Source organism: Luedemannella flava (genome assembly GCF_039528515.1).
Taxonomy (GTDB): domain Bacteria; phylum Actinomycetota; class Actinomycetes; order Mycobacteriales; family Micromonosporaceae; genus Luedemannella; species Luedemannella flava.
Genome location: NZ_BAAALT010000046.1, coordinates 1 through 52,859, shown reverse-complemented (window position 1 = coordinate 52,859; position 52,859 = coordinate 1). Strand labels below are relative to the sequence as shown.

The 52,859-nt window shown below is 71.8% G+C and carries 43 protein-coding genes, 1 tRNA gene and 1 riboswitch; of the genes, 17 read left to right on the top strand and 27 right to left on the bottom strand.

All coding sequences use genetic code 11. From position 1 onward, the window contains the following. The 3 genes from ABD211_RS09455 to hppD all read right to left on the bottom strand — a co-directional run. Positions 1–197: DUF2510 domain-containing protein (locus tag ABD211_RS09455; RefSeq protein WP_344128429.1), on the bottom strand; the 197-nt coding region annotated here is incomplete at its 3' end. A gap of 22 nt (positions 198–219) precedes the next feature. After that, complete coding sequence (locus ABD211_RS09450) at positions 220–810, bottom strand: RDD family protein (RefSeq protein ID WP_344128427.1); 591 nt, start codon at positions 808–810, stop codon at positions 220–222. Positions 811–867: 57 nt separating this feature from the next. Beyond that, positions 868–2,040 carry a 4-hydroxyphenylpyruvate dioxygenase gene (gene hppD / locus ABD211_RS09445; protein ID WP_344128425.1) on the bottom strand — a complete coding sequence of 391 codons (1,173 nt, stop codon included), beginning with the start codon at positions 2,038–2,040 and terminating at the stop codon, positions 868–870. Between the two features lie 188 nt (positions 2,041–2,228). Between hppD and ABD211_RS09440 the strand changes: the two genes are divergently transcribed. The 5 genes from ABD211_RS09440 (at position 2,229) to ABD211_RS09420 (ending at position 7,206) form a co-directional block, all read left to right on the top strand. After that, complete coding sequence (locus tag ABD211_RS09440) at positions 2,229–2,732, top strand: Dps family protein (RefSeq protein WP_344128423.1); 504 nt, start codon at positions 2,229–2,231, stop codon at positions 2,730–2,732. 7 nt (positions 2,733–2,739) lie between these two features. Beyond that, positions 2,740–3,216, top strand: a complete 477-nt coding sequence (locus ABD211_RS09435) for an Lrp/AsnC family transcriptional regulator (RefSeq protein ID WP_344128421.1) — start codon at positions 2,740–2,742, stop codon at positions 3,214–3,216. Between the two features lie 85 nt (positions 3,217–3,301). Next, complete coding sequence (locus ABD211_RS09430) at positions 3,302–4,744, top strand: hypothetical protein (protein ID WP_344128419.1); 1,443 nt, start codon at positions 3,302–3,304, stop codon at positions 4,742–4,744. A gap of 26 nt (positions 4,745–4,770) precedes the next feature. Next, positions 4,771–6,426, top strand: a complete 1,656-nt coding sequence (locus ABD211_RS09425) for a fumarate hydratase (RefSeq protein WP_344128417.1) — start codon at positions 4,771–4,773, stop codon at positions 6,424–6,426. Positions 6,427–6,525: 99 nt separating this feature from the next. Next, complete coding sequence (locus ABD211_RS09420; protein WP_344128415.1) at positions 6,526–7,206, top strand: DUF4184 family protein; 681 nt, start codon at positions 6,526–6,528, stop codon at positions 7,204–7,206. Here the strand turns inward: ABD211_RS09420 and ABD211_RS09415 are convergent. Continuing rightward, complete coding sequence (locus ABD211_RS09415) at positions 7,172–7,321, bottom strand: hypothetical protein (RefSeq protein WP_344128413.1); 150 nt, start codon at positions 7,319–7,321, stop codon at positions 7,172–7,174. The two genes, ABD211_RS09420 and ABD211_RS09415, sit on opposite strands and share 35 nt — an antisense overlap. A gap of 430 nt (positions 7,322–7,751) precedes the next feature. Between ABD211_RS09415 and ABD211_RS09410 the strand changes: the two genes are divergently transcribed. Next, positions 7,752–10,643, top strand: a complete 2,892-nt coding sequence (locus ABD211_RS09410; RefSeq protein WP_344128411.1) for a cellulose binding domain-containing protein — start codon at positions 7,752–7,754, stop codon at positions 10,641–10,643. Between the two features lie 223 nt (positions 10,644–10,866). On the opposite strand, the gene ABD211_RS09405 is transcribed toward ABD211_RS09410, so the two are convergent. Further along, a complete protein-coding gene (locus ABD211_RS09405) occupies positions 10,867–12,081 on the bottom strand; it encodes a Fic family protein (protein WP_344128409.1) in 1,215 nt (404 codons plus the stop codon). A 117-nt stretch (positions 12,082–12,198) separates the two neighbouring features. Between ABD211_RS09405 and ABD211_RS09400 the strand changes: the two genes are divergently transcribed. Beyond that, positions 12,199–13,581, top strand: coding sequence for a class II fumarate hydratase (locus ABD211_RS09400; protein ID WP_344128407.1), 1,383 nt, complete (start codon positions 12,199–12,201; stop codon positions 13,579–13,581). 69 nt (positions 13,582–13,650) lie between these two features. Then, positions 13,651–15,948 carry a hypothetical protein gene (locus ABD211_RS09395; RefSeq protein ID WP_344128405.1) on the top strand — a complete coding sequence of 766 codons (2,298 nt, stop codon included), beginning with the start codon at positions 13,651–13,653 and terminating at the stop codon, positions 15,946–15,948. On the opposite strand, the gene ABD211_RS09390 is transcribed toward ABD211_RS09395, so the two are convergent. The 5 genes from ABD211_RS09390 to paaN form a co-directional block, all read right to left on the bottom strand. Continuing rightward, the gene (locus ABD211_RS09390; protein WP_344128403.1) at positions 15,945–16,571 is read right to left on the bottom strand and encodes a class I SAM-dependent methyltransferase; all 627 of its coding nucleotides are present in this window, start codon (positions 16,569–16,571) and stop codon (positions 15,945–15,947) included. The genes ABD211_RS09395 and ABD211_RS09390 overlap by 4 nt on opposite strands. Before the next feature lie 104 nt (positions 16,572–16,675). Further along, the gene (groL, locus tag ABD211_RS09385; RefSeq protein ID WP_344128401.1) at positions 16,676–18,295 is read right to left on the bottom strand and encodes a chaperonin GroEL; all 1,620 of its coding nucleotides are present in this window, start codon (positions 18,293–18,295) and stop codon (positions 16,676–16,678) included. A gap of 413 nt (positions 18,296–18,708) precedes the next feature. Beyond that, positions 18,709–19,833, bottom strand: a complete 1,125-nt coding sequence (locus ABD211_RS09380) for a hypothetical protein (protein WP_344128399.1) — start codon at positions 19,831–19,833, stop codon at positions 18,709–18,711. Between the two features lie 256 nt (positions 19,834–20,089). Further along, positions 20,090–20,290 (bottom strand): cold-shock protein, encoded by a 201-nt coding sequence (locus tag ABD211_RS09375; RefSeq protein ID WP_344081076.1) that lies wholly within the window; start codon positions 20,288–20,290, stop codon positions 20,090–20,092. 183 nt (positions 20,291–20,473) lie between these two features. Further along, positions 20,474–22,168 (bottom strand): phenylacetic acid degradation protein PaaN, encoded by a 1,695-nt coding sequence (gene paaN / locus ABD211_RS09370; protein WP_344128397.1) that lies wholly within the window; start codon positions 22,166–22,168, stop codon positions 20,474–20,476. Positions 22,169–22,229: 61 nt separating this feature from the next. Between paaN and ABD211_RS09365 the strand changes: the two genes are divergently transcribed. Beyond that, positions 22,230–22,700, top strand: coding sequence for a hypothetical protein (locus ABD211_RS09365; protein ID WP_344128395.1), 471 nt, complete (start codon positions 22,230–22,232; stop codon positions 22,698–22,700). 360 nt (positions 22,701–23,060) lie between these two features. Here the strand turns inward: ABD211_RS09365 and thrC are convergent, their stop codons facing one another. Both thrC and ABD211_RS09355 read right to left on the bottom strand, forming a co-directional pair. Then, complete coding sequence (thrC, locus tag ABD211_RS09360) at positions 23,061–24,320, bottom strand: threonine synthase (protein ID WP_344128433.1); 1,260 nt, start codon at positions 24,318–24,320, stop codon at positions 23,061–23,063. Positions 24,321–24,330: 10 nt separating this feature from the next. Continuing rightward, positions 24,331–24,461: riboswitch (SAM riboswitch) on the bottom strand. A 62-nt stretch (positions 24,462–24,523) separates the two neighbouring features. Further along, positions 24,524–25,213 (bottom strand): hypothetical protein, encoded by a 690-nt coding sequence (locus ABD211_RS09355; protein WP_344128393.1) that lies wholly within the window; start codon positions 25,211–25,213, stop codon positions 24,524–24,526. A gap of 64 nt (positions 25,214–25,277) precedes the next feature. Here ABD211_RS09355 and ABD211_RS09350 point away from each other — a divergent pair, with 64 nt between their 5' ends. Beyond that, the gene (locus ABD211_RS09350) at positions 25,278–26,222 is read left to right on the top strand and encodes a glucosyl-3-phosphoglycerate synthase (protein WP_344128392.1); all 945 of its coding nucleotides are present in this window, start codon (positions 25,278–25,280) and stop codon (positions 26,220–26,222) included. Positions 26,223–26,560: 338 nt separating this feature from the next. On the opposite strand, the gene ABD211_RS09345 is transcribed toward ABD211_RS09350, so the two are convergent. The 5 genes from ABD211_RS09345 to ABD211_RS09325 all read right to left on the bottom strand — a co-directional run bounded on the left by ABD211_RS09345 (position 26,561) and on the right by ABD211_RS09325 (position 32,773). Then, positions 26,561–27,385 carry an ABC transporter permease gene (locus ABD211_RS09345; protein ID WP_344128391.1) on the bottom strand — a complete coding sequence of 275 codons (825 nt, stop codon included), beginning with the start codon at positions 27,383–27,385 and terminating at the stop codon, positions 26,561–26,563. Further along, positions 27,382–30,210, bottom strand: a complete 2,829-nt coding sequence (locus ABD211_RS09340; protein ID WP_344128389.1) for an alpha/beta fold hydrolase — start codon at positions 30,208–30,210, stop codon at positions 27,382–27,384. Before ABD211_RS09340 ends, ABD211_RS09345 begins: the two co-directional genes overlap by 4 nt. Before the next feature lie 70 nt (positions 30,211–30,280). Beyond that, complete coding sequence (locus ABD211_RS09335; protein WP_344128387.1) at positions 30,281–30,652, bottom strand: DUF3263 domain-containing protein; 372 nt, start codon at positions 30,650–30,652, stop codon at positions 30,281–30,283. Positions 30,653–30,668: 16 nt separating this feature from the next. Beyond that, positions 30,669–31,811: an N-acetylglucosamine-6-phosphate deacetylase gene (gene nagA / locus ABD211_RS09330; protein WP_344128385.1), complete on the bottom strand. Its 1,143-nt coding sequence runs from the start codon at positions 31,809–31,811 to the stop codon at positions 30,669–30,671. Beyond that, positions 31,808–32,773, bottom strand: a complete 966-nt coding sequence (locus ABD211_RS09325) for an ROK family protein (protein WP_344128383.1) — start codon at positions 32,771–32,773, stop codon at positions 31,808–31,810. The genes nagA and ABD211_RS09325 overlap by 4 nt, the downstream gene beginning before the upstream one ends. Before the next feature lie 116 nt (positions 32,774–32,889). On the opposite strand from ABD211_RS09325, the gene ABD211_RS09320 reads away from it, so the two are divergent. Next, entirely contained in the window at positions 32,890–33,678 is a 789-nt protein-coding gene (locus ABD211_RS09320; protein WP_344128381.1) for a DeoR/GlpR family DNA-binding transcription regulator, read from the top strand. On the opposite strand, the gene ABD211_RS09315 is transcribed toward ABD211_RS09320, so the two are convergent. The 4 genes from ABD211_RS09315 to ABD211_RS09300 all read right to left on the bottom strand — a co-directional run bounded on the left by ABD211_RS09315 (position 33,668) and on the right by ABD211_RS09300 (position 38,110). Then, on the bottom strand, positions 33,668–34,357 hold the full coding sequence (locus ABD211_RS09315) for a phosphatase PAP2 family protein (RefSeq protein ID WP_344128379.1): 690 nt from the start codon (positions 34,355–34,357) through the stop codon (positions 33,668–33,670). The two genes, ABD211_RS09320 and ABD211_RS09315, sit on opposite strands and share 11 nt — an antisense overlap. Beyond that, positions 34,354–36,213 carry an NAD-binding protein gene (locus ABD211_RS09310; protein WP_344128377.1) on the bottom strand — a complete coding sequence of 620 codons (1,860 nt, stop codon included), beginning with the start codon at positions 36,211–36,213 and terminating at the stop codon, positions 34,354–34,356. Before ABD211_RS09310 ends, ABD211_RS09315 begins: the two co-directional genes overlap by 4 nt. A gap of 522 nt (positions 36,214–36,735) precedes the next feature. After that, on the bottom strand, positions 36,736–37,836 hold the full coding sequence (locus ABD211_RS09305; RefSeq protein ID WP_344128375.1) for an ABC transporter ATP-binding protein: 1,101 nt from the start codon (positions 37,834–37,836) through the stop codon (positions 36,736–36,738). 202 nt (positions 37,837–38,038) lie between these two features. Then, positions 38,039–38,110, bottom strand: a tRNA-Thr gene (locus ABD211_RS09300). Positions 38,111–38,198: 88 nt separating this feature from the next. Here ABD211_RS09300 and ABD211_RS09295 point away from each other — a divergent pair. Further along, entirely contained in the window at positions 38,199–38,729 is a 531-nt protein-coding gene (locus tag ABD211_RS09295) for a hypothetical protein (RefSeq protein ID WP_344128373.1), read from the top strand. Further along, on the top strand, positions 38,726–40,279 hold the full coding sequence (locus tag ABD211_RS09290) for a hypothetical protein (RefSeq protein ID WP_344128371.1): 1,554 nt from the start codon (positions 38,726–38,728) through the stop codon (positions 40,277–40,279). The genes ABD211_RS09295 and ABD211_RS09290 overlap by 4 nt, the downstream gene beginning before the upstream one ends. 26 nt (positions 40,280–40,305) lie before the next feature. On the opposite strand, the gene rlmB is transcribed toward ABD211_RS09290, so the two are convergent. After that, entirely contained in the window at positions 40,306–41,415 is a 1,110-nt protein-coding gene (rlmB, locus tag ABD211_RS09285; protein ID WP_344128369.1) for a 23S rRNA (guanosine(2251)-2'-O)-methyltransferase RlmB, read from the bottom strand. Between the two features lie 2 nt (positions 41,416–41,417). Then, positions 41,418–42,830 (bottom strand): cysteine--tRNA ligase, encoded by a 1,413-nt coding sequence (gene cysS, locus ABD211_RS09280; RefSeq protein WP_344128367.1) that lies wholly within the window; start codon positions 42,828–42,830, stop codon positions 41,418–41,420. 39 nt (positions 42,831–42,869) lie between these two features. Here cysS and ABD211_RS09275 point away from each other — a divergent pair, with 39 nt between their 5' ends. Continuing rightward, a complete protein-coding gene (locus ABD211_RS09275) occupies positions 42,870–43,502 on the top strand; it encodes an IclR family transcriptional regulator (RefSeq protein ID WP_344128365.1) in 633 nt (210 codons plus the stop codon). 393 nt (positions 43,503–43,895) lie between these two features. On the opposite strand, the gene ABD211_RS09270 is transcribed toward ABD211_RS09275, so the two are convergent. Next, a complete protein-coding gene (locus ABD211_RS09270) occupies positions 43,896–46,388 on the bottom strand; it encodes a S8 family serine peptidase (RefSeq protein ID WP_344128363.1) in 2,493 nt (830 codons plus the stop codon). A gap of 83 nt (positions 46,389–46,471) precedes the next feature. Here ABD211_RS09270 and ABD211_RS09265 point away from each other — a divergent pair, with 83 nt between their 5' ends. Next, entirely contained in the window at positions 46,472–48,253 is a 1,782-nt protein-coding gene (locus ABD211_RS09265) for a glycerol-3-phosphate dehydrogenase/oxidase (protein WP_344128431.1), read from the top strand. Here the strand turns inward: ABD211_RS09265 and ABD211_RS09260 are convergent. After that, positions 48,250–48,879 (bottom strand): HD domain-containing protein, encoded by a 630-nt coding sequence (locus ABD211_RS09260; RefSeq protein WP_344128361.1) that lies wholly within the window; start codon positions 48,877–48,879, stop codon positions 48,250–48,252. The two genes, ABD211_RS09265 and ABD211_RS09260, sit on opposite strands and share 4 nt — an antisense overlap. Positions 48,880–48,940: 61 nt before the next feature. Between ABD211_RS09260 and ABD211_RS09255 the strand changes: the two genes are divergently transcribed. After that, positions 48,941–49,411, top strand: a complete 471-nt coding sequence (locus ABD211_RS09255) for a hypothetical protein (protein WP_344128359.1) — start codon at positions 48,941–48,943, stop codon at positions 49,409–49,411. Between the two features lie 41 nt (positions 49,412–49,452). Beyond that, positions 49,453–49,950, top strand: coding sequence for a hypothetical protein (locus ABD211_RS09250; protein WP_344128357.1), 498 nt, complete (start codon positions 49,453–49,455; stop codon positions 49,948–49,950). Here ABD211_RS09250 and ABD211_RS09245 read toward each other — a convergent pair. Together ABD211_RS09245 and ABD211_RS09240 are read right to left on the bottom strand one after the other, a co-directional pair. Beyond that, entirely contained in the window at positions 49,947–51,608 is a 1,662-nt protein-coding gene (locus tag ABD211_RS09245; RefSeq protein WP_344128355.1) for a DNA repair helicase XPB, read from the bottom strand. The genes ABD211_RS09250 and ABD211_RS09245 overlap by 4 nt on opposite strands. Before the next feature lie 52 nt (positions 51,609–51,660). Beyond that, positions 51,661–52,859: helicase-associated domain-containing protein (locus ABD211_RS09240; RefSeq protein WP_344128353.1), on the bottom strand; the 1,199-nt coding region annotated here is incomplete at its 5' end.

The following is a 52,859-nucleotide window of genomic DNA, read 5'->3' as shown; positions in this document are numbered from 1 at the left end:
GACATCGGCCGTGCCTCGGGGGCGGCGGGCGAGGTCGGCTCGGCTGGCGGCTGTGGCGGCGGCGCGGCGGGCGGCGGACCGGGCGGGGGTGTCGCGTCGGCGGGCAGCGGCTCACCCAGCCAGCCCTCGCCGTCCCAGTAGCGCTGGGTCGTAGGGTCGGCCGGGTCCTTGTACCACCCCGGCGAAACGTTGGTCACCCGGCAACCCTAACTATGGTCGTCATCCCGGCGGTAACTTCACCACCACCGTGCCCGCGAAGCGGTCATGCAGGCACTGCCGGAACGGTTTGTCCCACAGTTGCCACAGCCCGTCAAGCATGCCGTAGCCAGGGATGATCGCGGCGAGCGGCCCCGCCACGAAGCGGCGCTGGTACAGCCGGGGTGCCAGCTGTGCGGCCGGGTCGAGCGGGACGATCTTGATCTTCATGACCCGCTTGCCGACCGTCTGGCCTTTGCGGACCTGGTAGGTGACGAAGTAGCCGTACATCAACGCCAGCTGGAACAGGAGCAGCACGGCCTCGAGGCAGAGCATGCCGAGCAGGAACGTGCCCGCCTCCTCGGCGCTGCCCGTCGAGTCGAAGGTCGCCGCGACGAAGGCGACGAGGACGGGGATGAACACCGCCATGGAGATGGCGCCGAGGATCAGGCTGTCGATCAGATAGGCCACGAGGCGGTCGCCGAACTCCGCCAGGCGCATGCCGTTGGGTGCCACGGCGGGCGCCAGCGGGTGGCCCGGCGGATAGGCGCTGTACGGAACGGCGTAGCCGGCGCCGGGCGGGGGCGGCACCGGGCCGGGGGCGGGGGTGGTCACCCCGGCATGGTGCTACACCGCGTCGGCCGCGGACCACCCCCTGTGGATAACCTCTCGTCAGAGGTTGCCGCGCAGTTCCTGTTCCCGCTCGATCGCCTCGAAGAGGGCCTTGAAGTTGCCCTTGCCGAAGCCGAGCGAGCCGTGCCGTTCGATCAGCTCGAAGAAGAACGTCGGCCGGTCCTGCTGCGGCCGGGTGAAGATCTGCAGCAGGTACCCGTCCTCGTCGCGGTCGACCAGGATGTGCCGCGAGCGCAGCTCCTCGATGGGCACCCGGACGGTGCCGATGCGCGCCCGCAGCTCGGGGTCGTCGTAGTACGACGCGGGCGTGGCGAGGAAGGAGACGCCGGCGGCCCGCATGGCGTCGACCGTGGCGATGATGTCGTTCGTCGCGAGGGCGACGTGCTGCACCCCGGGCCCGCCGTAGAACTCCAGGAACTCGTCGATCTGCGACCGTTTCGGCCCGGTGGCCGGCTCGTTGAGCGGGAACTTCACCTTCCGCGTCCCGTTGGCCACCACCTTCGACATGAGCGCCGAGTACTCCGTGGCGATGTCGTCGCCGACGAACTCGGCCATGTTGGTGAAGCCCATGACGCGGCGGTAGAAGTCGACCCACTCGTCCATGTGGCCCAGCTCGACGTTGCCCACGACGTGGTCGACGGCCTGGAAGAAGCGCTTGGGCTGCAGCCCGGCCGCGATCGCGGGAGCGCGGTCGACGATCGGGCCCCGGGTCACGAAGCCGGGCAGGAACGGCCCCGCGTAACGCGACCGGTCGATCAGCGTGTGCCGGGTGTCGCCGTAGGTGGCGAGGGCGGCCATCCGTACCGTGCCGTGCTCGTCGGTCAGGTCGTGCGGCGCCTGCAGGCCGGTGGCGCCGGCGGCCAGCGCGTGCGCGTACGCCGCGTCGACGTCGGGCACGTCGAGCGCGATGTCGCTGACCCCGTCGCCGTGCCGTGCGTGCCGGCGGGCGGCCGCCGAGCCGACACGCACGGCGCCGGTGAGCACGAACCGCGCCCCACCGGCGGTGAGTACGTATTCGGTGGTCTCGGGGGAACCGGTCTCGGGGCCGCGGTAGGCCACGCAGGTCATCCCGAACGCGGTGCTGTAGTAGTGCGCGGCCTGGGCGGCGTTGCCCACCACGAAGCGCAGATGGTCGATGCCGGTGACCGGGAACGGGTCGCGCGGCCGGGCGTCGGAGGTGGGACCTGGGCGTACGTCCGTGACCTGGGTCATAGAGGGAGCATGCCCAGTCGGAGACGACCTGGACAACGGATCGCCTCCGGCCTGGTCATCCTGCACAGACTGAACATGGATAACGCCATACTGCTGGACAATATGTGCAGACCCGCGCGTTAACGTTTCCCACCCCGGCCGCAGGGGCACGCTGATCAGGAGGCACGCACCACGGCACAGGAGGAGCCATGGCAACCCGAAGGACCAGCAGCACGAACGAACTCACCGGTCTGGTCAACGTCGACGTGAACACGGTCGGCACGCTCCTGCAGGACACCCTGGTCGAGCTGACGGACCTGCACCTGCGCGGCAAGCAGGCGCACTGGAACCTCGCCGGCCCCACGTTCAAGCAGGTCCACGAGCAGCTCGACGAGGTCGTCGACGGCGTCCGCGCGGCGGCCGACGAGGTCGCGGAGCGCGCCGTGGCGATCGGGTACGCCGTGGACGGCCGCCCGTCGACCGTCGCCAAGAGCACGCCGCTGAGCGAGTTCCCGGCCGGCCAGATCACCGTGGCCGAGTGCGTCGAGCTGATGACCACGGCGCTGGAGGAGGCGTGCGGCCACATCCGGGAGCGGATCGGCAAGCTGGACGAGCCCGACCCGGTCAGCCAGGACACCCTCATCGGCGTCCTCGCCACCCTGGAAAAGTTTCACTGGATGTTCGCGGTGCAGCGGGTGGGCGCGGCGCGATGATGGCCGCGTGACGGTAGACGCATTGGATGCGCGGCTCATCGACCTGTTCGCCGAGGAGCCGCGCATCGGCGTGCTCGAGGCCTCCCGCCGGCTGCGCGTCGCGCGCGGCACCGTGCAGGCCCGCCTCGACAAGCTCGTCGAGCGCGGTGTCATCAAGGGCTTCGGGCCCGAGGTGGTGCCGGCCGCGATCGGGTTCGGCGTCACCGCCTTCGTCACCCTGGAGATCAGCCAGCGGTACGGGCACGACCCGGTCGCCGCGCACCTCGCCGCCGTGCCGGAGGTGCTGGAGGCGCACACCATCACGGGCACCGGCGACCTGCTCTGCCGCATCGTCGCCCGGTCCAACGCCGACCTGCAGCGCGTACTCGACGTGGTGGTGGGTCACGAGGGCATCCGCCGGGCCGCGACGATCATCGCGCTCGCCGAACAGATCCCGTACCGGACGCTGCCGCTGGTGCGCGCGGCCGCCGCCGAAAAGCCGTGATCTGCGCAAAGCGCACTAAATAGATCGACACGGGCAAATAACGCCCGACGCCACTACGGTGCGCCGGCCGGCTAGCGTGGGCCGCGTGGCGAGGGGGAGGGCGGCCCGCTTCGGCAGCAGGGTGTCCTTCGCCCTGGTGCTCATCCTCAGTGCCGTCATTGTCTTCGCGATCCGCCCCGACTGGAACCCCTTCCCCATGTGGTGGGCCAACTTCCAGACCGGGCTCAAGGAGAACCGGCCGATCGCCGACCCGCCGACCACCTGGATCCAGCGCACCGGCGACCCCGCCGACCTGGCCGGTGTCATCACCGACGGCGACCCGTACGCCCGGTCGGCGTTCGGCAGCGCCGTCATCGTCACCACCCGCGGCCACGTGGAGGCCCGGGGACTGGGCGACGGCCGGCAACTGTGGATCATCGAGTCGCCGTGGGCGCGGCCGGCCGGCGACGTCGTCGTGGTCGGGCGCCCCGACACCAACAAGGGCTTCCTCGTCTACGGGCCGTACTCGGCGACGCCGTTGTGGTCCGACGACGCGGCCACCGCCGTCTGGGCGTACTCGGACAAGATTATTGATCTGACCTGCAAGGACGACGTGCAGTGCGTGGTGCGCGGCCGCGACCACGACGGACGCCACCTCTGGTCCGTCACCGTGCCCGGCGGCAAGCCGCGCCCGACCGGGCCGAACCCGACCAGCGCGGGCCTGCGGCCGGTCTCCGACTGGTTCAACGACGCGCGCACCGGCGCGCCCGGCCCGGCCCCCGGCGTGCTCGGGGTGACCACCGGTGGGAAGACCCACCTCATCGACCTGGTCGGCGGCGTCAACCTGCGCGACGTGCCGCCCGCCGACAAGGACACCCGCATGGTCGTGGCCGCCTCCCGCGTCATCTACGCGCAGGCCGAGCCCGTCGACGACACGTGCCGCTACCGGGTGTGGGTCGTCGACGCGGACTCCGGCGCCGAGGTGTGGCGCGACGAGGGCCTCAACCTCAACACCGCCAACCGGCCCGGCTGCGAGCAGCGCCGCGACCCACAGGGCGGACACGTGCTGCTCAGTGGGACCGGTGGGGACAACCGGCCGGAGCTGAACACGCTGGCGTACGCCGCGAACCGCACCGTCTGGGTCGGCGCGCTGGGCCAGAAGGTGCTCGACACGGACGGCGACCTGGCCGTCGTGCTCAACACCGACCAGAACGCCGTCGACCTCGTCGACCTCGCGGCGGGCAACGAGGTCGTCGCCACGGTGAAGGTGCGCAACGCCCCCGACGTGGCGATCACGCCCAGCTTCGTGCTCCTGCACGACCACGAGCACGTCACCGTGCTCAGCCGGGCCGGCGGGGTGCTCCGCTCGCTCACCACCGAGGCGAAGATCATCGGGTACGGGTACACGGGTCTCGTCCTCGCGCAGGGCCGGGTGATCGGCTACGTGGACATCCCGGTGCCCGCCGACGACACGGTCGTCGAGCCCCCGGACGCGGGCCCGCCGGCGACCGTCGGCCAGCCCACATCCACCCCGGGCGGCGGCAAGTAGATCCGCCGGGTGGGTACGCTTCGGCCATGCCGGAATTCGACTTTTCGCCCCTGCTGCCGCTCGGCCCCGACACCACGGAGTACCGGCTGCTCACCACCGACGGCATCGACACGGTCGACGGCCCGGGCGGGCGGCGGTTCCTGACGGTCGAGCCCAGCGTGCTGCGCTCCCTGACGGCCGAGGCGATGCACGACATCGCGCACTACCTGCGCCCGGCGCACCTCACCCAGCTCCGGTCGATCATCGACGACCCGGCGGCCTCCCCGAACGACCGGTTCGTGGCCACCGACCTGCTGCGCAACGCCAACATCGCGGCCGGTGGCATCCTGCCGATGTGCCAGGACACCGGCACGGCGATCGTCATGGGCAAGCGGGGACGGCATGTCCTGACGGACGGTGCCGACGAGCGGGCGATCGCGTCAGGCGTCTTCGACGCGTACACCAAGCTGAACCTGCGCTATTCGCAGCTCGCGCCGTTGACCATGTGGGACGAGCGCAACACGGGCTCCAACCTTCCCGCGCAGATCGAGCTCTACGCCGAGGACCCTTCCGGGCATGCGGACGAGTACAAGTTCCTGTTCATGGCCAAGGGCGGCGGCTCGGCCAACAAGAGCTACCTGTACCAGGAGACCAAGGCGCTGCTGAACCCCACGCGGATGCTGCAGTTCCTGGAGGAGAAGCTGCGCCTCATCGGCACGTCGGCCTGCCCGCCGTACCACCTGGCGATCGTCATCGGCGGCACGTCGGCCGAGTTCGCCCTGAAGACCGCCAAGTACGCGTCCGCGAAGTACCTCGACGGGCTCCCGACGGAAGGCTCCATGTCGGCGCACGGCTTCCGGGACGTTGCGCTTGAGGCCGAGGTGCTGGAGCTGACCCGGCAGTTCGGGATCGGCGCGCAGTTCGGCGGGCGGTACTTCTGCCACGACGTGCGGGTCGTCCGGCTGCCCCGGCACGGGGCGTCCTGCCCCGTCGCGATCGCCGTCTCCTGCTCCGCCGACCGCCAGGCGCTCGCGAAGATCACCCCTTCCGGGGTCTTCCTGGAGCGGCTGGAGACCGAGCCGGCCCACTTCCTGCCCGAGGTCCGCGACGAGCAGCTCGCTACGGACGTGGTCCGGGTGGACCTGAACCGGCCCATGGCCGAGATCCGCGCCGAGCTGTCCCGCTACCCGGTGAAGACGCGCCTGTCGCTGTCCGGCCCGCTGGTCGTGGCCCGCGACATCGCCCACGCGAAGATCGCCGAACGGCTGGCGGCGGGCGACCCGATGCCGTCCTACCTGCGCGACCACCCCGTCTACTACGCCGGCCCCGCCAAGACGCCGGAGGGCTACGCGTCCGGCTCGTTCGGCCCGACGACGGCCGGCCGGATGGACTCCTACGTGGACAGCTTCCAGGCGGCCGGCGGCTCGCTCGTCATGCTGGCCAAGGGCAACCGCTCGGCGGCCGTCACGAAGGCCTGCCACTCGCACGGTGGCTTCTATCTGGGCTCGATCGGCGGTCCTGCCGCCCGCCTGGCGCAGGACTGCATCACCAGCGTCGAGGTGCTCGAGTACCCGGAGCTGGGCATGGAGGCCGTCTGGAAGATCGAGGTGAAGGACTTCCCGGCCTTCATCGTGGTCGACGACAAGGGCAACGACTTCTACGCCGAAACCACCAAACCCGTCGTCACGGTGGGCCGCCGCTGACGTTCCGCGCCGTCGCGTGGCGAATAAGGGTCGCTGTACGGTCCAAATTCGCCACAGCGTGCGCACACGTCCGCCACACATCGGGCTTAGCGTGGGCGGGTGCCTGCCACCTTTCCCTCGCATCCGGCTGTCGTGCTGCCCCTCAAGGTGTGGCGGCCGGGGTGGTTCGACGGGGTGGCACTCGTCCTTGGTGCCGCGGCGCCGGACATCGCCTACGCGTTCGACGGGTCCGGGCTGCCCGTGTGGCCGCTCTCGCACCAGGTGCACGGGCTGGTGCTGTGGTGCCTGCCGGTGGTGTTCGTCGGGTGCTGGCTGACCCGGTGGGCGGCGCCGCTTGTCGCGGCACATCTACCAGCATGGCTGCGTGACTATGGCGCGCTGGGCGTCGCGCGGCCGCGCTGGTGGGTCACCGCGTCGTCGGGTGTGCTGGCCGCTGCCAGCCACCTGGTCTGGGACGCGCTCGCGGACAAGACGTGGGTGGAACTGCCCTCGACGGTCATCGGCGGGCTCGTGACCATGGCGCTGCTCGTCCATGTCGGACGGAGCGGTCTGCTGCGCGAGTGGCACGGCCCGCCGCCGTCAACGGCACCGCGCCCCGCGCTGTTCTGGTCGGTGGCGGGGGCCACGGCCGCCGTCGGGGTGGCGGTGGCACCGGCGCTGCCGGGCGCATTCCTGCCACACACCACGGGGGTACGCCTGTTGTGCGCGTTGGCGCTCGGGCTGATCGCTGGTGCCGTCGCGGCCACTACGGTGTGTCCCACACCGTCCACTCGACGGTGATCGCGTACTCACGCACGGTGCGGACCTTGAGGAGGAAGACGGGCGAGTCCGCCGAGACGCGTACGCAGTACTGGCTGCCCACGTTGGGCCTGACCTTCTTGGCACCGTCAAGCATGACCAGTCTGTCGCACTCGGCGGCGGTCGGCTGCCCGCCTTTCCACGTCGCGATGAACGAACCGCGTGCGTAGAGCTCCGTGATCCCTGAGTGGATGTCGAGACCGGTCCCCGGGGCCGGCGGACCGCGTGCCGGTGAGTGCCGCTGATCTCCACTTCCATCCGTTGTCGAAACGATTCGACTACGTGCTGGGTGCATAACGGGACAACAGCGCAGGGCCTTCTTCGTCGGGGGGCCCAACTATTGACATCGGTCAGCGGGAGTGTGAATCTCGGCGCGGGGCCGGTACGGGAGCAAGGGCAGCTCCCCGACACAGCACGCTCAGTCATGCATGCGCGTGGCTCGATGACGCTCGTCCGGGTCCGTCCCCGCCATGCATGTGGTCACCCACCCGCGCCCGTCGAACGGCGGCGCTCCAAAAAGGACCGACATGCGAAGTAAAACAAAGCTGCGGCGAAATCTGGCGTTGGCGTCCGCGCTCGTCGCCGGTGCCGCCACCGTCGCGGTGGCGGTCACCTCCGCCGTCACCACGGCGTCGGCCGCCGCGTCCGACTCGTACTCCTGGAAGAACGTCCGGATCGACGGCGGTGGCTTCGTCCCGGGCATCATCTTCAACCAGACCGAGAAGAACCTCATCTACGCCCGCACCGACATCGGCGGCGCCTACCGCTGGGACGAGTCGGGCCAGGCCTGGATCCCGCTGCTCGACTGGGTCGGCTACGACAAGTGGGGCTACAACGGCGTCGTCAGCATCGCGACCGACCCCGTGCAGACCAGCAAGGTCTACGCCGCCGTCGGCATGTACACCAACAGCTGGGACCCCAACAACGGCGCGATCCTGCGCTCGTCGGACAAGGGCGCGACCTGGGCGGCCACCGCGCTGCCGTTCAAACTGGGCGGCAACATGCCCGGCCGCGGCATGGGCGAGCGCCTCGCGATCGACCCCAACAAGAACAGCATCCTCTACTTCGGCGCGCCCTCCGGCAACGGCCTGTGGCGCTCGACCGACTCGGGTGTCACGTGGGCCAAGGTGACCGCCTTCCCGAACGCGGGCAACTACATCGCCGTGCCCGGCGACTCCTACCAGGGCGACAACCAGGGCGTCGTGTGGGTCACCTTCGACCCGTCGACCGGCACCTCCGGCAACACCACGCAGACCATCTACGTCGGCGTCGCGGACAAGAACAACACCGTGTACCGCTCGACGGACGGCGGCACCACCTGGTCGGCCGTGGCCGGCACCCCGACGGGCTACATCGCCCACAAGGGCGTGCTCGACCACGTCAACCACCAGCTGTACATCGCCACGAGCGACACGGGCGGCCCGTACGACGGTGGCCACGGCCAGGTCTACAAGCTGAACACCGCCACGGGCGTCTGGACCGACATCAGCCCGGTGCCGGTCAGCAGCTCCGACCAGTACTTCGGATACAGCGGTCTCACCATCGACCGGCAGGCCCCGGGCACCATCATGGTCTCCTCGCAGATCTCCTGGTGGCCCGACATGATCACCTGGCGGTCGACCGACGGTGGCGCGACCTGGACGAAGATCTGGGACTGGACGTCGTACCCGAACCGCAGCTTCCGCTACACCATGGACATCTCGTCCGTGCCGTGGCTGAGCCTGGGCGCGAACCCGGCGCCGCCGGAGGTCACCCCGAAGCTGGGCTGGATGAACGAGTCGATGGAGATCGACCCGTTCAACTCCAACCGCATGATGTACGGCACCGGTGCCACGATCTACGGCACCACCAACCTGAAGAACTGGGACGCCGGCACGCAGATCACCATCAAGCCCATGGTCAAGGGCCTGGAGGAGACCGCGGTGCTCGACCTGATCAGCCCGCCCACCGGGACGGCCCCGCTGATCTCGGGTCTCGGCGACATCGGCGGCTTCCGGCACACGAACCTCGACGCCGTGCCCGCCATGATGTTCCAGCAGCCGTACTTCACGTCGACGACCAGCCTCGACTACGCCGAGCTGAACCCGTCGTACATGGTCCGGACGGGCAACTTCACCGACTCCGACCGGCCCAACGACAGCCACGTGGCGTTCTCCACCGACGGTGGGGCGAACTGGTTCCAGGGTCAGGAGCCCGGTGGCGTCAACAACGGTGGCACCGTCGCGGCGGCCGCCGACGGCAGCCGCTTCGTGTGGTCGCCGGGCGACGCCGGCCAGCAGGTCATCTACTCGGTCGGCTTCGGCCAGTCGTGGTCGGCGTCGAGCGGCGTGCCCGCCAACTCGGTCATCGAGTCGGACCGCGTGAACCCGCAGAAGTTCTACGCGTTCAACGCCGGCAAGTTCTACGTGTCCACGAACGGCGGCGCCGCGTTCACCCAGACGGCGGCCTCCGGCCTGCCGACCACGGGCAACGTGAAGTTCAAGGCGCTGCCCGGCGTCGAGGGTGACATCTGGCTGGCCGGCGGCGACGCGACCACCAGCACCAGCGGCGTGTGGCGCTCGACCGACTCCGGCGCGTCGTTCACGAAGGTGTCGGCCGCCACGGCCGGCGTCAACGTGGGCTTCGGCAAGGCGGCCCCGGGCTCGACGTACCCGGCCGTCTTCGCGTACGCCACGATCGACGGCGTGCAGGGCGTGTACCGCTCGGACAACGCGGGCCAGACCTGGGTCCGGATCAACGACAACGCCCACCAGTACGGCAACGCCGCTGAGGCGCTGACCGGTGACCCGCGCATCTACGGCCGGGTCTACCTGGGCACCAACGGTCGCGGCATCCTGTACGCCGACCGCCTCGGCGGCAGCAGCCAGCCGCCGATCTCGACGGGCGGCCCGACCACGCGCCCGCCGACGAGCAGCGTGCCCACGAGCAGTGTCCCGACGTCGCGTCCGCCGACGAGCAGTGTCCCGACGTCGCGTCCGCCGACAAGCAGCGTGCCTACGTCGCGTCCGCCGACGAGCAGTGTCCCTACGTCGCGTCCGCCGACGAGCAGTGTTCCGACGTCGCGTCCGCCGACGAGCAGTGTGCCGACCAGCGCCGTGCCCACGTCGGGCGGCACCGGTTCCTGTGTCGCGACCTACTCGGTGACCGGCCAGTGGCAGGGCGGCTTCCAGGGCAGCGTCACGGTGAAGAACAACCGCTCCACGGCCAGCACGGCGTGGACGGTGACCTGGACGTTCGCCAACGGACAGGTGATCACGCAGCTGTGGGGTGGCAAGCACACCCAGAGCGGCGCGAACGTGACCGTGACCAATGAGGCCTGGAACGGCTCGTTGGCCGCGGGCGCCAGCACCACGTTCGGCTTCCTCGCGAACTGGGGCACCACCAACGCCGCCCCGACGGCAACCTGCACCGTCAGTTAAACCCCGCACCGCCCCAGGTGGGCCCGGCGCCTAGTGTGCCGGGCCCACCGCCCGTTTCCGCGTCGTACTTCAGGGTGGTCCGTGTGCAGTTTCATTGCCATACAAAGTGCAACCAGGGCTAGAACGGTGTGATGGCGTCACAGACGGTGCGGTTCACGGTCTCGGACGAGGACCGGGCGCGGCTCGACCGGCTCGTCGAGCACTTCGGCGGCGACCGCTCGGCCTATCTCCGCGCCACGCTCACGGTGATGGAGTCGCTGCGCCGGCCGGCGCGGTCTGCGAAGGCGTCCAGCGCGGCCAGCACCTCGGTTGACTGCCACATCCGGTTGCGGTCATAGCCGGTGAACTCGGTGAGCACGCCAGCCACCACGAGCGGTGCGATGGCCCGATGCACGTTCTGCGGCGCGACGTCCAGCACGGTGGCCGCAGTGGCGGAGTTCAACACCGGGTGCCGGATGAGCGCGTCGGCCAGCCGCCACACCAGAGCGTCCCGTCTCGCGGTGACCTGTGTGTCCCACCGGGCACGGATCTCGCGTAGTTCGGCCACGAGTTCGCGACCGTTGGCGGTGGCGGCGAAGGACGCTTGCGCAAGCCGTTCGACAATGGCGGTTGGGTCCCCGTGACGGTAGCTGGTGAGGGCGTCGAAATAGCGGTTCGTCTCGCTGAGCAGGCCGGCTGAGACGGGCACCGTGACGTTGCGGGTAAGTCCGTGACCGCGCAGCATCGCGTGGATCAGGGCACGACCGGTGCGGCCGTTGCCGTCGGGAAACGGGTGGATGGTCTCGAACTGTGCGTGCGCAACCGCGACCTGGCTCATCAGGGGAAGGTCGGTACGTCGGCCAAAACGCACGAGGTCATCGATGAGTGCTGGGACGCGGGTGTGGTGTGGCGCTACGAAGGCCGCCTCATGTGGACCGAAGTCGCTCCCGCCGACCCAGACCTGTTCCTGGCGCCACCGACCGGCGATGGTCGGTTCGTGCCGGGCGACGAGCGCCGCGTGCATGGCGAGGATTGCTTCGTCGTCGAGGTTGTCCGCAAGTGCAAGCGCGGCCCGCATGGCATCGACATTGCCAACGATCTCGGTAGCGTTGCGCTTGTCTCTGCTGCCGAGCTCGGCCAGGGCGATCGCCTTCGCTCCGGAGGTGAGGTTTTCTATCCGGGACGAGGACGCTGACTCGGACCTGAGCAGGACTGACGCGAACGGCGCGACCTCGGTGCCGAGTTCAGCGTCGAACCGGGCGATCTCTGCGGATGCGTCCTCAGCGAGTGCGGTGATGTTGGCCGGCAGAGCAATCGTCCTGTCCGCGATGGTCGGCACGACCGCGGCACGGTAGGGGCCGGCGTGGCGCTGGCGCACGCGGGTAGAGACGAACTCGGGAGGGATCTTCGGCACCCACGGGTACTCCTCCCAGGACAGGCTTGGCCAGTCTGAGGACATGGGGTTATTCTAGTTTCAGAAACTCATTAAGTGATACTAAGCGCCGGTGTCAGTGGGCGATCGGCCCCGGACCCGCACCTTGACGTCGAATACGGTCCGGCGTGGCAGGATTCAGGCGTGGACGTACGCATCGAGCGGGACACGATGGGTGAGGTCCGGGTGCCGGCGGACGCGCTGTGGCGGGCGCAGACGCAGCGGGCGGTGGAGAACTTCCCGGTCTCCGGGCGCGGGCTGGAGCCCGCCCACATCCACGCCCTCGCGCTGATCAAGTCGGCGGCCGCCGCCGTCAACGTGGAGCTGGGCGTGCTCGACGCCGCAATCGGCGAGGCCATCGTCGAGGCAGCCGACGCGGTGGCGCGCGGGGAGCACGACGACCAGTTCCCCGTCGACACGTTCCAGACCGGCTCGGGCACCTCGTCGAACATGAACGCCAACGAGGTGATCGCCACCCTTGCGGAGCGGCTGGCAAATACGAAGATCCATCCCAACGACCACGTCAACGCCTCGCAGTCGTCCAACGACGTGTTCCCCTCCTCGATCCACCTGGCCGCCACGGACGCGGTGGGCAACGACCTCGCCCCGGCGCTCGCGCACCTCGCCGGCGTGCTGTCGATGCGGGCGGAGGAGTGGCGCGAGGTGGTCAAGGCCGGCCGCACGCACCTCATGGACGCCACGCCGGTCACCCTCGGTCAGGAGTTCTCCGGCTACGCCGCGCAGGTCTCCTACGGCGTCGAGCGGCTCTACGGCGTGCTGCCGCGCCTGGGCGAGCTGCCGCTGGGCGGCACGGCCGTCGGCACCGGCATCAACACGCCGCCCGGGTTCGCCGCGAAAGTGATCGACAAGCTGGCCGGCCGCACCGGGCTGCCGCTGTCCGAGGCGCGCAACCACTTCGAGGCGCAGGGCGCCCGCGACTCCCTCGTGGAGTGCAGCGGCCAGCTGCGTACCATCGCGGTGGGCCTTTACAAGATCGCTAATGACATCCGCTGGCTGGGGTCGGGGCCCCGCACCGGCCTGCGCGAGCTGAACCTGCCCGACCTGCAACCCGGGTCCAGCATCATGCCGGGCAAGGTGAACCCGGTGGTGTGCGAGTCGGTGCGGCAGGTGTGCGCGCAGGTCATCGGCAACGACGCGGCCGTCGCCTTCGCCGGCTCGCAGGGCGACTTCGAGCTCAACGTGATGCTTCCGGTGATGGCCCGCAACCTGCTCGAATCGGTGCGCCTGCTGGCGGCGGCCGCGCGCCTGCTCGCCGACCGCTGCGTCGCCGGCCTGCAACCCAACACCGAGATTCTCCGGGAGTACGCCGAGAGTTCGCCGTCGATCGTCACCCCGCTCAACCGGCGCCTCGGCTACGACGAGGCGGTCGCCATCGCCAAGCAGGCGCTCGCGGAGAACAAGACGATCCGCGCCGTCGTCCTGGAGCGCGGCCACGTGGACAGCGGACGGATCACCCTGGCACAGCTCGACGAGGCGCTCGACGTGCTGCGGATGACCCGGCCGTAGGGGACTTTTCGCCGTGCGGCCGCCGCCGGTTCATCGACCGGCCACATGGGACCACCATGGTCACGCCCCGTGACCCGTACTCCGCTCCGCTTCGTCCCGGCTCTCGTGGTCCTCGTCGCGCTCGTGGCCGCGCTGCTCCTCACCGGGACGTCGGGGTGGTCCATCGCGCGGTACGCCGCCGTCTGGGTGGTCGGCATCGCGCTGCCGGGGACGCTGCTCTTCCGGGCCCTGTGCGGCCCCCGGGGCAATCTGCCCGAGGATCTGGGGTACGGCGCGGCGACCGGCCTGCTGCTGCAGCTCGCGGCCTGGCTGGTCGCCGCGGCCACGGGCTGGCGGCCGGTGCTGTGGGTCGTGCCGGCACTGACCGTCGCGGCGTTCGCGGCGGTGCCGTCGCTGCGCCGGCACGTCCGGGTGCGGGGCCTGACGCCCGTGCCGACCGGCCCGGCGTGGGCCCTCGCCGGGGTGATGCTGGTGGCCCTCGGCTGGGCGTACGCCCAGTGGCGCAGCACCCCGCTGCCCGGCGGCCCTGGCCTGTACTACCAGGATCTCCTCTACCACCTGGGTCTCGTCCGGGAGCTGGCCCGCCCGCTGCCCTTCCAGGTGCCGCAGCACGCGGGCGACGCCCTGCACTACCACTACCTGTCCGACGCGCACATGGCCGCGTCCGGGACCGCGGCCGGCGTCCCGGCCGCCGACGTGCTGCTGCGCCTGTGGATCGGGCCGGTCCTGCTGGTGACCGTGCTCCTGTTCGCGGCGCTGGGCCGGCAGCTGACCCGCGGTTCGTGGTGGGCGGGGGCCGCGACCGCCGCCGCCGGCCTGGTCACCGCGGCGTTCGCGATCGGCGGCTCCGGGCTCCTCGCGGTCTCCCCGCTGACGTTCCTGAGCCCGTCGATGACGTACGTGCTGCCGCTGATGGCGGCGCTGGTCTCGCTCGTCGTCGGGCTGCTGCGCGGGGACGCCCGCCCGGCCGGCGCCTGGGTGCTCACGGCGGCGTTCGCGTTCGCGTGCACGGGGTCGAAGGCGTCGGCGCTGCCGACGGTGCTGGTCGGGGCGGTCTTCGGCGCCGTGGCGCTGGGGGTCGTGGGGCGGCGGATCCCGTGGCGGGGCGTGACGCTGGTCGTGCTGCTGGGCGTCGTCGTAGCCGTCGGGGCGTGGATCTTCACGGGCGGCGGGGCCGGCGCGCTGAGCCCCGAGGCGTTCAGCGTGGTGCGCTGGATGTCCGCCTACCGCGACACGGTGGGGCGGGGCGAGAACCGGGTGGTCGGCGGGCTGCTCCCACCGGGCCTGGCGGAGGCCGGCGTGACGGGGTGGCTGTTCGTCCTCGCGCTGTGCGGCTGGTGGCTGCTGGAGCAGGGCCTGCGGTTGTTCGGGGTGGTGTGGCTGCCCTTCGCGCGGAACTCACCCGTGCGGCGCGATCCCGGCGCGTGGGTGCTCTGGGGGGTGGCGCTCAGCGGTGCGGGGGCCGCCTGGATGCTGTGGAACCCGTCCGCGAGCCAGGGGTACTTCTGGATCGGCGCGCTTCCCTTCGGGGCGGCGCTGGGCGTGGCGCTGGTCGCGGATCACGTGGAGCGCGGCGCGGTCCGGGTGCCGGCGCGGTCCACCATCCGATGGATGGGCGCCGCGCTCGCGGTCGGCGGGGCGGTCACCGGGCTCATACGGTGGGGGTTCGACGGGCTGAACGGCGGCGGGGAGCATCCCTACCAGCGGTGGGCGCTGGTGCTCGGCCTGCCGTGGGCGGTGGTCCTGGCGCTGGCCGTGGTCGGGATGATCGTGTGGCGGCTCGGCTTCCGGTGGGCAGGGCGGGGGGCCGCGGTGGCGTTCGCCGTGGCGCTGGGAGCGGGCGTGGCATCGCTCGGGATCACCGTGCAGCCGCAGCTGACGCAGCCCACCCAGGCGAGCGTCATCCGGACGGGGAGGATCCCGGATAACTGGCTGACGGCCGCCGAGGTGCGCGCCGCCGCGTGGCTGGACGCGCACGCCGGCCGCGACGACGTCATCGCCACGAACGTGCACTGCCGACCGGTGCCGACCGTCGAGCACTGCGAGGCGTCGGGCTTCTGGGTGACCGGGCTGGGCGGCCGGCGCGCGGTCGTGGAGAGCTGGGCGTACACGACGCGGGCTGTGGCGGCCCACGGCGTCGACGGGTATCAGTACAGCCGCCAGCCCGCCCCGGACCCGGAACGGTACGCCCTCAACGAGCGGGTCTTCGCCACCGGCACGGCGACGGACGTCGCGGAGCTGCGACAGCGCTACGGCGTGCGGTGGCTGTTCGCCGACACGCGGGCCGCGCCGGTGTCGCCGGCTCTCGCGACGGTCGCGACCGTCCGCTACACCGACGACACCGTCACCATCTACGAACTGCCCTAGCTCTCGGCCGCGACCAGGGGCTTGCGCATGCGCATCAGCCACGTCGTGGTGGGGACGCGGGTGACGTCGTTGACGATCTCGCCCTCGATGTCGCCGAACGACTCCTTGGCCAGCGCGACGAAGCCCTCCGGCTGACGCACGTGCTCGCCCCGGTCGTTGGACGACATCCACTTGGCGATCGGGTTCTGGTTCGGCTCGAACGTCGGGTCGATCGAGCACACCTCGCCGGTCGGGGCGAGCACCCGGGCCGACAGGTCCAGCAGGTGCCGGCACTGGTCGTCGGTGAGGTGGTGCAGCAGGCCCATGAGGATGACCTTGTCGACCGGCGGCAGCTCGGGCAGGTGCTCCTCGGTGAAGATCTCGCACCGGAAGGAGCCGCGGTCGCCGAAGTTCTTCCGGGCGTGCTCGATGTAGCGCTCCGAGGTGTCGAAGCCGTAGTACTTCACGTTGGGCAGCCGGTCGAAGTAGTAGGCCGGGCCGCAGCCGACGTCGAGGATGACGTCGCCGTCCTGGAGGTTCAGCCGCTCAAGGGCGAGGTAGCGGACCCGGTGGGCACCCACGGCCTTCTGCAGGCCGACATACATGGGAACACTGCTGAGCAGGCTCTTCACGTGTGAAAGCACGGGGCACTCTAACACCTCTGAGCGACCGTCGATGTTTCGTCGAGATGCGAAAGGGCGGGCCGTATAACGGCCCGCCCTTTCTGAGGCGTTTTAGTGCGAAGGACCTAGAAGTCCATCTCGCCGCCGCCGGGGGCGGCCGGCGCGGCGGCCTTCTCCGGCTTGTCCGCCACCACGGCCTCCGTGGTGAGGAACAGGGCGGCGATCGACGCGGCGTTCTGCAGCGCCGAGCGGGTCACCTTGGCCGGGTCGATGATGCCGGCCTTGAGCAGGTCGACGTACTCACCCGAGGCGGCGTCGAGGCCGTGACCGGCCTCCAGGTTGCGCACCTTGTCGACGACGACGCCACCCTCGAGGCCGGCGTTGACGGCGATCTGACGCAGCGGGGCGTCGAGCGCGACCTTGACGATCTGCACACCGGTGGCCTCGTCGCCCACCAGGTCGATCTTGTCGAACGCGGTCTTGCCGGCCTGCACGAGCGCCACGCCACCGCCGGGGACGATGCCCTCCTCGACGGCCGCCTTCGCGTTGCGAACGGCGTCCTCGATGCGGTGCTTGCGCTCCTTGAGCTCGACCTCGGTGGCCGCGCCGACCTTGATGACCGCGACACCGCCGGCGAGCTTCGCCAGGCGCTCCTGCAGCTTCTCGCGGTCGTAGTCCGAGTCCGACTTCTCGATCTCGGCACGGATCTGGTTGACGCGACCCTGGATCTGGTCGGCGTCGCCGGCACCGTCGACGATCGTCGTCTCGTCCTTGGTGATGACCACCTTGCGGGCGCGGCCCAGCAGGTCGAGCCCGACGCCGTCGAGCTTGAGGCCGACCTCCTCGGACACGACCTGGCCACCGGTCAGGATCGCGATGTCCTGCAGCATGGCCTTGCGGCGGTCGCCGAAGCCGGGCGCCTTGACGGCGACCGACTTGAAGGTGCCGCGGATCTTGTTGACGACGAGGGTCGACAGGGCCTCGCCCTCGACGTCCTCGGCGATGATCAGCAGCGGCTTGCCCGACTGCATGACCTTCTCCAGGATCGGCAGCAGGTCCTTCACGGAGCCGACCTTGCTGTTGACGATGAGGATGTAGGGGTCCTCCAGGACCGCCTCCATGCGCTCGGCGTCGGTGACGAAGTAGGCCGAGATGTAGCCCTTGTCGAAGCGCATGCCCTCGGTGAGCTCGAGCTCGAGGCCGAAGGTGTTGCTCTCCTCGACGGTGATGACGCCTTCCTTGCCGACCTTGTCCATCGCCTCGGCGATGATCTCGCCGACGGTGGTGTCGCCGGCCGAGATGGAAGCCGTGGAGGCGATCTGCTCCTTGGTCTCGACATCCTTGGCGAGCTTGGCGAGCTCCTCCGCCACGGCGGCGACGGCGGCCTCGATGCCCCGCTTGAGGCCCATCGGGTTCGCACCGGCCGCGACGTTGCGCAGGCCCTCACGGACCAGCGCCTGGGCCAGGACGGTCGCCGTCGTCGTGCCGTCGCCGGCCACGTCGTCGGTCTTCTTGGCGACCTCCTTGACCAGCTCAGCGCCGATCTTCTCGTACGGGTCGTCGAGCTCGATCTCCTTGGCGATGCTCACACCATCGTTGGTGATGGTGGGGGCTCCCCACTTCTTCTCGAGCACGACGTTGCGGCCCTTCGGGCCGAGGGTCACCTTGACGGCGTCGGCGAGGATGTTCATGCCCCGCTCAAGACCGCGGCGGGCCTCCTCGTCGAACGCGATAATCTTGGCCATTCGGCGTTGTCCTCCTGGACAGTCTGTCGCGACGGCCGTAGCCGCCTGACCTTTACGCACCTTCGAAAGCGACCGGTTGTGCCGGTCACTTGCGTAGGTCGGGCCGGATAAGCCCGCGACGACCGGCTCCTCGCGCCAGCCCGACCGCCGTCCCCGGCGTCCGGTCTGGCCCTCGGCGCCCCACCGCCCCGACCAGAGACCCCTCGGCACGGGCCGTGGGGTCCTGGCACTCAGCCTAGGCGAGTGCCAATGACTTGTTTAGCACTCTGCCTACCCGAGTGCAAGCGGCCCGCCGGGAGCGTAGCCGTGATCACGGCTGCGCCGCGGCGTACCCATGAAGCGATTTTGGCGGTCATGGACAGGGCCATGACCGCCAAAATCGGATTATTCAATTGTTCTTTACCGGCGCGCGCTCAGGAGTTGAGCTCGTGCCCCAGGCTGGCCGTCGACGTGGGGGCCTGCCTGGCCCGCAGCTGGGCGTATGTCGGCAGGAGCGCGAGCAGCATGCCCGCGTAGCCCACCGCCCCGATCAGGGTGCCGATGCCGTCGATGATGCCCAGGGTGGCGTTGTACCCGAATCCGGGGTCGATCGAGCTGCCCACGGCGCCGGCCGCCGCGACCCCGATGATGCCGAAGATCAACGGAACGACGTACCCGAAGATCACGTACGGCACGAACGCGATCAGGATCTTGCCCAGGTTCGGGCCGAAGTCGGAGTGGGCCAGCTGGAACGACCCGCCGACCGGGTTCTCACCCCGCTGGAACACCCCGACGAAGCCGTACATGCTGAACGCGAACGCGGCGTACACGCCGGGCAGGACGCAGCAGGCCGTGCCGACGCCGACCGCGAGGCCGAACAGGATCGTCCAGGGGAACAGCCGCATGGCGCGCGACATGCCGTAGCGGAACGCGTCGCCGACGTTCGCGCTCTGCCCGGTGCCGGCCTCCTGGACGATGGCCCACGTGCCGGCCGCCCAGGCCGCCGACGCGATGAACGCCACGCCGACGTACAGCAGCAGCAGCACGAGGAAGCCGCCCAGCAGGCTGCCGACGGCGGTGGCCGTCGAGTCGAAGTCCAGCACCGAGAAGGTCCACGCGCCGATCGCGAACTGCTGGATGACGGCGACAACCGCCATCGGCACCGAGATGCCCAGCCCGGTGATGATGAGGGCGGACTTCCAGCTGCGCTTGGCGACCTCCTGCACCTTGGCGAACCAGGAGCTGAAGTCCGGGCCGCCGGGCACGAGCGGGTCGCCCGCGTTCTGGTATCCCGCCGGGACCGCGTACGACCCCGCGGGCGGGGTGGTGTAGCCGGACGGCGGGGCCGTGTAGCCGGGCGGAGGCGGCGGCGCCGCGTAGCCGGGCTGGGGTGGCGGCGGGGCCGCGTAGCCGGGGGGCTGCGGCGCGTACCCCGGGGGCGGCGCCGGATACCCGGGTTGGGGTGGCGGCGGGTACGAGCCCGGATCCGGGGCGGCCGGCGTGATGTTGGTAGGCGGCTCGTACGGGTCGTCGGCCTGCCCGGGGGGTGGGTACGTCATGGGGGTGTGTGCCTCCGTCGGGGTCGCCGGCGTCCCACGCCGCCGACAAGATTGTCAACGCCCGTGAGTGTGGCGGCCCATGGCAACACCGTGCAATGCCCGGCCCGAAAAGCGCACCGCGTCCCGGGCACCGCGACGGCCAGCGTCACGTGCGCGATGAACAGGACCGTCTGTCCGAATGGGACGCCCGGCAAAGACGAGGGGCACCGACGCTTGGGGTGAGCGCGGTGCCCCGATCGAGCATCACCGTTCGACGTCAGATGAGGCGAACCTTCTCTGCCTGCGGGCCCTTCTGCCCCTGGGCGATCTCGAACTCGACGCGCGCGCCGTCGTCCAGCGTCTTGTAGCCGTCCATCTCGATAGCGGTGAAGTGGACGAAAACGTCCTGCCCACCGTCAACCGCGATGAAGCCGTAGCCCTTCTCGCTGTTGAACCACTTGACGGTGCCCTGTGCCACGGTGCACTTCCTCACTTCAACGTACCCCGGCGAAGCGGTCGAATCGCCGGCGGTCGAAACCTCAGCGGGCCCTGAGGGGAACGCAAGGTGTCAACCGAACTCGCACGCTACACGAGCAGCGCGCGACGCGCAGCGCCGCAAACCGGACAGTACGCGTTGCCCGGTCTCAGTTTTATGACAGACCTAAGGCGTTGTGCTGTGGCTTCGTGATTGCACAATGCGGAAGCGGTTGGTAACAAAGGCTCCGTCGGTCAGGCTGGCATTGGCCGCGGGGTTGGCGCCCGTTGCGTGGAAGTCCGAGAATGCGGCCGACTGGTTGACGAAGACGCCGCCCGTGAGGTTGATGGACAGGTGCACTCCGACATCCAGCGCGGCACGCGTGACCTCGTCGATCACCTTGTTATCTGTGCTGTACACCAATGATGTCAACGCGCCCTTGGCACTAGTGATGTCGCGCAGAATGGCGATGCTCCGCGCGGTGTCGACCGTCGGCACAATGAACGCGATCGGTCCGAACCATTCCGCGCCATAGGCGGCTTCCGCGTCCGCGTCGAGCAATACCACCAATGGCGTACGCGCGACGGCGTCCGCGAAGTTCGGATGATGTAGTACGCGCGAGTCGAGCAGCACCGTGCCCAGTGACCGGGCACTGTTCACCCGTTCGAGGACGGCGTCGTTGACGATGGCGCCCGTCAACTCCACCGCCCGCGCGTCGTCGGCGGTCAATGCCGCCACTGCGTCGGCCACACCCCGGGACACCTCTTCGAACGTCTTGTGGCCCGCGTCCGTGGCAATGCCCCCGGCCGGGACGAGGATCGTCTGCGGCGTGGTGCACATCTGTCCGCTGTAGAGGGTCAGCGAGAACGCCAGGTTGCGGCACATCCCCGCGAAGTCGTCGGTCGAGTCGACCAGCACCGTGTTGACGCCGGCCTTCTCGGTGAACACGGTCGCCTGCCGGGCGTGGGCCTCCAGCCAGTCGCCGTACTCCGTCGAACCGGTGTAGTCGACGAGGCGTACCCGGGGGTCTGTGGCCAGGACCGACGCGAGGCCCTCGCCCCGGTCCTCGGCCGTCAGCGCGACCAGGTCGGGGCTGTGACCCGCCTCGGCGAGCACCTCCCGGGCCACGGCGACGGTGATCGCCAGCGGCAGCACGGCGCCCGGGTGCGGCTTGACGATCACCGGGTTGCCGGTGGCCAGCGACGCGAACAGACCGGGCCACGAGTTCCACGTCGGGAACGTGTTGCAGCCGACGACCAGCGCCACCCCGCGCGGCACCACCTGGAACGTCTTGGTCATCCGCAGCGGGTCGCCCTTGCCGGCGGGCTTTGTCCAGTGCGCGTTCCGCGGCACGTCGGTCATCGCTCTGTAGGCGGCCGCGATCGCCTCCAGCGCCCGGTCCAGGGCGTGCGCGCCGCCCGCCTGGAACGCCATGACGAAGGCCTGGCCGGTGGTGAACTGCACCGCGTACGCCAGCTCGAAGACCCGCTGGTGCAGCCGGTCGAGGATCTCCAGGCAGACGCCGACGCGCTCGTCGGGGCCCGCGTCCCGCCAGGCCGGCAGTGCGTCCAGGGCCGCCCGCAACAGGGCCTGCGGGTCGGCGTGCGGGTAGCGGATGTTCAGCTCGACGCCGTAGGGGCTGCGTTCGGGGGCGACCCGACCGTTCGTGCCCGGCTGGTCGAGCGGGAAGTCCGCGTCCAGGTGGGCCCGGAAGGCTTTGTCGCCGTCGGCGGCGGCCGTCTCGCCGTACACGCGGGGGCTGGGCGACTCGGGGAACGCCGACCAGTAGTCGCGGGTCGCGAGGGCGGTCAGGGCCCCGTCGAGCCGTTCGCGGTGGCGGGCGGTCAGGTCGTTGATGGCGGGCGCCGTTGCCTGCGTCATCCCCACATCATGCACCTCCGCGCGACTCGTGGCGTGCCGGCCACCGTGGCACCCTTGGCGCATGGCTCCCCGCCACGCGGCGCGCGCCGCCCTCACGTGGGTCAACGGGACGAGCCTGGTCGCGCTCGGCATCTGCCTCGTGGCGCGTGTCCGGCCGCGTCGGGGTCCGGACGGCGTGCTGATCGCCAGCGGGTACCGGCTGCCCGTCCCGGCGCAGTCGTGCTTCACGGTCGGTTCGGTCATCTTCACGCGGCGGCCGGAGGGATTTCTCGTCGACCCCGAACGACGGGACCTGCTGGCCCACGAGACGCGCCACGTCACGCAGTACGCGGTGCTCGGCCCGCTGTTCTTCCCCGCGTACTGGCTGTCGTGCGGCTGGTCCTGGTGGCGCACCGGCGAGTACGGCGCCCGCAACCCCTTCGAACGCCACGCCGGCCTGGCCTCGGGCGGCTACCGCGACCTCCCCACCCTCGGCCGCATCCACACCCTGACCACCCGCCTCCGCCGCCAGCCGCCGGCCCGCGCTCCATAGTGCGGAAGTCGACTGTTGCCCCCGGCATGGGGCGGGTGGGGGAGAACGGTGAAGGCCCCGATCAGGGATCGGGGCCTTCACCGGAAGTTGGTCGGGAGGATCGCACGCGCCGAGGCCTACGCACCGGAACTACACGCCGCCGGTCAGCTCCAAACCGGAGTGTCGGTTGCGCGGCGGTGAACCTCCCGCGGAAAGCATCCTGCGCTCATCCACCAGTACCGTCAAGGGTTTCCAGCGTGTTGCTTAACCGCTGCATTCCGATTTAGTTACCGAGAGTTACGGTCTGGCGGTTGTGTTTTGCATTTTGCAAGCACCCCGCGTGGACGTGAACACTACTCATCGTGTGCGGCGGCTAAAAAATCACCCGATCAGTTGAGCCTCGCGAGCCGCTTTGAGGGATGGCCGGATCTGGTACGTCGGCCCTACGCGTCCCTCGATCGCGTCCAGCGTCTTGAGACCCTCGCCCGTGTTGAAGACGACCGTCTCGAGAGTCGGGTCGAGCTTGCCGCTCTTGACCAGCTTGCCGAGCACCGCCGTGGTCACGCCGCCGGCCGTCTCGGCGAAGATGCCGGTCGTGCGGGCGAGCTGGCGGATGCCCTCCCGGATCTCGTCGTCGTCGACGTACTCCATCCAGCCGTTCGTGCGGCGGACCGACTCCAGTGCGTACAGGCCGGCGGCGGGGTCGCCGATGTTGAGCGACTTGGCGATGCCGGTCGGCTTCACCGGGATGATGTCCGTGGCGCCGTTGTGCAGGGCGACCGCGATCGGGTTGCAGCCGGAGGACTGGGCGCCGAACACGCGCCAGCCGCCCTCGGGCGCCGTGGCCAGGCCGATCTCGACCAGCTCGGCGAACGCCTTGTCGACCTTGGTCAGCAGCTCGCCCGACGCCATCGGGATCACGACCTGCGCCGGGATGCGCCAGCCGAGCTGCTCGGCCACCTCGTAACCGAGCGTCTTGGAGCCCTCCGCGTAGAACGGGCGGAGGTTCACGTTGACGAACGCGGTCTTCTCGAACTCGTCGGTCTCGGTGAGCTCGGAGCACAGCCGGTTCACGTCGTCGTACGAGCCCTCGATGGCGACCACGTCGCCGCCGTAGACAGCGGTGGTGAGCACCTTGCCCGACTCAAGGTCGGACGGGATGAAGACCATCGACGGGACGCCCGCGCGGGCCGCGTGCGCCGCCACGGAGTTGGCCAGGTTGCCGGTCGAGGCGCAGGCGAAGCGGGTGAAGCCGAAACCCTTGGCGGCTGTGAGGGCCACCGACACCACGCGGTCCTTGAAGGAGTGGCTCGGGTTGGCCGAGTCGTCCTTGACCCACACCGTGCCGGTCATGCCGAGCTCGTCGGCGAGCGCGTCCGCACGTACCAACGGGGTCAGACCCGGGTCGAGGGTGACGCGCGCCGCGGCCTCCTGGCCGACGGGCAGCAGCGGCGCGTAGCGCCACATGTTGTTCGGGCCGGCCTCGATGTCCGTGCGGGTGACCCTGCCCAGCGCGTCGTTGTCGTAGGCGACCTCGAGCGGGCCGAAGCACTCGTAGCAGGCGTGCTGGGGACGCAGCGGCGTCTCGGTGCCGCAGTTGCGACAGACCAGACAGCGGGCGGCTGAGGATGTGGTCACGATGAAGGTCTCCTTCTCATCTTTCCCACGCCTTGCGTCATCGTGGGCCGGATTTGGCACCTGCCCGGGCACGCTTCGTCGCGCGCTTCGCGGGTGGTTGCCGGGGCTTCATCGGGCCGTTCCCTCTGCCCCTCTGGATGAGTTATTCAGTTGTCCGCGCCTCGATGGACGCGCGTCACGCCGATTCTACGGGGTGCTGCCCGTATTTACGACGTGCCTTCCGTCGCCTTCGGCAGCGGCTTGAGCGGCCCGCCCGGGTCCCCGGTGGGGACGGGGTCGAGGCAGGAGCGCTGGGCGGTCGCGGTCAACCAGGGCATATCGCCCACGACGGGGACGTCCAGCTCCTCCTCGCGCGACTCGCCGTCCACCTGCACGGTCGCGAAGATCTGCTCGTCGGTGGGCTCCGCCGAGGCGATGACTGTGCCGCACGTCACCGTGAACCGGCCGACGATGATCGCGGCCTGCCCGGGCGTGAGCGTCAGCTCGCCACCCTTCGGGACGTCCCCGTTCAGCTCGAAGCCGGCGTTCCCGTCGCCGGCCGCGACGAGGCCCACCGAGAGGGACTTCACGCCGGGCGGGGCGACGATGCGGGCCCTGCCCACCGTGACGGGCTTGGTGGCCGTGTTCGTGATGGTGACGCCCACGGTGACCGTGTTGTCCTCGCCGATGTCCGACCGGAAGCCGCCGGGCGTGTCCAGCGCCTGGGGCGGCAGCGTGGCCAGGCCGCTCGGCCGGGTGAACCACCACACCGCGCCGCCGGCCAGCGCCAGCACGACGAGCACCACGAGGATCCGCAGCGTCCACGCCACGGGTCGCTTCTCCTCCATGCGTCGCTTCATGCGCTGCGCACGGCGCTTGCCGATGTTGAGGTTCTCTTCCGGTGCCCAGGCGTCCACGAGTTGGCACGCTAGACCCCGCGCCCTCCGTTGGCCAGTCCGCCCCACCGGATAGCGTGGGTGTGTGCACGAGGCCGCGGCGCTCTGGTTCCGTGCCAGGACGTCGTCGGCGGCGGACTGGCCGGTCGACCGGCTCGTCGCGGCGAAGGGCGACACCACCGTGAGCGTGGTCCTGCCGGCGCTGGACGAGGAGCCCACCGTGGGCGTGATCGTCGCCGGCGTCCGCGAGCTGGCCGAGGCCACCGGCCTCGTCGATGAGATCATCGTGATCGATTCCGGCTCCGCCGACCGTACCGCCGAGGTGGCCGCCGCGGCGGGCGCCACCGTCCACCACCGCGACGACGTCCTGCCCGAGTGCGGCTCGTTCGCGGGCAAGGGCGAGGTGCTGTGGAAGGCGCTCGCCGTCACGACCGGCGACATCCTCGTCTACGTCGACGCCGATCTCACCGACTTCGGGGCGCACTACGTCACAGGGCTGCTCGGGCCGCTGCTCACGGACCACACGGTGGGCATGGTGAAGGCGTTCTACGACCGGCCGCTGCTCGACGTGTCGGCCGCCGGGGGCGGCCGGGTCACCGAGCTGCTGGCGCGGCCGTTGCTCAACGCGTTCCTGCCGTCGCTGGCCGGCGTCGTCCAACCCCTTGCCGGGGAGTACGCGGCGCGGCGCACCCTGCTGGAACGACTCCCCTTCGCGGCCGGGTACGGCGTGGAGACGGGCCTGCTCATCGACGCGGTGGAGCGCTTCGGCCTGGACACGGTCGCCCAGGTCGACCTGGGTCAGCGCACCCACGGCCACCAGGACACGGCCGCCCTGGGCCGGATGGCGGCCACGATCCTCCACACGGTCGCCCGCCGCGTCGCCCCCGACCGGCGCCCATGGTCGACTCTGACGCAGTTCACCCGCGTGGCCGGCGAGGTCGTCCCAGTCTCGACCGACGTAGACCTTCCCGACCGCCCGCCGATGCTGACGATCCCCGCCTACGCCGCCACCCGCCCCACCCACGCCTGACCGACCCGATCTTGGGACGAAATGGCTGCCCTGGCGGCCGTTTCGTCCCAAGATCTACGCGCACGGCATGCGGGCGATCCGCATCAGGCCCGCTGGCGCCGGCACGCCGACGCCGGGGGCATCCGCGCAAGCCGCGCCCACGACTCGCCGCATGCGGCCGCCAGATGTGGATATGTGCGGTCGTGTGTATCCGCGATCCACCACATGTGCGCAGTTGGCGAGCGCGGCGTACACGCCGGGCAGGACGCAGCAGGCCGTGCCGACCCCGAGGTATGGACAGTTACGGGCGGCATCGGGGGTGGGAGTTATGCGCGTAAGTGGCCAAACGTTGGTCCGGGTCAGCTGGTGACGTCCTTGCGGGTGAAGCGGAAGAAGGCAACGGCGAACAGGGTCGTGGCCATCAGGAGGGACGTGATCGTGCCGCGGACCAGTTCGTCCGTCTGGACGGGGGTGCCCAGGAAGCCGAGCCAGGCGTTCGCGTAGTGGGTCGGGAGGAGGTTGCGCAGCGCGCCGAGGGCGGTGATCTGGTCGAGGATGCTGGAGAGGATCTGCAGGAGGACCGCACCGCCGACGGCGCCGAGCGGCGCGTCCGTCAACACGGACAGCAGGAACGCCAGGGACGCGACGATCAGCAGCATGATCGAGATGTAGCCGACGGCGCCGATCAGGCGCAGCAGGCCCGCGCCCGGGGACAGTTCGTCGGCGATCGTGGAGCGCAGCGGGTGCCAGCCGTAGCGCAACGTGCCGGCCGCCAGTGCCGTGCCGACGAGCAGCAGGATCGCGAGGCCCGAGTAGAGCAGCGCGACGATCAGCTTCACGCCGAGCAGGCGGCCGCGCGGCACCGGGATCGCCAGCAGGTAGCGCAGGCTGCCCCAGCTCGCCTCCGACGCCACCGTGTCGCCGTGGAACAGCGCCACGACCACCACCAGCAGGAACGACATCGAGACCAGCAGGACGAACAGGGAGAAGTTCAGCCCGCCGGACGTGGCGAGGCCGACCAGGCTGCCGAACGCGCCCGGCCCGTTGTCGTCGTCGCCGTCCCCGCCCAGTTCGAACGCGCCCAGGATGATCAGTGGCAGCGCGACCATGAAGCCGAGCGCGAACCTGGTCCGCGGCCGGCTCGCCTGGCGCCGCAGCTCGGTGCCGACGCTGAAGGTGTTCATCGCTCCCCACTCGCTCGGGTGTTGCCGCCAACCAGGCTCAGGAACGCGTCCTCCAGCCGCCGGCGCGGGACCACGCGGTCCACGCCGACGCCCGCGTCGACGAGCGCGCTCACCACGTCGGCGCGCGGCGTCCCGTCGAGGTCCACGACGAGGCCGGAGCGCCCGTCGCGGGTGACCGACCGGACCGCCTCGATGTCTGCCAGCACCCGCTCGGCCGTAGGCACGTCGGAGACGTCGAACTGGGCCACGGGGGAGTCGCCGACGATGTCGGCCACCTCGCCGCTCGCCACGATCTCGCCCTTGTGCATGACCACGACGTGGGTGCAGGTCTGCTCCACCTCGGCGAGCAGGTGCGACGAGACGAGCACGGCCCGGCCGTCGCGCGCGTAGTCGCGCAGCACCTTGCGCATCTCCGCGATCTGGGGCGGATCCAGCCCGTCCGTCGGCTCGTCGAGGACCAGCAGTTCGGGCAGACCCAGCATGGCCTGCGCGATGGCCAGCCGCTGCTTCATGCCATGGGAGTACGTCCGGACCTTGCGTTGGACGGCGTCGCCGAGGCCGGCGATCTCCAACGCCTCGTCGAGGTGCGCGTCGGCGTCGGGGCGGCCGGTGGAGCGCCAGTACAGGCGGAGGTTCTCGATGCCGGACAGGTGCGGCAGGAAGCCGGGGCCCTCGACGAGCGCGCCCAGGCGGCTCAGGACGGGGGCGCCCGGGGTGAGCTTGTGACCGAAGATCAGCACCTCGCCCTTCGTCGGGCGGGTCAGCCCCATGAGGACGCGCAGCGACGTGGTCTTGCCGGCGCCGTTCGGGCCGAGCAGGCCGACGACCTGGCTGCGTTCGACCGTGAAGTCCACCTGGGCGACGGCCACGAAGCCGTCGGCGTACTCCTTGCGCAGGCCGCGCACGACGAGCGGCGTCTGCTCGTACTCGGGGATGACTTTGATCTCGGCGGTGTGGCGCCGGCGGCGCGCGACGTAGAGCACCACCGCGAGCCCGACCGCGAGCGTCGCGACCAGGGCGACCAGGACCCAGCGCCACAGCGTCTCGGCGGTCGCGATGGGGGTGCCCGCGGCCAGCGGCAACGAGATCGTGGCGCGGTCGTCGGCGCCGACGCCGACGGTGTAGACGGTCGGGTCGTTGGGGGTGGCGAAGCCCTGGTCGGTCGTCGCGATCGTGATCATGAGGCGGTGGCCGGCCTCGAACCGGGCCGCGATCGCCGGCAGGGTCACGGTGACCGGCGTGGCCCTGGCGATGTCGGTCGGCAGGCCGGTGAGCCGGACGGGCGCGACGAGGCCGAACGGCAGGCTGGCGCCCGACGACGGGTCGACGTCGTACAGCTTGACGAACAGCACCGCCGTGCCCGTCGGGGAGGCCGCGCGGACCGTGACCGTGGGCGTGCCGAGCACGTCGAGCGTGCTGGTCAGCGGGGGCGAGAGGAAGTCGGCGTGCTGGCCGGGGACCTCCAGGGAGACGCCGCTGATCAGGCTGGACAGGCTGCTCGCGCCGGGGATCGTGGACATCGCCGCGGGCGTGCCGCCGGGCGGGTTGAAGATCTGCCGCGGGAGGCCCGCCACGTCGACGGTCGTGCTGCCGGTGCCGGCCAGGCCCGGGTACTGCTCCAGGGAGAACGCCGACGTCGTGGGCCGGCGGTTGGAACTGCTGGTGTTGAAGCCCGTGATGCGGGAGTAGGTGAACTGCGAGGCCGGCACGTCGCCCTTGCCGCGCAGGTGGTGGTCGAGCCACGTGACGGTCAGGTAGCGGCCCCGGTCGGAGTCGGCCTGCGGGCCGGCGCCGCCGTCGTGGCCGCCGGTGAACCAGTCGACGTGCACGGGCGTGCCGTTCGCGGCGATCCCGCGCGCGTTGGCGTCCGCCTCGGTCAGCGGGAACAGCGAGTCCGCCTGGCCCTGGATGAGCATCGTCGGTGCCTTGATCTTGTCGAGGATCGAGGCGGGGCTCGACCGGCGCAGCAGCGCCAGGTCGGCGTCGGTGGCCGTGCCGGTGGCGGCGATGCGCAGGTACGTGTCGCAGACGTCGCGGGCGAAGTTGCCGCAGTCGGGGCTGGCGCCGAGGCTGCCCTCGCGCGGCGGGTCCTCGTCGTCGCCGCTGATGCCCGCCAGGGCGCCGGCCAGGCCGCCTCCGCCGGAACCACGTCCCGAGCTGTTGCCGCTGGAGAAGAAGACGCCCGCCCACTGCTTCTTGAACACGCCGGCGCTCTGCGGCTTGCCGGTGGCCTCCGGGAGGAACGCCTTCGACAGGTCGTTCCAGGTGATCATCGGGACGATCGCGTCGACGCGCGGGTCGTGGCCGGCGAGCAGCAGGGCGAGCGCCCCGCCGTACGACCCGCCGACGACGCCGACCCTGGGGTCGCCGCCGGGGTCCTTGGCGACCTCGGGCCGGGCGGCCAGCCAGTCGATCAGCGACCTCGCGTCGCGGACCTCGTAGTCCGGGCTGTTCAGGTGGATCTGGCCGGTGCTGCCCGGGAAGCCCTCGGCCGTCCAGGTCAGCACGGCGTACCCGGCGTTCGCCAGGTCCTCGGCCTCCGTGGCGACGCTGCGCTTCGTGCCGCCGAACCCGTGCGCGAGCAGCACCGCCGGCACCGGGTGCGCGGCGTCGGCGTCGTCGGGCACGTAGAACGTGGTGTCCAGGGTGACCTTCTCGGCCCCGGCGGGCCCGGTCATCACGTCGAGCCGCGCGGCGTGCGCCGTGTAGTTCTTCGGCGCCGGCCAGGCCGCCCAGGTGATCAACCCGCCGAGGCCCGCGAGCAGCGCTAGGCCGGCGATGACCCGCCGGCGGGTGAATTTGACCGAGGGCAGCCCGACACGCATGGGCACCACGCTACGACGTCGTCGGTCAGGGTCGCCTCGGTGGTTTCCCCCGATCAGGATTTTGTGACCTTCAGCGGGTGTTGCGGGACCGCTGTCGGGTGGCGCGGAGCCGGCGCAGGCGTTTGACCAGGGTCGGGTCGTGGCTGAGGGCGGCCGGGTTGTCGAGCAGCGCGTTGAGCGACTGGTAGTAGCGCGTCGGCGAGATGCCGAACAGATCCCGGATGGCCTGCTCCTTGGCGCCCGCGTGGCGCCACCACTGTCGCTCGAAGGTGAGGATCTCGCGTTGCTGATCGGTCAGGGCCGGCGGCGCGGCGGGGTCGGCCTCAGCGGGGGCGGACTCCATATCGGTCGGCCAGTCGAGCTCGTCTGCGTCGGTGCGTTGGATTCCGACCCGGGGAAGGTGATCGATGTCCAGACCGGTGTGTGCGTCTGCGGCATCCATAAGGGAAGAGGCTAGTTCACACCCCCGACAGAACGGGAGCCCCTGCGCGAAGTACGCCCGTGACCTGCAGTTCCTCGTCCATCAACACGAGGTCCGCGCGGCGGCCGGGGGCGATGAGGCCGATGTCGTCGGTCAGCCCGAGCACCCCGGCCGGCGTCGTGGCCGCCATGACGGCCGCGTCGACGATCGACACTCCACTGTGCACCGTGTGCCGGAATGCGGCGTCCATGGTCAGGGTGCTGCCGGCGATGGCGTCATTGGTCGCGAGCCGCGCGACGCCGCCCGCCACGCGAACGGAGAGTCCGCCCAGCTCATACGCGCCGTCGGGCATGCCCGCCGCGGCCATCGCGTCCGTGATCAGAGCGACCCGGGCGGCGCCGGCCATCTGGGCCGCGAAGCCCAGCATCCCGTCGTGCAGGTGGATCCCGTCCGGGACCTGCTCGCACACGACCCCGGCGGCGCGCAGCAGCGCCACGATCGGCCCCGGCTCCCGGTGGTGGATCGGGCGCATGCCGTTGCAGACGTGCGTGCCCACGCTGGCGCCCGCGCCGACGGCGGCGAGCGTCTGCTCATAGGTGGCGTCCGTGTGGCCGACGGCGGCGACCACGCCCCGCTCGACCAGCAGCCGGATCGCGTCGAGGGCGCGCGGAAGCTCCGGGGCGATCGTGACCATGCGGACGCCGCCCAGGTCGAGCAGCGCCGACAGCTCGTCCAGGTCGGGATCGCGCAGGTGGGCGGGGTTCTGCGCGCCGCACCGGGCGGCCGACAGGTACGGCCCCTCGTAGTGGATGCCGGCCAGCGCGCCCGACGCGATCAGCGGGGCGAACGCGACCGTCGCGTCGCGCAGCACGTGCGTCGGCGCCGTGACCAGGCTGGCCAGCATGGTCGTCGTGCCGTGCGCCAGGTGGAACGCGATGGCCCGCGCCGCCTCGTCCGGGTCGCCGGTGGTGAAGCTGGCCCCGCCGCCGCCGTGCACGTGGATGTCGACGAACCCGGGCAGCACCCAGGCCGCCGAGATGTCGGCGCCCGGGGCGCCCGGTTCGGGCAGCCGGCCCGACGGATCGTTCTCCACGACCTCCACGATGCGGCCGTCGGCGATCTCGACCGTGCCGTCGCTGACGATGCCGGTCGGGGTCACGACGCTGCCGCGTACCTTCATGGCTGCGCTCCGTCCGTGGTGATCAGATCGAGGGCGAGCAGCGCCGCGCCGAGGCACCCGGCCTCGTCGCCGAGCCCCGCCCGGGTGAGCGTGGGCAGCTCGTGGAAGGTGCGGCGCTCCTGCAGCGCGATGCGCAGCGGGTCGAGCAGGGCGTCGCCGGCCTCGGCCAGCCCGCCACCCAGCACGATCACCTCCGGATCGTAGAGCGCGATGCCGGTGAGCAGGCCGTCGGCGAGCACGTCGACGGCGGTGTGCCACACCTGGCGGGCCAGCGGCTCGCCGGCCGCCACCCGGGCCGCCACGTCGGCGGCGCTGACGTCCGCGTGCCCGTTGGCGCTCACGGCCGCCTCCCGGTAGGCGCGGGCGACGCTGGCCGCCGAGGCGTACGCCTCGACGCAGCCGCGCGCGCCGCAGCCGCAGGGCAGCGCGTCCGGGCCGCTGCGGACCCGGATGTGGCCGATCTCGCCGGCCGCCCCGTGCGCGCCCGGGTCGATGTGCCCGTTGAGGGCGAAGCCGCTGGCGATGCCGGTGCCGATCGCGACGAACAGCATCCGCCGGGTGCCGAGGCCGGCACCGAGGCGCGCCTCGGCCAGCGCCCCGGCCCGCACGTCGTGCCCCAGCGCGGCCGGCAGGCCCAGCCGCCGCGACACGAGATCTCTCAGGGGTACGTTGCGGAAGCCCAGGTTCGCCGACCACCGGGCGATCCCGGCCGCCTCGTCGACGGTGGCCGGCACGACCACGCCGGCCGCGACCGGTCGCCGGCCGTCGGCGTTCGCCGCGTCGGCCAGCTCGGCGGCCGCGTCGAGGATGGTCTCGACCACGGCGTCGGGCCCGCGCTCGCGGCCCGTCGCGAAGCGGCGGGTCAGCACCACCCGGCCGGCCATGTCCACGAGCGCGCACTTGATCCCGGTGCCGCCGACGTCCACGGCGACGGCCACATCTTTGCTGGTTGTCTGGGTCATCGGGGGCACCTGATCCGGCTGTCAAGGGGGGCGGACACGGAGGGTTTTCGCGCAAAAGCTTGATCGAAGCAAGCCCTACCGCGCATTATTGTGCATTCGGCGACGAGGAGGTCAGTGTGGACCGGTACGCGCGGTGGAACGCGCTGCTCGAACTGCTCACCGAGACCGGAAGAATCACGGTCGAGGACGCGGCCGAGCGCCTCGACGTCTCCCAAGCGACCATCCGCCGCGACTTCGATCAGCTCGCCCAGCAGCAGATGATCACCCGGACCCGGGGCGGCGCCGTCGTGAACGGGGTCTCCTACGACCTGCCGCTGCGCTACAAGTCCGCCAAGCACGTGCCCGAGAAGCAGCGCATCGGCGCGGCCGCCGCGGCGCTCGTGCAGCCGGCGCAGGTCGTCGGCCTCACCGGCGGCACCACGACCACCGAGGTGGCCCGGGCGCTGGCCAGCCGGGGCGACCTCGCGACCGCCGGCCCGGACGGCGCCCAGCTCACCGTCGTGACGAACGCGCTCAACATCGCCAACGAGCTGCTCGTCCGGTCCCGCATGAAGATCGTCGTGACGGGCGGGGTGGTCCGCCCCCAGTCGTACGAGCTGGTCGGGCCGCTGGCCACCGGCATCCTGCGCGAGCTGACCCTCGACGTCGCGTTCCTGGGCGTCGACGCGGTCGACCCGGCCCTGGGCGCCGCCTCGCACCACGAGGGCGAGGCCGCCATGAACAGCCTGCTCGCCTCGCGGGCCCGCCGCGTCGTGGTGATCGCCGACGCGTCCAAGCTGGGCCAGCACGCCTTCGCCCGGGTCTGCCCGATCGAGCGGGTGGAGAGCCTGGTCACCGACACGGACGCCACGGACGAGCAGGTGCGCGGGTTCGAGGCGGCGGGCGTCCATGTGATCAGGGTCTGACGTCCGACCCGACAAGCTCAGGTCGCGCCGGCTCGGTCAGCCCCGGCCACGACACCCGCATCAGCACGCGGTCGATCAGCACGCCGAGGAACAGGCCGGCGACCATGTCGGTCAGCCAGTGCCAGCCGAGGTAGGTGGCCGTGAAGCCCACGATGATCGGCGGGGCGATGCGCAGGGCGCGGTGCCAGGCCGGGCGGGCCGCGAACCAGCCGGCCAGGAGCAGGGCGATCACGCCGTACCAGACGATGGTGTTGACCGCGTGCCCCGAGGGGTAGGACAGGCCGAACCCCGGCTGGCTGAACAGCCGCACCTCGACGTCGTCAGGCAGCACCGAGTGCGGCGCGGCCCGGTGGAAGTACTGCTTGAGCGGCATGATCACGAATCCGATGGCGAGGAACGCGGCCACCACGGGCGCGACCGGCCACAGCGTGCGCCGCCGCCGGGCCACGGTCAGCGCGATGATCAGCGTGATCACGGCCAGCGGGCCACCGTTGCCGAGCCGGTTGACCCACTGCAGCACGGTGTCGAACACCGCCGGGCGGTGCGCGTCCGCGAAGTCCCGCACCCAAAGATCAAGATTGAGTACGGCCGGGAGCGCCAGTAGCGCGGTCGTCGCCGCGAAGCCGGCGACCATGAGGACGTCGACCCACCAGCCGGCCGCCCGTCCCCGTGTCGTCACGCCAACACGCTACCCGGCGTCTGGCCACCGGCGCTGTCGTCGCCGCCACTCATCGGCGGCGACGCGTCCGTGAGGATGTTGCCCAGGCCCGCCCGGGTCGTGATCACCAGCAGCCGGTCGCCGGGGTCCAGGCGATGGTGGTCCGGCGGCGTCCAGACCGTCTCCGGCGCCCCGATCGTCGCGCCGCCCGGGGTGAGCGCGAGGACGCGTACCTCCTGGTGTTGTTTGACCTGGCCCACGGCCTGGCCGGCCAGGCGGGCCTGCGCCGCCACGGGCACCTCGGCGACGAGCAGCACCCGCCGCTCCACCGGGATCGTCCCGACCACCTCGCGCTCCAGCAGCGCGGCCGCGAAGGCGGGCGCCGCCACGTAGGAGACGCTGCGGGACACGATGCTGCCGTACGCGTTCTGCACCAGCTCCGCGAAGTCGCCGTCGAACAGGCGCAGGACGGTGCGGATGCCGGGGTTGGCGCGGCGGGCGTGCAGGGCCGCCTCCAGGTTGATGACGTCGTCCGTGGACAGCGCCACGACCGCCCGGGCCGCGCCGAGGTTCGCCTGGCGCAGCGTCGACTCGCGGCTCGCGTCCCCGATGATCAACGGGATGTTCAGTTCCTGGGCGATCGCCACGCCGCGCGCGTCCTCGTGCTTGTCGATCGCGACGACCTGCAGGCCGAGGTCGTGCAGCTGCTGGATGACCCGGGTGCCCACGTTGCCGAGGCCGATCACCACCACGTGGCGGGAGTAGCTCAGCGTGGCCAGCGCGTCCCACGGGGTCGTCACGACCGTCTCCACGACGGCGGCGGTGACGGTCGGGATCAGCGCCACCCCGGCGACCACGACGACGAGCTGGGCGATCTGCAGGTACAGCGGCTGGTTGAAGTCCGGGTCGTTACCGCCGCCCAGCGCCATCAGGATCGTCGTGTCGACGACCCGCCACAGGCTCAGGTCGTCCTTGAGCGCGTGCAGGGCGCTGCCCACGAGCAGCAGCCCCAGCAGGACCAGGGAGAGCCGCCACAGCCGCCGGGCGGCCAGCACCTTGAGCATCGCGACGGCGGACAGCGGGCTGCGCACGATGCGGCCGGCGCGGCGGCGCCACCGGCGCTGCATCATCGGGTCGGCCGCCCCGGCCGGGGTCGCCGCCGTGGCCAGGACGATGTTCGCCTTCGCGTCGTCGTCGGGCAGCAGGACCGGCTCGTCCCCGCCGGTGGTCGCCAGGCCGCAGACGACCTGGCCCGGCTGCACGTCGGATCTGCGGGCCACGAACAGCGTGCGGCCCGGCAGCCGGATGTGGGTGGGCGTGACCTCGCCCAGGGTGGCCGCCACGAACGCGGGCGCCGCGATCGCCGCGTCGGACAGCACCATGCAGTCGCTGAACATGGCCCGTACGCCGCGGCCGAGGTGCATGTTGAACATGCGGATGACGAGGCGGACGCGCGGGTTCAGGTCCTGCGCCAGCAGCGCCGCGTGGATGTTGCCGACGTCGTCCTGATACATGATCGCGAGCGCGTCGGCGGTGGTCACGCCGGCCGCCGTGAGGGTCGCCGCGTCGACGGCGTCCGCCTCGATCACCTCGATGCCCTCGATGGCGGAGATGCGGGGGCCGTGGTTGCGGTGCCGGTCTTTGATGATCGCGGTGACCCGCACGGGATATCTCTTGACCAGCTCGTCGATCAGCCGGTGGGCGAGGGGATCGTCGCCGCAGACGATGACGTGGCGGCTGGTCGCGTCCGCCAGCTGCTCCTCCTCGGCCCGGCGCAGCACCCGCCACTGCTGCGACCAGCTCCGTCCCCGCTTGCGGATGGCACTCAGAAAAGCCGGATCCTCGTCGGGGTCGCGCTGCGGGGGTTCGCCTGCCACGCGGCGATCCTAGTAACTCCGCGCCTCCCCGGGCAGTGCTCCACGTTGGCGGGCGTCCCGCCCTGCGAGGTGTGACGGGATCTTGCTGGGCCGCGGGCCGCGAGATGGCCACGGGCTGCCAGATGTGCACAGGTGGCGGGGGCGGGATGCGGCGGTGTCGCCAGATGTGCACACGTGGCGAGGTGGTTGCGGGGGTGGACCGCCAGATGTGCACAGGTGGCGGGGCGTGGGCCGTTGGAAGCCGCCACATGTGAGCTTCTGGCGACCTGGCCGCATCCCGCCCTCACCAGGTGCTCACTTTTGGTGGGTCGGACGGGTCGTGCTCCCGCCAAGTGCGCACTTTTGGCGGGTCTGGGGCGTCGTGCTCCCGCCAAGAGCGCACTTTTGGCGGGCTCCGCCGCCGTGCGGCTCGCCGGATGGGCACTTGTGGCGCGGGGTGGACCGGTGCCTGTCGGGGCGGAAATGCGTTCGGGCGGCTCCCCGCGAGGGGGAGCCGCCCGAACGGCGGGTTAGCGCGGTGCGTCAGGCGAGGCGGGCGCCGGTCACCGCGTGGAACGCGTGGTGCGAACCGGGACGCGGGCGGACGAACACGGTCTCGCCGATGCGCGGCGGGGTGTAGCGGCCGTCGGTGCGGACCACGAAGGTCTCGTTGCCGCCGTTGATCGCCGCGTGGCCGTGCACGTAAGCGTCGGAGCCCAGCTCCTCGACCAGCTCGACGACGATCGGCATGCCGCCGTCGGTCGGGGCGACCACCTCGGTGTGCTCGGGGCGGAAGCCGACCGTGATGCGGTTGCCGCCACCGTCGGCGCGGGCCCACGCGACCTGCTCACGGGTGAGCGGGAGCAGCAGGCCACCGAGGTCGGCGCCCTGGTCGGTCAGCGGGACGGTGCGGATGTTCATGGCCGGGGAGCCGATGAAGCCGGCGACGAACGCGTTGATCGGGCGCTCGTAGAGCTCGCGGGGGGAGTCGACCTGCTGCAGCTCACCGTCGAGGAGCACCGCCACGCGGTCGCCCATCGTCATGGCCTCGACCTGGTCGTGGGTGACGTAGACGGTGGTGGTGCCGAGGCGCTGCTGGAGGGCGGCGATCTGCGCACGGGTCTGGACGCGGAGCTTGGCGTCGAGGTTCGACAGCGGCTCGTCCATGAGGAAGACCTGGGGCTCACGCACGATGGCGCGGCCCATGGCGACGCGCTGACGCTGACCACCGGAGAGGGCCTTCGGCTTGCGGTCGAGGAGCTTCTCGTCCATGTCGAGCAGGCGGGCGGCCTCGCGGACGCGGCGCTCGATCTCGGCCTTGGGGGTCTTGCGGAGCTTGAGGGCGAACGCCATGTTCTCGCGCACGGTCATGTGCGGGTACAGCGCGTAGTTCTGGAAGACCATCGCGATGTCGCGCGACTTCGGCGGAACGTTGGTGACGTCCGTCTGGTCGATGTAGATCGCGCCCTGGTCGATCTCCTCGAGACCGGCGAGCATGCGCAGGCTCGTGGACTTGCCGCAGCCGGACGGGCCGACCAGGACGAGGAACTCGCCGTCCGCGATCTGCAGATCGAGCTGGTTGACGGCGGGGCGGGTGGTGCCCGGGTAGATCCGGGACGCCTTCGCGTAGGTAACGGAGGCCATGAGGGGATGCTTTCCTTTCACCGGCAGGAACGTGCCGGACGATCCGAGTGAAGGCGCCGTTACGTAACGGCAATTTGCACTGGATGCCACCGTAGACGGCGCCGGCGTTATTGCCAACCCCCGAGCTGGCGGCCCCTGTTCCCTGTGTGAGGGACATGACCTCGGCGGCCAGTGATGCCTCGATAGACAATAGTCGATAGAGAGCCGGTGGTCAGGTTCGAACTGACGACCTACCGCTTACAAGGCGGTTGCGCTACCACTGCGCCACACCGGCGGATCCCGTTGAGCGTACGTGAGGCGTGCCCGCCAACGCCAAAGGGCCGGCGGGCGAGTGGGACGGGGCCGATAGGCTCGACCCGACCATGCAGAGGGAGGGGCCGGCCGTGGCCGACGACAAGGACGCTGACCTGCGCGTACCGGCGGATGTGCCGGGTGCGCTGATGCTGGGGGCGGCAGTGGCCATCATCACACGCCCCCTGTTCTGGATCATGAGTCAGGGAACCCTGGGCTCGATCCTCGGCGGCTTCGACGTCCTGCTCGTCCGCTCGGGGGTGTCGGTCGCGACGCTCGTGGTCATCGAGGGCGGCCTGCTGATCGCGAGCGTGATCACCGCGTTCCTGGCCGCGTTCGCCATCCGGACCGGCGACCCGCGCACCGTGCGCGTCGTCGGGCGCCTCGGCCTGCTCTACCTGGCCGGGACGGCCCTGTACATCGTCTCCGTGCTGGTGTGGGAGGTCCTGTTCATCATCGACAGCGGCCTGTCGGCCGGCCCGCTGCTCTTCCTGATCCTTCCGCTCGGCATCAGCGCGTGGCTGGTGGTGCTGGCGCTGCGGGTGATCCGCTCCTGCCGGGCGACGCTGACTCCCCCCGACCCCGACGGAGCCGATGCGTGACCTCCCCTCAGGAGCCGACGAACCCCACAGGCCCCACCCAGCCCGGCGACCCGGTCGGCGTCACCGACGACTCGCCCTGGCAGGCGGCCCCCGCCGACCCGTGGGCGCACGAGGCGCCCATCGAGCCGTGGGCCGGGCCGGGCCTCGCCCCGACCACGGGCGGGATCGACACCGTCGACGAAGCGCACCCCGCCGTGGCCTCCGCGCCCCTGCCCGGCCAGCGGCCCAACCGCCGACGCCTGCTCGTCATCGGCGCCGCCGCGGTGGCGCTCGTCCTGGTCGCCGCGGCCGCGACGGCGGTCGTGTGGTGGCGCTCCCGCGACGGCGCCGTGACCTTCCACCAGCTCAGCAACCCCAAATCCGTGGGTACGGACGAGGAGAACCCGTCGTTCTACTACGCCCGCACGGCCGTCACCGACAAGCGCGGCTACCTCGCCTGGATCAGCGGCGACAACGTCAGGATCCTCGGCGCCGAGCTGGCCACCGAGGCGCCTGTCAAGCCGGTCACGGTCGGCCCCGGCGACGAGATCAGGTCGCTCGTGCCGGTCGACGACGCGCTGGTGCTCGTGCTCAGCACCTACAGCCCGTCGTCGCGCGCCATCTACGTGATCGACGCCGCCACGCTGAAGACCCGCTGGCACCGCACGCTGGGCGCCGACGAGTGGGTCGAGACCTTCCCGTCGTACGTACTCCTGATTGATCCTGACGCGGACCGCGTGCGCAAGGTCGACGTCAAGGGCGACGGCTCCGCCGACGGGTGGAACCAGCAGTTCGCGGGCGCGTCGTTCCGGGTGGCGTACCCGACCGGGGACCTGTCCGCGCCGGCGTGGGTCAACGGGTGGCCGCTGGCCGCGACCGCCGACCGGTCGCTGCTGATCAGCAAGGACAGCGTCGTCGACGTGTACGACCCGGCCACCGGCGAGAAGAGGAACAGCATCAACGGCGTCCCGTCGTCGAGCAACTCGGCGCTGGTAGTCGACAACGTCTACTACGCGGTCCGCAGCGACCTGGACGGGTATCAGGTCCAGGCGTTCGACCTCACCGGCAAGAAGCAGCCGACGACCATCTACACCGCCGAGCCGAAGGTGTACCTCAACGATCTGTACGCGTGCGGTGGCGGCGTCTGCGTCACGCAGACCACGCTCGGCGGCACCGGTACGAAGGTCATCGCGCTGCCCACCGGGGACGGCACCAAGCCCCGGTGGACGCTGGACGTCTCCGATGTGGACGGCATCACGCCCATCGGCGAGGACACGATGATCGTCGACACCACCAAGGCGCACACGTGGATCGTCGGCAAGGACGGCACCGTCCGGTACGACCGCGAGGCCCGGCTCGGCACCCGGGTGACCGGCGGCAGCGTGCTGCTGTGGAGTGGGCTGGGCACGAGCGCGGAGAGCGTGGGCCTGGAGGGCTACACGGTCGCCGACGCGAGCGCCCAGCCGCTGGGCACGGCCGACGACATCCTGGCCGCCAGGTGCACCTGGAGCACCACGGTCCTGCTCTGCCCGGCCGGCGGCAACCTCGCCTGGTGGACCTTCGCCGACTAGGTCCTGCCCGCGGCAACCCGGGGTTGTCAGCCCTTGCGGCGGCGGGTGACCTCGGCGAGCGTGACAGCGGCCGCCACGCTCGCGTTGAGCGACTCCACGTCCGACGCCATGGGGATGGACACCGTCAGGTCGCACGTCTCGCCGACGAGGCGGGACAGGCCGCGGCCCTCGGAGCCGACCACGACGACGAGCGGTCCGACGGCCGCCTCCAGGTCGTAGAGCGACATCTCGCCGTCCGCGTCCAGGCCGACGACCGTGAAGCCCTCGTTCTGGCAGGCCTTGAGCGCCCGCGTCAGGTTCACCACCTGACTGACCGGGATCCGGGCGGCCGCGCCGGCCGAGGTGCGCCACGCGCTCGCCGTGATGCTGGCGGCGCGGCGCTCCGGCAGGAACACCCCGTGCGCGCCGAACGCCGCCGCCGAGCGGAGCACGGCGCCGAGGTTGCGCGGGTCGGTGACGCCGTCGAGCGCGACGAGCAGCGGGGCGGTGCTCTCCAGGGCGGCGCTGATCAGGTCCTCGAACGGCTCGTACGCGAACGGCGGCACCTGCAGGCCGAGGCCCTGGTGCAGCACGCCGCCGGTCATCCGGTCGAGCTCGGCGCGGCTGATCTCGAGGATCGGCATGCCCCGGTCGCCCGCGGTGCGGACGGCCTCGGCGACGCGCTCGTCGACGTCGATGCCCTGCGCGCAGTAGAGAGCGGTGCCGGGGACGTGGGCGCGCAGCGCCTCGACCACCGGGTTGCGGCCGACGAGCAGCTCGGGGGCGTCCTTCGGCGGGGTGGACCGGCGGCCGGGGGCCACCTTGGGCCCGCTGCGGACGGTGGGCCGGAAGTTGCCCTTGCGCCCGCCCGCGCCGGTGCCCGCCTTGGCCCAGTTGCTGGTGGCCTTCGTGCCCGGCTGGCCGATCTTGGGAGCGCGCCCCTCGGCCGCCGCGGCGCGGCGCTCCTTGTCCTGCTTGCGGGCGGTCTTGGCGGGCAGCGGCTCGTCGCCCGAGTAGCCCTTGTGCCAGGGGCGCTCGTCGGCGGGCAGGGTGCGCCCGCGCCCGGCCAGACTCTGGCGGTTCTTGCCGCCCGAGCCCTTCGCCGCGCCCTTCACCGATGTCGTACGCCGGCCCCGGCGGATCGAGTTGCCGGCCATGATCAGTGCTCCCCTTCGATGGTCCAGCGCGGGCCGTGGACGGTGTCCTCCACGACGACGCCGGCGTTCTTGAGCTGGTCGCGGACCGCGTCGGCGGCCGCCCAGTCCTTGCGGGCCCGGGCCGCCGCGCGCTGCTCCAGCGCGAGTGCCACGAGCGAGTCCACGACGGGGCGCAGCTGGCTGCCCGTCGAGGTGGCCCACTGCGCGTCCAGCGGGTCCAGCCCGAGAACGCCGAGCATAGCCCGTACCCGGGAGAGGACAGCGGCCACGACGGCGCCGTCACCGGCGGTCAGAGCCTCATTTCCGGCGCGGACGGTGTCGTGGATCACGGCCATGGCCTGCGAGGTGTTGAGGTCGTCGTCCATCGCGGCGACGAACTCGGTCGGCAGTTCGCCCGGCTGGCCGGCGCCGACGACCTCGCTGGCGCGCTGGACGAAGCCCTCCAGGCGTTGGTACGCCGAGGCGGCCTCGCGCAGCGCCGCGTCCGAGTAGTCGATCACCGTGCGGTAGTGCGCGACCGTGTAGTAGTAGCGCAGCTCCACGGCCCGCACCCCGGCCGCCTCAAGGGCCGGCAGGTCGATGACGTTGCCGAGCGACTTGCTCATCTTGGACGAGCCCAGGTTGAGCAGGCCGTGGTGCACCCAGAAGCGGGCGAACGGCAGCCCGGCCGCGCGGGACTGGGCGATCTCGTTCTCGTGGTGGGGGAAGACCAGGTCCAGCCCGCCGCCGTGAATGTCGAACTCGTCCCCCAGGTAGCGCCAGCACATGGCGGAGCACTCGATGTGCCAGCCGGGCCGGCCGGGACCCCACGGCGACGGCCAGACGGACGCCGCTGGCTCGCCGGGCTTGGCGCCCTTCCACAGGGCGAAGTCGCGCGGGTCGCGCTTGGCGCGCGCCGGGGCGTCCGGCGACTCCAGCATGGCGTCCGGCTTCTGGTTGGACAGGGCGCCGTAGTCGGCGTACGAGCGCACGTCGAAGTAGACGTCGCCGCAGCCGTCGGTCGCCGGGTAGGCGTGTCCGTCCTCGATGAGCTTCGCGATCAGCTGGTGCATCTCGGGCACGTGGCCGGTCGCGCGCGGCTCGTAGGTCGCGTCGAGCACGCCCAGGCGCGCGTAGTGGTCGGCGAGGATGCGCTCGTTGGCGTACGCCAGCGACCAGAACGGGACGCCGGCCTCGGCCGACTTCTCCAGCACCTTGTCGTCCACGTCGGTGATGTTGCGGATGAACGTCACCCGCAGGCCTGAGTGCTCCAGCCAGCGGCGCAGCACGTCGTAGTTGACGGCCGAGCGAAGATGGCCGATGTGCGGCGGGGCCTGGACGGTGAGCCCACACAGGTAGACGCCCACCTCGCCAGGGATCCGCGGGACAAAGTCCCGCACCGAGCGGGTCGCGGTGTCATAAAGGCGGAGGCTCACGGTACGAGGGTAGCGAATCCGGCCGTAGGCTCACTCACCGTGGCGAGCGAGACCGCACAGACGCTGGACCGTGGCCTGCGGTTGCTGCAACTAGTGGCCGCCGCTCCCAACGGCCTGACCGTCACGGAGGCCGCGGCGGCCCTCGGCGTGGGCCGGGCCGTGGTCTACCGCCTCGCCGGCACGCTGGCCGCGCACGGCCTGCTGCGCCGCGACACCTCCGCCCGCCTGCGCCTCGGCGCCGGCGTCCTGCAGCTGGCCCGCCGGGCGCAGCCGCTGCTCGCCGAGGCGGCCACCCCGCCGCTGCGCCGGCTGGCGGAGGCGACCGGCGCCACCGCGCACCTCACGGTCGCCGACGGCGCCGAGGCGGTCGCCACCCTGGTCGTCGAGCCGACCTGGACCGCCTTCCACGTGGCCTACCGGCCGGGTTCGCGACATCCGCTGGACCGCGGCGCCGCGGGGCGCGCCATCCTGCTCGGTCGCACAGGCATCTTCGAGTACGTCGTGAGTGCGGGCGAACTGCAACGCGGCGCGCACGGCATGGCGGCCCCGGTCCTGGGCGTCGAGGGCCTGGAGGCCAGCGTCGGCGTCGTCGCCTTGACGGCGTTCGACGAGCTGACCACGGCCCCGGCCGTCCTGGACGCGGCCGCGGCCGTCGCAACCGCCCTCACCTGACGTGCCCGTTTCCTGACCGGCTCACCGCCAGGACGATGTTTCGTTCCAAGATCGTCACAGGTGGTCGCCGAGGCTGTTGCAGCCTGCCAAATGTGCGCATTTGGCGAGGGAGAAGCGCAGCGAAGCCGCCAAGAGTGAGCTTTTGGTGAGGTCGCGGGGTGCCCGGCTCGCCAAGAGTGAGCTTTTGGTGAGGTCGCGAGGTCCCTGGCCCGCCAGAAGTGAGCTTTTGGCGAGGGCAAGGCGCAGCTGACCCACCAGGAGTGCACATTTTGCGGGCGTTTAGCGATGGAGACAGCGCTAAGTCCGCAAATCCGGTTATCGGGTGGATCGAGACCGCTCACCAGAGTTGTCGCGCGGACGGCCCAGCCGGCGGCCGCCCGCCACGATCCGGGCTCAGCCCAGCGCCTGGGCCGCCTTGACGGCGGCGTACGCGTCGACGATCCCGGACCCGAACAGGTAGACGTCCGCGCCGCAGTTGTCGGACCGGCCGCCGACCTTCGTCGGCCCTTCGGCCCGCGTGGCCGTACCGCGAAGGATCTTTGTGGTGGTGTCGATGTCGCCGACCAGCTTCGGCTGCGCGGACCACATGAGCGCCACGACGCCGGCGACGTGCGGGGTCGCCATGGACGTGCCGTTCGCCAGCTCCCAGGTGTCGCCCGGGTAGGCGGAGAGCACGTCCACGCCGGGGGCGAGCACGTCGGGTTTGGGCAGGTCGGCGGGGGTAGGGCCGAGGCTGGAGAAGCCCGCGAGGCTGCGCCGCCCGTCGACCGCGCCGACCGTGAGCACGTCGGCGTAGATCGCGGGCGGATCCTTGATCGACCCGCAGCCGGCGGCCCCGTTGTTGCCGGCCGCCGAGACGAAGAAGACGCCCGCCGCCCGGAACGCCGCCGTGGCCGGGGCCAGCACCTTCGCGTCGCAGCCCTCGACCCACGGGCAGCCCCACGAGTTGGTGAGGACCTGCGGCGCGCGCTCGGGCCGCCCGTCGCGCCACGCGTCGCCGCCGGCCGGGAACGGCGCCAGCATGAACTGCAGGCAGTTCAGGTACTCGGCGGGGCTGCCCAGGTTGCGGTCCAGGTTGACGCAGCCCATCCAGGTCGCGCCGGGGGCGACGCCGATGTTGTCGCGGCCCACGGCCGTGCCGGTCGTGTGGGTGCCGTGCCCGTTGTTGTCGGTCGGCGTCGTGGTGTGGTTCCACGGGTCGTACCACGAGTCGTCGCCGCCCCGGAACCCCGCCGCCAGCGCCGGGTGCGCGCCGTCCACCCCGGAGTCGGAGTTGCCGACGGTGATGCCCGCGCCGGTGATGCCGAGCTCCTGCCAGACCTTGTCGGCGCCGATCATCCGGATGTTCCACGGCGGGGTGGCGCCGGGCGCGGCCGCCGAGCCGCGCGCCGCCGGCGCGGCCGCGGGGAGCGGCCGCAGGTCCTGCTCCAGCAGCACCCGGTCGACGTCGTCGCGGCCGGCCCGCCACTCGCGCACGAGCGGCCCGCCCGCCACCGAGATCGCGTTGACCAGGTAGTACGGCGTGTAGTCGAGGTGCCAGGAGTCCAGCTTGCGGCGCAGCGGCGCCTGGGTGCGCTCGGCCGTCGCGACGAGCCGCCGGTAGGTGGAGTCGAGGCGCGCGGCGCGGTCGGCGACCTGCGCGATCCCGGTCAGGTCCGCCTGCTCCTTGAGGATCACGAACAGCCGCTCGCCGTGCAGCCCGGGCTGCCCGACCGCGTAGGCGCCCGCCGCGACGACCGCCACGACGCCCGCGGTGATCGCGGCCGTCGGGCGCCGCCAGGCCCGCCCCGGCACGAACATGAGCGAGTACGCCGTGCCGACGGCCGCCGCCACGACGACGCCGGCCAGGGCGGCGAGGCCGGCCCAGAACAGGACGTCGCGCATGCCGAGCAGGAGCGAGGCCTCCTCGGGGTCGACGAAGGCGAGCGGCCCGAACGCGGCCACGCCGATGAGCCAGCCGGTGCCGCCCGCGCTCAGGGCCGGCCAGGCGCGCACCACGAGGGCGGCGGCGGCGAACCCGAGCGGCGGCAGGATCAGCATCAGGCCGAGCTGGATGCCGCTGGCGCCGATGCCGCTCGCGTACGGCACGAGGGCCACGCCCGCGACCAGGCCGCCGAGCCCCAGCGCCATCGCCCGGCCGGCCGCGAACGCGCCGAAGAACCGCTGGTCGAGCACGCCGGTGGCGAGCCAGCCGACCGCGCCGGCCGCGGCGGCGGCGAGCAGGGTCTCGGTCAGGCCGCCCAGCGCGCCGAGAACGAGCCACGGCAGCAGGACGATCACGCCGGCGAGCGCCCCGGCCAGCCGGCTCGGCCCGACCGCGACCGGGGGTGCTTCCTCCAGGGAAGCAGAGCGCTCTGCTTCCGCGGGGGAAGCGTCCGCGGACGTGCCGACCGCCTCGGCGGGGCCCTCGCGGCGGGCGCGCAGCCAGGCGCGCAGCCAGCGTAGGCCGCGCTGGAACAGGGCGAGGCCGGCCGCCACGATGGCGAGCGTCAGCAGGTACCGCTCGTTGTTGAGCGTCGGCACGGAGCGGGCCCAGGTGAGGACGCCACCGAGGACGGCCGCCAGCGTCCAGGCGCGGGTCGCGACGGGCAGCGCCGCGGCGTCGGGCGCGAACCGCCGGGCGAGCATGCCGATGAACGCGCTCGGCAACGCCACGAGCACGATGACCGCGAACCCGACGACCGGGAACGCCCCGCCCGGCAGCGGCTGGTTGTACCCGATGATGAGCTGCTGCTCGATGAACCACATCACGACCTGCAGGCCGACGACGGATCCGACGACCCAGGCGCCCAGCAGCACGGTCAGGACGATGAAGACGACGTTTTCCCACGCGATGCCGGCCTTCTCGATCGGCTCGGCGGGCTCGGGAGATCCGTGCTGCTGCATACCGGCACGGTACGTCCTGCGGACGAACCACGGGCCGTCGGGCGCGGTTCTGCCGTTAGGGTGGACTCGTGCGTGATCCGTCGGTGTCGCGGTTCACCGCGGCGCGCCTGTCTCCCGGCCGCCGCGAGTCCGATCTGGCCCGGCTGCGGAGCGAGCGCTTCGACGTGCTCGTCATCGGCGGCGGCGTGGTGGGCGTGGGGGCGGCGCTGGACGCCGCGTCCCGGGGCCTGTCCGTGGCCCTGGTGGAGGCCGCCGACCTGGCCGCGGGTACGTCGTCGCGGTCGAGCAAGCTGGTCCACGGCGGCCTGCGCTACCTGGAGCAGCTGGAGTTCGGGCTGGTCCACGAGGCGCTGCGCGAGCGCGGCCTGCTTACCACGCGGCTCGCCCCCCACCTTGTGCGCCCCATGCCGATCCTGGTGCCGCTGCCGGCCGACAAGCTGCACGGCGCCGCTCTGCGCGCCTACTACGGCGCGGGTGTGGCGCTCTACGACGTCTTCGCGGGCGTGAGCCGGGCGGCCGGGCGGGGCATGCCGTTGCACCGGCACCTGAGCGCCGCCGAGGTCCGACGGATCTTCCCGTCGCTGCGCGAGGACGCGGTGGGCGGCGCGATCCGCTACTACGACGCCCAGGTCGACGACGCCCGTCTGGTCACCACGCTGGCCCGGACGGCGGCGAGCCTCGGCGCGGCGGTCGTCACCAGCGCCCAGGTGGTGCGCCTGCTCCGCGACGCCCGCGAGGTGACCGGCGTGCGGGTGCGCGACCGGGAGTCCGATGTGGAGTTCGATGTCGCGGCCCGGACGGTGATCGCGGCGACGGGCGTGTGGAGCGACGACCTGACCGGGATGCTGGCCGGCCCGGGCGGGCCGCCGGTGCGGGCCGGGCTGCGGGTGCGCGCCTCGAAGGGGGTGCACCTGGTGGTGCCCCGCTCGGCGATCACCGGCGAGTCCGGGCTCATCCTGCGTACCCCCACGTCGGTGTTGTTCGTGCTGCCGTGGGGTGGCCATTGGATCATCGGGACGACCGACACCGACTGGGCGTTGGACCGCGCCCATCCGGCCGCGAACGAGCGCGACATCGTCTACCTGTTGGACCAGGTCAACGCCGTGCTGGACCGGCCGCTGACGCCCGCCGACATCGAGGGCGTGTACGCGGGGCTGCGCCCGCTGCTGGCCGCCGAGGCGCGGCCCGGCCGGCGTCCGCACAGCCGCGACGAGTCGTCGTCGGTGCTGTCGCGCGAGCACGCGGTGGTCGAGCCGATGCTGGGCCTGATGCTGGTGGCCGGCGGCAAACTCACCACGTACCGGGTGATGGCCGCCGACGTGGTCGACCGCGCGGCGCGGCGGCTGGGCAACCGGGTGCCGCCGTCGCGCACCGAGCGGCTCCCGCTGGTCGGCGCCGACGGGTACCACCGCCTGTGGACCAACCGGGCCGACGTCGCGCGCCGGCACAACGTGTCGGCCGGCGTGCTGGAGCACCTGCTGGAGCGCTACGGCTCGGCCGCGCTGGAGGTGCTGGCGCTCGTCGACGAGCGCCCCGACCTGGGCCGCCCGCTGGCCGGCGCCCCGGAGTACCTGGCCGCCGAGATCGCGTACGCCGCCCGCGCGGAGGCGGCCCTGCACGTCGAGGACGCGCTGACCCGGCGCACCCGCGTTTCCGTGGAGACGACCCACCGCGGCGCCGACTCCGCGCTCGACGTGGCCGCGATCCTCGGCGACGAGCTCGGCTGGTCCGCCGGGCGCCGCACCGCCGAGGTCGACAACTACCTCGCCCGGGTCGCCGCCGAGCGCGAGTCGCAGCGCATGCTCGACGACCTCACCGCCGACGCCGCCCGCCTCGGCGCCCCGGACGTGCGCGCCAAGATCTAAAGACCGGCCAGCTCGGCCTCGAGGTTGCGGCGGGCCGCCGGCTCGGCCCACGCGGCCAGCGCGGGCGTGTGGAAGAGCCGCGGCAGCCCGAGCAGTCGCCGCAGGACCGCGGCGCGGCCTGCGCGGAACGCGTCCTCCGGAACATGGGAGTACTCCCGACGAACGGCGGTCGCGTACGCCGCGTAGTCGGCGGGGTCGCTGGCGAGGATCGCCAGGTCGGCGTCGACGAGCAGGGCCCCGTTGCGGTCGCCGGGGGCCACGTCGTGGCCGACGGTCAGCTCGACGAGCCGGACGACCTCGGCCACCAGGGGCGCGGGCGCGCCGAGCCCGGTCAGCTCGGCGCGGGCGAGCGCGGCGCTGGCCGCCTCGTTGTCGCCGGCGCGCGGGTCGTAGACGGCGTCGTGGTACCAGGCGGCGAGCCGTACCGCGTCCGGGTCGCTGGCCGCGTCGGCGTACTCGTCGATAACGGTGAGGACGGCGGCCAGGTGCGCCGTGTCGTGGTAGTGCCGCTGCTCCTCGCCCCACCGGGTCAGCAGGGTCGCTCCGACGTCGGTTGCGGTCGCGCCGGGCGCGACCCGGTCGATCAGCCGCTGCCAGTCGCCCGTCAGGTCGTCGTCCGTGGACACGCCCCCGAGTCTGCCGCACGCCACCGGCGCCCGGCCGGATGAATGTCCGATAATAAGTGTTATGTCAGTAATTCGAATGTGTGTCACGGCGGCGGTCGTCGTGGGTGGGCTGGCGTCCGGGCCGGCCACCGCGCAGGCGGGGCTGGGAAAGGCCACGAGCGGGCCGGTCACGGCGGTGGCCGAGCCGACGTGGGCGCGGCTACGGACGCCCGTGGTGTTGGTGCGCAGCGGCGGGTTCGCGGGTGCCTACGACCGGATCGTGATCTCGCGGTCGGGGGCGTGGACGCATCGGGACCTGCGCAGCGGGCTGACCCGCACCGGCCAGCTCGACCGGTGGGACATCCTGCGCCTCGGCCGGCTCCTCGACCGGGCGCGGGGCACGCGACCGGACCCGCCGCGGCCCGCGTGCGCCGACGGGTTCCGGTTCTCGCTGGTCGGCGGCGGCGTACGGGTCAGCTACGAGGAGTGCGGCCAGGACACCGGGCCGGTCGGTGAGGCCGTGCACTTCATCCTGCGGGCCGTCGCCCGCTGACCCGAGATGCCGCGGTGGCGGCGGTGGGCGACGATAGCGGGATGTTGCGTAAGTACCGATGGATCCCCCTCGTCGCGGTCGTCGCCACCGGCGCGCTGCTCAGCGCGTGCGGCGGGCAGAAGCCCGTCACCCCGACGGCGCCCGGCACGACCAGCGTCGCCACGCAGAACGCGCCCGGCGCGCCGCCCGGCGCCGGCATGCTCTCCGGCATCACCGTGCACCGCACCGGCGGCATCGCGGGCGTCGACGAGAAGCTCGTCGTCACCCCGGCCGGCTCGTGGACCTACACCAACGGCAGGACGGGCAAGACCGAGACCGGCAACTTCACGCCGGACCAGGCGCTCGCCCTCACCGAGATCGCGTCCGACCCGGGACTGCCGCAGGCGATCGCCGACAGCGCGCCCAAGGGCGTGTGCAACGACGGCTTCAACTACGCCATCGAGGTTGCGGGCAGGTCCCACCGCCTGGAGGACTGCGGCGAGCTCAAGCCGCTCGTCGGCGCCCTGCTCGGCAAGCTGACCGAGGCCACGCCGCTCTAGTCGACCGTGGGCAGGGGTGGGCCGAGCACGTCGTCGGCGTCGACGATCGTGTAGGCGTACCCCTGCTCCGCGAGGAAGCGCTGCCGGTGCGCGGCGTACTCGGTGTCGATCGTGTCGCGCGAGACGACCGTGTAGAAGTGCGCCTGGCGGCCGTCGGACTTCGGCCGCAGCACCCGGCCGAGGCGCTGGGCCTCCTCCTGCCGCGAGCCGAACGTGCCCGACACCTGGACCGCCACCGCCGCCTCGGGCAGGTCGATCGAGAAGTTGCCGACCTTCGAGATCACCAGCGTGGAGATCTCGCCCGACCGGAACGCGTCGAACAGCCGCTCCCGCTCCTTGTTCGTGGTGGCGCCCTGCACGATCGGGGCGCCCAGGTACTCGCCCAGCTCGTGCAGCTGGTCGATGTACGCGCCGATGACCAGCACCTGGTCGCCCTTGTGCCGGTCGACCAGCGCGCGCACCACGGGCAGCTTCGTGCGCGCCGTCGCCGCCATGCGGTAGCGCTCCTCCGGCTCGGCGACCGCGTAGTTCATCCGTTCGGCGTCCGTGAGCGTCACCCGCACCTCGGTGCAGTCCGCCGGGGCGATCCAGCCCTGCGCCTCGATGTCCTTCCACGGCGCGTCGTAGCGCTTCGGGCCGATCAGCGAGAACACGTCGCCCTCGCGGCCGTCCTCGCGTACCAGGGTGGCCGTCAACCCCAGCCGACGACGGGCCTGCAGGTCCGCGGTGAAGCGGAAGATGGGAGCCGGCAGCAGGTGCACCTCGTCGTAGACGACCAGGCCCCAGTCGCGGGCGTTGAACACGTCCAGGTGCGGGAACGTGCCGCCGCGGCGCGTCGTGAGGACCTGGTACGTGGCGATGGTGACCGGGCGGATCTCCTTGCGCTCGCCCGAGTACTCCCCGATCTCCTCCTCGGTGAGCGAGGTGCGGGCGATGAGCTCGCGCTTCCACTGCCGGCCCGCCACCGTGTTGGTGACCAGGATCAGCGTCGTCGCGCTCGCCTGCGCCATCGCGGCCGCGCCGACCAGCGTCTTGCCGGCGCCGCACGGCAGCACCACGACGCCCGAGCCGCCGGCCCAGAAGTGGTCCACGGCCTCCTGCTGGTACGACCGCAGCGTCCAGCCGTCCGGGCGCAGCTCGATCGGGTGCGCCTCACCGTCGACGTAGCCGGCCAGGTCCTCCGCCGGCCAGCCCAGCTTGAGCAGCGCCTGCTTGAGCCGGCCGCGCTCGGACTGGTGCACCACGATCGTGTCCGGGTCGAGCTGCTGGCCGAGCATGCCGGCGAGCTTCTTCGACTTCGCCACCTCGATCAGGACGGCCCGGTCGGAGGCCTCCAGGACCAGCCCGTGCGTCGGGTGCTTCATCAGCCGCAGCCGGCCGTAGCGGTCCATCGTCTCGGCCACGTCGACCAGCAGGGCGTGCGGCACGGGGTAGCGGGAGAAGCGCAGCAGCGCGTCCACCACGCTCTCCGCGTCGTGCCCGGCCGCGCGGGCGTTCCACAGGCCCAGCGGGGTCAGCCGGTACGTGTGGATGTGCTCGGGCGAGCGCTCCAGCTCGGCGAACGGCGCGATCGCCATCCGGCACGCGAGTGCGTCCTTATGGTCGACCTCGAGCAGCAGCGTCTTGTCGGACTGGACGATCAGTGGGCCGTCAGACACGGGGCGTTCACACCTTCCGGTACGCGCGGACACTCCAGTGTGCCTCAGGCGGCTACTCCTCGAGGACAGCCGACGTGATGCGGTGCAGAGCGAATGTGTGCAGCATCTCGGAACGGTCGTCCTCGGCGCGCAGGTAGCCAGCCGCCATCGACACGGGCCGGACCAGCTTCGAGTTGGTCGCGCCGTGCGCGTCGACGTAACCGACCCAGACCAGCATCTGGTCGCGCATCGCCTGCTGGAGCACCGCGAGCGCCTGGGTGTGCTGCTGGGCCGGGCTGGTCGGCTCGCCGACCAGGTTCAGCCGGGCCTTCGCCGTCGGCGGTCGGCGCACCGAGCGGGCCAGTTTGTCGCCGTGACGCAACTGCTCCACCGCCGCGGCCAGCCGCGGGCCGGTCGGTCTGGGCAGCTCCAGGTCCTCCGGGCGGCCGAACCGCGGGGCCGGGCGGGCCGTGGCGCGCGCCGACTTCGGCTTGGTGACCAGGGTGGCACCCGCGGCGTCCTCGGGCACGGGGGCGTAGCCGGCCTCGCGCAGCGCGTCCAGCAGCCGGCCCGGGCCCGCGCCGGTGACCAGTACGGTCGGGGCCAGCTGGCGCAGCATCAGGGTGGCCAGCCGCCGGTCGGCGAACACCTGCGTGATCAGCGCCTCGTCGTCGCTGCGCAGGTACGCCCCGGCGCCGCCCGAGCGCAGGCCGCCGTGCTTGCGGGAGATGTCGTCGATCAGGTAGGTCAGCGCCTGCGGCAGCGGGGTCGTGGACCGGCGCGCGAACAGGCCGTGCAGGTCGCTCGCGGCGTACCCGGCGTCCAACGCCCGGCGCAGGCTGTCCGCCGTCACCCGGTAGACGCCCGCGCCGCCCCGCGACTCGTGCTCGGCCACCAGCGCCAGCTCGGCCGCGAGCGCCGGGTCGGGCGGGCCGGGCACGACCACGGTCAGGTCCGCCTGCACGAGCAGGTGGTCGACGGGCTGCGGCAGCAGCGACTCCAGGCCGGCGACCAGGGCGTCGGCCGGCTCGTGGGGGTCGCGGTGCAGGCCCAGCGGGTCCGCGTCCGGGTCGCGGTCCGTCTCGGCCAGCAGCAGCCGTCCGTACGAGGTGAGCGCGCCCAGCCCGGTCACGCCGAGGGCGGCCGCCTCGGCCAGGGTGGCGCGGGTGAGCGCCGTCGGGCCGCCCGTCGTGGAGGCCTTGGCGGTGGCCGCGCGCAGGCCGGGGCTCGCCGGTGTGCCGCCCGGCCCGGCCATGACCGTCGTGGTGCCCG

Excerpts from the sequence above, each read along its gene's own strand:
- paaN (WP_344128397.1), bottom strand. The coding sequence starts at position 22,168 with ATGACGCAGGCAACGGCGCCCGCCATCAACGACCTGACCGCCCGCCAC.
- ABD211_RS09335 (WP_344128387.1), bottom strand. The coding sequence starts at position 30,652 with ATGGATGCCGCAGACGCACACACCGGTCTGGACATCGATCACCTTCCC.
- ABD211_RS09295 (WP_344128373.1), top strand. The coding sequence starts at position 38,199 with ATGCAGAGGGAGGGGCCGGCCGTGGCCGACGACAAGGACGCTGACCTG.
- ABD211_RS09270 (WP_344128363.1), bottom strand. The coding sequence starts at position 46,388 with ATGCAGCAGCACGGATCTCCCGAGCCCGCCGAGCCGATCGAGAAGGCC.
- nagA (WP_344128385.1), bottom strand. The coding sequence starts at position 31,811 with ATGAAGGTACGCGGCAGCGTCGTGACCCCGACCGGCATCGTCAGCGAC.
- ABD211_RS09410 (WP_344128411.1), top strand. The coding sequence starts at position 7,752 with ATGCGAAGTAAAACAAAGCTGCGGCGAAATCTGGCGTTGGCGTCCGCG.
- ABD211_RS09415 (WP_344128413.1), bottom strand. The coding sequence starts at position 7,321 with ATGCTTGACGGTGCCAAGAAGGTCAGGCCCAACGTGGGCAGCCAGTAC.
- ABD211_RS09405 (WP_344128409.1), bottom strand. The coding sequence starts at position 12,081 with ATGTCCTCAGACTGGCCAAGCCTGTCCTGGGAGGAGTACCCGTGGGTG.
- ABD211_RS09345 (WP_344128391.1), bottom strand. The coding sequence starts at position 27,385 with ATGAACACCTTCAGCGTCGGCACCGAGCTGCGGCGCCAGGCGAGCCGG.
- ABD211_RS09255 (WP_344128359.1), top strand. The coding sequence starts at position 48,941 with ATGTCAGTAATTCGAATGTGTGTCACGGCGGCGGTCGTCGTGGGTGGG.
- rlmB (WP_344128369.1), bottom strand. The coding sequence starts at position 41,415 with ATGGCCGGCAACTCGATCCGCCGGGGCCGGCGTACGACATCGGTGAAG.
- ABD211_RS09250 (WP_344128357.1), top strand. The coding sequence starts at position 49,453 with ATGTTGCGTAAGTACCGATGGATCCCCCTCGTCGCGGTCGTCGCCACC.
- ABD211_RS09340 (WP_344128389.1), bottom strand. The coding sequence starts at position 30,210 with ATGCGTGTCGGGCTGCCCTCGGTCAAATTCACCCGCCGGCGGGTCATC.
- ABD211_RS09425 (WP_344128417.1), top strand. The coding sequence starts at position 4,771 with ATGCCGGAATTCGACTTTTCGCCCCTGCTGCCGCTCGGCCCCGACACC.
- groL (WP_344128401.1), bottom strand. The coding sequence starts at position 18,295 with ATGGCCAAGATTATCGCGTTCGACGAGGAGGCCCGCCGCGGTCTTGAG.
- ABD211_RS09365 (WP_344128395.1), top strand. The coding sequence starts at position 22,230 with ATGGCTCCCCGCCACGCGGCGCGCGCCGCCCTCACGTGGGTCAACGGG.
- ABD211_RS09440 (WP_344128423.1), top strand. The coding sequence starts at position 2,229 with ATGGCAACCCGAAGGACCAGCAGCACGAACGAACTCACCGGTCTGGTC.
- ABD211_RS09380 (WP_344128399.1), bottom strand. The coding sequence starts at position 19,833 with ATGACGTACCCACCCCCCGGGCAGGCCGACGACCCGTACGAGCCGCCT.
- ABD211_RS09325 (WP_344128383.1), bottom strand. The coding sequence starts at position 32,773 with ATGACCCAGACAACCAGCAAAGATGTGGCCGTCGCCGTGGACGTCGGC.
- ABD211_RS09305 (WP_344128375.1), bottom strand. The coding sequence starts at position 37,836 with ATGGCCTCCGTTACCTACGCGAAGGCGTCCCGGATCTACCCGGGCACC.
- hppD (WP_344128425.1), bottom strand. The coding sequence starts at position 2,040 with ATGACCCAGGTCACGGACGTACGCCCAGGTCCCACCTCCGACGCCCGG.